Here is a 57671-nt window from a genome sequence, read left to right as displayed (position 1 = left end):
CAAGCTGGTTCCATGCGAGCTGCTCCCATTTTTCAACTGATGGATCAAGGTGTTCTGTATGCCCTTTTTCAGCGATCGAGGCAATGAGAATGCCGCAAAACAAGAGGGCAAGCGCAAATGGAAGGGATTTCATCTTTATGTTCTCCTGAGTCGTTTTTTGTCAATCTTAGCGTGTCCAAAGAAGAGACGGATATGCGGTTTTATTTTATGTCTCCCTCATATTGCTATGCCGCAGTGATAAGGACACCAACTTTTCCCCCGTTGCATCCGGGCTTCAGCGGCATAAACTAACGGAGAACTTCTCATTGAAAGGAGAAGCGTAAGATGGATCATGCCGATTATGACAAAGCCTTGTATTACACACACCGGTCTCAATGGGACAATTTGTTAATATTGATGGTTCGTACAAAAGATGATTTATTATCAAAGCGTATTGAGCACTTTCTGCACGCGTATCATTTCGAATATGATCATGCGGTGCTTGAAAAAGAGCTGTATTCTCTTCTCGGGTATATTGATCATGCGACAGAGCTCGCTTATGAAGATCAATTAGCCATGCTGACATAAAACAATCCCGGCGTCAGACGCCGGGATTTCTTATGTTTGTGAACATATTCAGCTCTTCGATCATCTCTTTCAGGCTGACAGCCATATCCTCAGATACGGTCCGGCGCTCCATGTCGATGTGAATCGGGTCTAAGACCAGCTGTTTCGGGATGACATTTGCATAGACGCCCCGCATGACCGTCCGCATATTCGCCAGCGCGTTCATGCCTCCTTTTCCTCCGCCCGCCGCGGCAATGATTGCCACCGGTTTGTATGCCCAGTGATCGCTGCTTAAAAAATCGATGGCGTTTTTTAAAGCGCCGCTCATGCCGCTGTGATACTCGGGAGATAATAAGACGACGGCCGCCGACTTTTTCACCTGCCGCCTTAACTCTTGCACTGTAGGCAGCTCGTTCTGTTCTTCTTCACCGTTATAAAGCGGCAGTTCACTTTCGCTCAAATCAATAAAATCGGTATGAAACCGATCTCTTATATAAGAAGCGGCAATTCTAGTCCGCCCGTTTTTTCTCGGTGTTCCGCTGATCACTAATATGCTCATCATTTTACCGCCTTTCCAAAAACATTATATTTTACCGCATACAATGCCGCCTGCGTCCGATCGGAAAGATTCAGCTTTGACAGCAGGTTGGACACGTGGGTCTTCACTGTTTTTTCTGAAATAAACAGTGCCGCCGCAATTTCCTTATTGCTTTTTCCTTTGGCTATTTCTTGAAGAACATCTTTTTCACGAGGGGTCAGCTGATCATATTTCTCCTTATCCTGATCATCCTGAACCATATGGGTCAGCACGTGAGGCACAATATCCGCCGACAGCCGGTAACGTCCGGAATACACTTCCCGGAGCGTTTTCACTAAATCATCGGGCTGGGCGTCTTTCAGCTGATACGCTTTTGCGCCGGCTTTAAGGGCGGGAATGACATGCTCCTGATCAGAATAGCTCGTCAAAACGACGATACTGATGTCCGGGAATCGTTCAGCCGCAATTTTTGCCGCTTCTATGCCGTCCATATCAGGCATTGATAAATCCATCAGAATGATGTCCGGCTCCGTCTTTTCAGCTTGCTGAAGCGCTTCAGCACCGGTGGACGCCTCACCGACAACTTCAATGTCTTCCTGAGTGGCGAAGAAATAGCGCAGTCCTTTGCGGACAACGTGATGATCATCAGCAATCACAATTTTCATCAATCAGACCTCCTGTCCCGAAACGGAAGCCGAACGGAGACAATCGTTCCGGCGCCAAGATCGGATTGCAGTGTAAAGCGGCCGCCGATTGCTTCAGCCCGCGCTTTCATGCCGGCCACGCCGAGCGATGGGAGCACAGCATGTGCATCAGCGCTGAAGCCCGCTCCACGGTCGCTAATATGAAGCTCTGCGCAATCCGGCTTTTTGACGGCGGAAATGATAACCCGGTCCGTTCCCGCATGCTTTTTACAGTTATTCAAGGCTTCCTGGGCGATCCGCCAAAGCGCGTGTTCCTGTTCATCTGTAAGCTCCAGCTCATCCTCCATTTCACAAACGGCTTCCAGGCCGATAAGAGCGGCATAGCTTTTGATCGACGCATACAGCCCTTTCGTCAAACTTTCCGGCTTCAGCTGCCAAATAAGCGCCCTCATTTCTGTTAGCGCATCCTGAGACAGCTCTTGAATAAACGTAATCATCTGCCGGAGCCGATCATCATCTGTAAAGCTCTTTGCGGCTTTTGCCGTTAAGCTGACAGAAAACAGCATTTGATTGACGGAATCATGCAGCTCTTGCGCAAGTCTGCTTCGTTCCATCAACAGGGCGTTCTGCTGCTCAAATTCGGCCAATTTCATCCGCTGAATCGCCGTTCCGATTTGAAATGCAACCGCTTCAAGAAGATGCAGTTCTTCTTCGTTGAAAAATGTCTTTTCGCTTGCGGCGACGTTTAATAAACCGAACTTCCGGCCGCCGTCCTCAAGCGGTACGGTCGCATGATGGGTAATGCCCTCTGTATCGCGGCAGTTCGTCGTCTGTTCCGCGAATTCAATCCGTTTACAATTCATTATGTTTACGGCCTTTGTCAATCCGCCATTGCTGAATTTGGTCAGACAATAGCATTCCCCGCTGCACATGAGTGCATTTTCCCGCTGACCGAGAGCCGGCGGTAAATAAGCGGATGCGGCGAGCGTATAAGATCCGTCCGGCTCAATCAGAAAAATCCACCCTGTCTGCAGCCCGGTCAGGCTGAGCAGTTCGCGAAGCACTTTATCAAGCGCTTCCTTTAAATCGTGGCTTTGGTTTAAGGTTTCCGCAATCGCTTTTAACGTTTTTAACGTTTCTACCGTCGTTGTCGTTTTCGTCAATTTCCCTCACTCCGGCCAATCAGAATTATCCATATTATATCAATTCTTTTCTGTATATTCCTTTGTTTTCAGCATGAATTTCCCTCATACTTTCGGATGAGGCGTATAAAAAAACCGCCGGATGTCGCTTCCGGCGGTTTGTTGTTTATTTCGTTTTTTCCACTATGCCATCTACCGTTTTCATGACGGCTTCAGATAATGCGGCAAGACGCTGTTCGCTGTCTTGTAAAGAAGTTCCCTTCACGGCGAAATAAAACTTCACTTTCGGCTCCGTTCCCGATGGACGAAGGCAGAACCAAGAGCCGTCTTCAAGGAAATATTTCAGGACATTTGACTTCGGCAGATCAATATCTTCTTCATGATGATCGGCAAATACAGTCCGTTTTCCCGTTGAATAGTCTTCAGCCTGCGTGATTTGTTTTCCGGCCATCTGCTTCGGCGGATCGTTTCGGAAGGAAGTCAGGATAGCGGAAATCTGCTCTGCTCCCTGTTTTCCTTTTAACGTCAATGACTTCAAGCCTTCACGGTAATAACCGTATTCTTTAAAAATGGACAGCAGCGCGTCATAAAGCGACATGCCCTGCTTTTTATAAAAGGCGCATACCTCGACGGCTAACAGCGCAGCCTGTATCGCGTCTTTGTCACGCGCGAAATCGCCGATTAAGTAGCCGTAGCTTTCTTCATACCCGAACTGGAACGTGTATTGGCCTGATTTTTCATATTCTTTGATTTTTTCACCGATAAATTTGAAGCCTGTCAGCGTGTCAACCGTATCTAATCCGAACGATGAAGCGACGGCGCGGCCCAATTCGCTCGTGACAATCGTTTTCATGACGACACCGTTTTCAGGAAGGGCGCCCTGTTTTTTCTTCTCGGAAAGCAGGTAATGCAATAAAAGCGCGCCTGTCTGGTTTCCCGTCAGCACTGTGTACTTGCCTTCGCTGTTTTTTACGGCAATGCCGAGACGGTCGGCATCCGGGTCCGTAGCGACGAGAATATCAGCGTTTTGTTCTTCTCCGAGTTTAATGGCATATTCGAATGCCGCGTGCTCTTCCGGATTCGGCGATTTGACGGTTGAAAAATCCGGGTCCGGCAGCTCTTGCTCCTTTACGACGGTGACGTTTTTGTAACCGAGTGCTTCAAGACCGCGGCGCACCGGTTTATTTGCCGTGCCGTGCAGCGGAGTGAACACGACGCTGACATCCACTTCAGCCGAAAGCTCGGGATGTACGGAGATGGAAGTCAGTTCTTCAGTATACGGTTTATCAATTTCTTCACCGATTATTTTAATCAAACCTTTTTCTTTCAGCGACTGTTCATCTTCAACTTGAATCGTTAATTCATTTTCTATGGCATTCACTTCCGCAATGACGATGTCCGCTTCTTTCGGCGGCAGCTGTGCGCCGTCATCGCCATACACTTTATATCCGTTATATTCAGGCGGGTTATGGCTGGCCGTCACGACGATACCGGCATAAGCGTTCAGCTTTCTCACCGCAAAAGACAGCTCAGGCGTCGGGCGGAGCTCATCAAATACGTATGTTTGAATGCCTTGGGAAGCAAGGGTTTTTGCAGCTTCCATCGCAAACTCAGGAGATTTATGACGGGAGTCGTATGCGATCGCAACCCCTCTTTTTTTCGCGTCTTCCCCCTGTTTCGCGATATACGCCGCAAGTCCGGCGGATGCTTTGCGGACCGTGTAAATATTCATCCTGTTCGTACCCGGCCCGATTTCTCCTCTCATGCCTCCTGTTCCGAACTCAAGATTTTTGTAGAAAAAATCTTCCAGCAGCTGCTCGTTTCCTTCTGCGTCCGCCAATAATTTTTTCAATTCTGAATCTAATTGTTCGGCCTGATTCCAGCGTTCGTAACTCTTACTCCAACTCATGTTCGTCCTCCTATAATTTCAGCTTATGACCATATTTTAATATGAAGCGGCTGCCCGTGTCACTTGATAACTTAACCAAATGCTTTATGTAAAAAGATAAAAGAAGGGCTCATGCCTTTTCGGCACAGCCCTCCGGTTATTATTGTTCGAGCGGAACAACCGCGTCGTGCAGCAGCGTATTTAACCACTCAGTGTGTTTTTCTTTCGTTTCGTCATTCCATTGGAATCGGTCGCTCATGTAATCAATCACGGCTGTTTTATACGTTTGCACCCATTTGATGTCGAAGAACAGTCTTCCCGTTCTGCGGACGAAGAAATCGGCAGGTGTCGCAGCCATTTCTTCTTCGATGCTGTAAGCCGCTTCCGCCAAAATGTGAACCGGAATCTGGCGTTTTTCCGCTTCGTCTTTCAGACCTTCAATCCGGCTGAATACATTTTCAACGTTAGAGCCGTATCTGATGGCTAACTGCTTAGCGGTTTCCTGTGATAAACCGATTTTCAAGCCGTCTTTTGTCTTTGCTTCCACAAATGACTCGAAGTTTTTAGAGCCGCCGACATGTCCGCCGGAAATCGGCATCGTCTTCGTCTTGCAGCCGCCGAAGTCCTGGCCGCCCTCTTCTTTCAAGCGGTCGCGGACAAGATCGACAATGTGCTCAGCCATTTTACGGTAGCCCGTCAGTTTTCCTCCGGCGATCGTAATCAGGCCTGATTGAGATGTCCAGATTTCATCTTTACGGGAGATCTCAGACGGGTCTTTCCCTTCTTCGTGAATAAGCGGTCTGAGGCCGGCCCAGCTTGATTCAATATCGTCCGCCGTAATGTTCAGTTCCGGGAACATATAATTGATGGAGCTGACGACATAATCGCGATCCTGCACCGTCATGCGCGGGTGCTCAAGTTTTTGTTTGTAAACCGTATCGGTCGTACCCACGTATGTTTTTCCTTCACGCGGAATGGCGAACACCATCCGGCCGTCCGGCGTATCAAAGTACACCGCCTGTTTAAGCGGGAATACGGATTGGTCGAATACGAGATGGACCCCTTTTGTGTGCTGAAGATGTTTTCCGCTTTTGCTGTGGTCTTTTTCTCTCAGCTCGTCGACCCACGGACCTGTCGCATTGACGATTTTTTTGGCGTAAACTTTGTATTCCTTGCCTGACAGCAGATCTTCAATTAAAACGCCGACAACTTTTCCTTTTTCATAAAGCAGTTCTTTCACTTTAGAATAGTTGACAGGCTCCGCACCGAATTTAACGGCTTCTTTCATGACTTCAATCGTCAGTCTCGCATCGTCCGTCCGGTATTCTACATAATAGCCTCCGCCTTTTAAGCCGTCTTTTTTGACGAGCGGCTCTTTTTGCAGCGTTTCTTTAGCAGACAGCATGCTTCTGCGCTCTGATTTTTTTACTCCCGCTAAATAGTCATACACACGCAGGCCGATGGAAGTAGAGAATGAACCGAACGTGCCGCCTTTATGAAACGGCAGCAGCATCCATTCCGGCGTCGTGACGTGCGGGCCGTTTTCGTACACGATGGCACGTTCCTTACCGACTTCTGCAACCATTTTGACTTCAAATTGCTTCAGATAACGCAAACCGCCGTGGACAAGCTTTGTGGATCTGCTTGATGTGCCGGCCGCGAAATCCTGCATTTCGCTCAAAGCGACTTTCATTCCCCTTGAAGCAGCGTCAAGCGCCGTGCCGGCACCCGTAATACCTCCCCCTATAATAAACAGATCGTATGTTTTTTTAGTCATGTCTTCCAGCATATGATCCCGTTCCAAACTTGAAAATTGGTGATTCATCATTACGTTTCCTCCTTGTTGTCACGGTATAGAAAAAGAGACCACAACAGCCAAAGCGCAGTTATCACTTTGGTGCTGTGGTCTCTCCTCATCTCAGGACCGTTCCTATTAACTTGTTTTCAGTATACCACATTTTTATCTTATTTAAAAGCCATAGCTGCATTTACTGCTTTTTTCCATCCGCCGTACAATTCATCGCGTTTTTCATCTTCCATTTCCGGTTTGAATTGCTTATCAAGGTTCCATTGATCAGCGATTTCAGTGCTGTCCTTCCAGTAGCCGACAGCGATTCCGGCCAAATACGCGGCACCGAGCGCCGTCGTTTCATTAATTTCCGGACGTTCGACCGGCACATCAAGCAAGTCGCTTTGGAACTGCATGAGGAAGTTATTTTTTACCGCTCCGCCGTCTACACGCAATGTTTTTAAAGAGATGCCTGAATCAGCCTCCATGGCATCAAGCACATCTTTCGCCTGATAAGCGAGAGATTCAAGCGTAGCCCGGATAAAATGCTCCTTCGTCGTTCCGCGTGTCAGGCCGAAAACTGAGCCGCGCACGTCACTGTCCCAGTACGGTGTGCCTAATCCGACGAAAGCGGGCACGACATAAACACCGTCAGCGGAATCCACACGCTCTGCGTATGTCTCGCTTTCTTTTGAATCTTGGAACATCCGCATGCCGTCTCTCAGCCATTGGATGGCAGAACCTGCGACAAAGATGCTTCCTTCCAGTGCATACTCGACTTTTCCGTCTAATCCCCAGGCGATTGTCGTCAGAAGGCCGTGATCAGAAGTGATGGCTTTTTCTCCGGTATTCATCAGCATAAAGCAGCCTGTGCCGTATGTGTTTTTCCCCATGCCTTCTTCAAAGCACGCCTGACCGAACAGCGCAGACTGCTGGTCTCCGGCCGCTCCCGCAATCGGGATGTTTTTACCGAAGAAATGATAATCAACCGTTTTCGCGTACACATGAGAAGACGGTTTCACTTCCGGCAGCATTGATTTCGGCACGCCTAAAATATCAAGCAGCTCGTCATCCCATTTTAATTCATGTATATTAAACATCAGCGTTCTTGAAGCGTTGGAATAATCCGTTACGTGCGCCGCCCCTCCGGACATTTTCCAGATGAGCCATGAATCAATCGTTCCGAACAGAAGATTTCCGTTTTCCGCTTTTTCCCGCGCGCCTTCTACATTGTCAAGAATCCATTTGACTTTCGTTCCTGAGAAATAAGGGTCGATCAAAAGTCCCGTTTTTTCTCTGAATGTATCATTATATCCTTTTTCACGAAGCTCTTCGCAAATGCCGGATGTTTGTCTCGATTGCCACACAATCGCATTGTATACCGGCTTTCCGGTATCTTTATCCCATACGACCGTCGTTTCCCTTTGGTTCGTGATGCCGATGCCGGCAATTTGATCAGCGCTGATTCCGGACTCGGAGATCACAGTCGCGATAACGGCGAGCACCGATCCCCAAATTTCGTTCGCATTGTGCTCCACCCAGCCCGGCTGAGGGAAATGCTGTGTGAATTCCTTTTGAGCGGAATGCACGATTTTTCCTTCTTTATTAAAAAGAATCGCTCTTGAACTTGTTGTGCCTTGGTCAATTGATAAAATATAGGTCTCCATGATGCCGCTCTCCTTTTTAAATATATTCAGAATTTGATAATGTTTTCTGTGATTGAGATTTCTTGGTATAAATATAGAGTATGAAAAGCACTACAACCATTATAACGCTTACAAACCAAAAGCTAGGTGTCACATTTCCTTTAAACGCGGCATTGTAAAATACGCCGCCGAACGCACCGCCCATGATCGGACCAACTACGGGAATCCAGGCATATTTCCAATTGGACGGCCCTTTTTTCGGAATCGGCAGAAAGGCGTGAGCGATTCTCGGCCCCAAATCCCGCGCAGGGTTGATCGCATATCCGGTCGTCCCTCCAAGAGAAATCCCGATGGCAACGATGAGGAATCCGACAATCAGCGGGTTCAGCCCTTTTGTAAATTCATTCGCTCCGATTGCCAAAATGCCGAGCACAAGCACAAACGTACCAATGACTTCACTTATCATATTCCCAAATGTATGAGGAATACTCGGGCCGGTCGAGAAAACGCCCAGTTTAGCGGCCGGATCATCCGTCGCCTTCCAATGCGGCAGATAATGAAGGAACACAACAACCGCACCGATCATTGCTCCGATCATCTGTCCCGCAATATAAACAGGAACCTCTTTCCAAGGAAAGCTGCCTTCAAGCGCAAGGCCTATCGTTAAAGCCGGATTCAAGTGGGCGCCGCTGATGCTGCCGACGGCATATGCCGCCATGGCTACTCCCAATCCCCAGCCGAATACAATAACAATCCATCCGGATTGGTATGAAAGCGATTTCTTTAAATTGACTCCCGCACAAACGCCGCCTCCGAAAATAACAAGCAGCATTGTACCGATTACTTCTCCCCAAAATGCTGTCATCATCATTCCTCCTAAATGACATAATAGCAGGTTTGACAGAGTTATAGAGAATAAAAAACCCACAACAAACCGCTTTACGCTTTATTGCTTCCGTAAAGAGCTGTTGTGGGTCTCCGGGTCTCCATCACATAGTATTAACCTAGGTCTATTGTAACAATGGGTGTAAGCGGTGTCAATCTTTTTTTGTCATAGAATGTTCATATTTAGCCCATAGTTCGGTGTCTGAAGTTGTCACGGCCGTGGCTCCTGCCTGCAAGGCGTTTTCAACGTCCTGCTCCGTGCGGATGAAGCCGCCGGCAAAAATCGGAATCCCCGTCATTTCTTTAATTTCTCTGATTAAAGTCGGAACGATGCCCGGGAGAACCTCGATAAAGTCAGGCTTATGCTTTCCGACGAATTCCATACTTTTCTCCATGGCGCTTGTATCCAAGAGAAACAGACGCTGGATCGCGTATATTTTCTTTTGTTTCGCTTTGACGATGACTGATGATCTCGTCGAAATGATGCCCGCGGGCCGGATATCCTGGCAAATGAACTCCGCACCGTATTCATCATGCTTAATGCCGTGAATTAAATCGACGTGAACCATCAGAAGTTTTCCGTGTTTTTTCGCTTCATTCACGACACCTTTTAATTGACCGAGGTGGATATCTAAAATGACGCCGTATAAGAACGGACTTTCTAAAAATGCATCGAATTGCTTCATGTTCCGGATTGCCGGTAGAATCTGCTGGTTGTGAAAACTCATGTTTTACTCCTTTACATTAAAAATCAATGCTCAGCACGCTTTCCTTTACGGTCGAAATGATGAAAGAGAGCTCCTCGTCCGACAGGCAAAAAGGCGGAGACAGCTGAATGACATTATTATATCCCGCTACAGTATCGCCATTTTTCCCGACAAGCAGGCCTTTTTCTCTGCACGCGGTGATGACGTGCTGCACAAGGGCGGCATCAGCGGGTTCCTTCGTGATTTTGTCCTTGACGAGCTCAATGCCGGCAAGAAGGCCCTTGCCCCGTACATCTCCGACCGCCGGATGTTCTCTGAGCGGCTCAAGCTCACGGAGCAGCCTTTCTCCAAGCTCCCGGGAACGGGCGATCAGATTTTCGTCCTCCATCAATTGCAGGTTTTTCAAGGCCAGGGCGCAGGCTGCCGGATTGCCTCCGAATGTATTCACGTGCCGGAAGCGGCCGTACGGCTCACCGCCCGAATACGCCTCAAAAATCTCCCGTTTTACTGCCGTTGCCGACAGCGGCAGATAAGCGCTCGTAATGCCTTTTGCCATTGTGACGATGTCCGGTGAAACGCCGTAATGCTGAAATCCGAACGGCTCTCCCGTGCGGCCGAAACCGCAAATGACTTCATCACTGATCAGAAGCGCGCCGTGGCGGCGGCAAATGTCCTCTACCTTTGCCATATACCCGTCCGGGGGCATCAGTATCCCTCCGCCTGTAATAATCGGTTCCATAATAACGCCGGCAATCGTTTCGCTTAACTCCCACGTCATGATCCGGTCGATGTCATGCGCGCTTTCCAATGTGACGGCATCGCCGGGATTCCGATAAAGATCAGGCGGCGCCGCGTGCAAAAAACCTTGTGAGAGCGGCTCATATTTATACTTTCTCTGCGCCTGGCCGGTAGCGGCGAGCGCCCCCATCGTATTGCCGTGATAGCCTCTGTACCGGGAGATGAATTTGAAGCGGCTGTGATCGCCGTTTTCAATGTGGTATTGGCGGGCAATTTTGAACGCGGTTTCATTTGCTTCCGATCCGCTGTTGGAAAAGAAGATTACATAATCGCCGCCGAGCCATTCATTCAATTTTTCTGCAACCTCAATCGCAGGTTGATGGCTTTGGGTCAGCGGATAATAAGGAAGCTCCTTCAATTGGCTGTAAGCCGCATCGGCAAGTTCCTTTCTCCCATATCCGATATTGACGCACCACAGGCCTGACATGCCGTCCAAATACCGTCTGCCGTCAATGTCCGTAACCCAGGCGCCTTCCCCTTTTTGGACGATTATGCTGTCATCCGGCTCCGCCCCTTTCATCGCGTGCCAAATCAGCTCTTTATCCTTTTGTTTGAGTGACTGATTTTTTTGTACATGTTCCACACCGCTCATCTCCCTTTCAATATCATTGCACTGTATCGAAAGCTGCCCGGCTTCTGACGCCGATTCTCTTGGTGAAGTTTTCCTCTTAATAAGAATATAAAGGCGCGGCATGGGCGAGTCAATAAAGCGGCGGCAATTAAAAAAACGCTTTCTCCCAGAAAGCGAAAGGGCTACAAGAGCATATCCCGAAACCGGGGCCGGTGCAAGTGTTTTTATAAAAAACCCGCCCCTTAAGCGGAGCGGGCGTTTTTTTTATTTAAGATGCGTAATCCGGTAAATATCTTTGCGCCGGTCTTTCAGCTGGCGCACGGTTCCGTTTTCACGCTGCCTTCTTAAGATTTCAAGGTCCACGTCCCCGATCACGACCATTTCGATATTCGGATTCGTTTCACCGACGATTCCGTCTCTGGCAAATTCAAAATCAGACGGAGCAAAAATGGCTGACTGCGCGTATTGAATATCCATATTTTCTGTTTGCGGCAGGTTTCCGACCGTACCCGAGATGACGGTGTAAATTTGGTTTTCAACCGCTCGCGCCTGAGAGCAGTACCTTACGCGCAAGTAGCCTTGGCGGTCTTCAGTGCAGAACGGCGTAAAGATCATTTTCGCCCCTTGATCCGCGGCAATTCTCGCAAGCTCCGGAAATTCGATATCGTAACAGATCTGAATGGCGATCTTTCCGCAGTCCGTATCAAATACGCGCACCCTGTCTCCGGCGCTGATGCCCCACCATTTCCGCTCATTCGGCGTAATGTGAAGCTTATATTGTTTTTCAATCGTGCCGTCACGTCTGAATAAGTAGGCGATGTTATAAATTTTCCCCTCTTCTTCAACGAAGTGGGAGCCGCCGATGATGTTGACGTTATATTTCACCGCGAGATCTGTAAAGAGGCTGATATAGTCCTCGGTATATTCGGTAATCCTCTGAATGGCCAGACTCGGAGAACGCTCCTCGAGGAAAGACATGAGCTGCGTCGTGAAAATTTCCGGGAACACCGCGAAATCAGATCTCGCATCGGAAGCCACATCGACATAATATTCAACCTGATTGGCAAATTCCTCGAAGGAGTAAATCTTTTTCATTTCATATTGAATGACGCAGATGCGCACCGGAAATGCCGATTTGTAATAGCGCTTCGACTGCGGCAGGTAATCGACATTGTTCCATTCCATTAATGTCGCATATTTTATGGACGCGGTGTCATCCGGGAGATAATTCGGATTGATCCGCATGAGCGTAAATCCGTTCATCAGCTGGAAAGAAAGCACCGGATCATAAATCTGATGGCGCGTCACCTGTTCGACATAGGCTCTCGCCGTCATTTCTTCCGCATACTTATGATAATTCGGAATCCGCCCGCCGATAATGATGCTTTTCAGATTCAATCGTCTCGCTAAGTCTTTTCTCGCCTCATACAGCCGGTGTCCGATTTTCATCCGTCTGTATTCCGGGTGAACCATTACCTCAATCCCGTACAGATTCAATCCGTCCGGGTTGTGGTTCGTGATATAACCGTCGTCTGTAATGTCCTGCCACGTGTGGCGGTCATCATATTCATCGAAATTGATGATCAGGCTTGAGCATGAACCGATAATTTCCCCTTCATACTCGGCGCAAAACTGACCTTCTGGAAAGTGCGCGAGATGGCTGATTAAATGCTCAGGCTCCCACGGCTCCATCCCCGGAAAACAATCCTTTTGCAGCTCAATAATTTTGTTGATATCTTTCTCTTCCATATTCCGGATGACCATTTTCTTTTCAAAACGGGTCAGATCAAGTTTCTCAGACAATGCTGCTTCCCCCTGCCGGTTCGTTTTGATCGTTCAATCGCTGTAAGAGTAATTCAAGTTCCATTTCAGCCATCGATTCCAGTCTGTGATCGTACTCTTCAAATAACAGGGCGCTTGTTACCTTATTCGGGACGATGACACATTTCATGCCGGCCCGTTTGGCTGCGATTGAGCCGTTGACCGAATCCTCAAAGGCCAGACATTCAGATGGTTCAACGCCTAAATGTTCCGCAGCTTTCAGATAGAGCTCCGGATTCGGCTTCACTTCTTCTACGTCGTCAGCCGTCTGAATCACTTCAAATTCATCAAACAGGCCTAATTCCTTCAGATGGCCCGATACCCATTTAAAATCTGAGCTGGACGCGAGCCCCACTTTCAATCCTAATTCTTTTGCCGCGGCTAAATAAGCCTCCACCCCGGGACGCGCCGTTTCCGTCTTCATCCGCTGTTCGAAGCGCCCGCGCCTGATCGCCGTCAGTTCATCATGATCGAGCTTTCTTCCCAGCTGCTCCTCTAAATATGCGAACGGCTTAAACCCCGCGGCCGTTCCGATCACCTTTCCCCAGACGGATAAAGGCAATGTTGAACCGTGTTCTTCAAACATTTCCTGCAGCACTTCATATTCATGGGTTTCTGTATCTAAAATTAACCCGTCAAAATCAAAGATTAATGCTTTTATCAATGGTTACAGCTCCTTTAGTTAAACGTACTGACCTATGTATACACTATACCGTGAATTTCTTTCGCGTTCAAAATGTAACATTCTGACGGAAAGAAGAGCCTGCATAAGTGCAAGCTCTCTTCATCCGTTACTGTGTGTTTTGACTGGAAATATTGGAAAGAGCCGCTCCCGCAGACTCATTTGAACGCTGATCAACCGCTAAGTCTCCAAGCGCAACGATCCCGACCAGATGATTTTGATCGACAATGGGAAGGCGGCGGATTTGGTGTTGGGCCATCAGATGTGACGCCTCTTCAAGACTCATTTCCGGGTTTCCGGACACAACTGCAGAAGACATCACGTGTGAAACAGGTGTTTGGCCGTCGCGGCCTTGAGCCGTTGTTCTCAATGCGATATCACGGTCTGTCAGCATTCCTTTTAATTCCCCTCCGTCAACGACGGGAATTGCTCCGACATTATGCTGGTGCATCAGCGCAGCCGCTTCCTGAATCGTTTGATTGGGAGAAACGGTAGCCACGTGGGTAGTCATTGATTGTTTGATTGAACTCATTGTAAAGCACCCCTTTCGACATTTATTATGCTCGGGGATTTGTCTCATTATAAAGGGAGTTAGAGGAAAGAAATTGTGGTATCATGTCAAGGAAGCAAAAAAGAGCCTGTCAAAAGGCTCTTTATACCCGTCAGATCAGCCTTCTGTGACCGCAGGCTTCTGATCCGGCCCCTGTCTCGAAATCATCATAGGTAAAGGGAAAATTCATTCCGCATTCGTTCAGCAAAGCGCAATTTTTATCAAACAGCGCCCGCTCTTTGACGTCATATACCGGGTGCGGCTTTGACAGCATGATATGTACCGTTTGCAGACAAGCCATAATTTGAAACGCTTCTTTTAAAGTTCCTTGGTAACGTTGGTTTTGTAATGATAATACGCCCCTTTTTTTAAAGCGCTGAATTTCCAGTTCGGAGAAATAAAGAGGAAAGACATTTTGAAACAATTCAGAGGAAAGCTCTTGTATCGCGCTTTCTTGTCCGTCAGTCGCTGCGTTCACAATTCTCACATCAATCACCTTTCTTGCCATGTGAATATCCTTAATCTTTATCAAGAATAGCATAGAAAAAAACGCGAAAGCTAAGGTAAGTGTTTCCTATTGAAACAGCCGCTTTCCGCTTGAAAAGGAGCTTGATGATATGAAACAAAATGACCGCGGTCTGGAACTTCTGATTACGGAAAAGCACGCCGGACAATGGCTGTTTTCAGTCCTGAAATCTGAATTCCAGGCGTCAAAACCCGTAATTACGGAATGGATGAACCAAGAAAGCATTCAGGTGAATCGAACACCCACGAAAAACAACATCATACTGAAAACCGGAGATCGCTTATTCATTGATCTTCAGGAAAAAACGGGTTCTTCGGTGACTCCGGAATACGGAGAGCCGGACATTTTATTTGAGGACAATCATATGCTGATTGCAAATAAGCCGGCGGGAATGCCGACTCATCCAAATGAAGAGGGTCAGACCGGCACCCTCAGCAACCTGATCGCTTACCATTTTCATATCAACGGCGAGCAGGCGAAAGTGCGCCACGTTCACCGTCTTGACCGTGACACGTCAGGCGCGGTCGTTTTCGCGAAACACCGCCTGGCCCATGCAATCCTTGACCGTCAGCTCGAAACCAAAACATTAAAACGCACCTATATCGCCGCGGCGGAAGGAAAAGTGACGCCTAAAAAAGGCACGGTTGACTCGCCGATCGGCCGCGACAGGTCACATTCCGTCAGACGGCGCGTCTCACCCGGCGGACAAGCCGCCGTCACCCATTACAAAGTGAAAGACTATCATCCCGGTGCGCAGCTTACATTGGCAGAGCTTGAACTGGAAACCGGGAGAACACATCAAATCAGGGTTCATATGGCAAGCATCGGCCATCCGTTGGCGGGCGATGACCTGTACGGCGGAAGCAGGACGCTGTTTCACAGGCAGGCGCTTCACGCAAAAAAAGTCAGTGTCGTCCATCCGATCTCAGGAGAAGAAATCGTTGCCGAGGCGCCGATGCCGGCTGATCTGGCTCATTTTACCGAAACGTATTTTTCTTAAACCGGGTCGGCATATATAATATATCGTTTCGGCGCATTTCCAATGTAAGAAAACGGGTAGCAAGTGGTCAGGATCAGTTCCTCCCGCTTGTGCTGAAGGGTGATGACAGATGTATCATCCCGGCTGACGATTTTTGTACGGCTGATTTTATAAGAAAACGTGCCGTAAGACAAAATCACGTTCAGTCTGTCTCCTTTTTTCAATTCGCCGGTCCGGCGGAACACCGTGTCCCTGTGGCCGGATAACACAATTTGGCCGTGATCGCCCGGATAATAGCTGTCCTTATAATGTCCGACGCCTTTTGCTAAATCATCTGCGTCAGTCCCTTCCACGATCGGGAGCTCAGCGTCGATTTCAGGGATTTCTAAAATGCCGCTTGCCTCACCCGTTTCGGGGTGAAATTCTTTTTTGCGCTGTGTCAGCACAGCGCTTTTTGTTTCGTTCTTTTCCAAGACAGGTTCTGTTGCTTTTTTTGCTTCTTCAAGCGAATGGTTCGTTTTCATATGTGAATCAATGATCTTCCAGCTTCCGTAACATGTGATGATGATACCGACGATGATGACGAGAAGCGGAATATGTTTCAGTTTGTTCATCGTGTGCGGGTTCCCCTTTTCTTTCTGAAAAGCCAATATACGCCGGCACCCGTGATCACCAGGCCGGCCAATGCCGTCTGATGGCTGCCCGCTGAAGTATCAGGCAATGGGCGGCCTTTTTGTGTGCCGCTTTCAGTCTGATTTGTGCTTTGTTCCGAATTTGCGGCAGACGCCGGACGGGATTCGGGAATTGACTGCACTGTATCAGATGCTGTTTCTTCTACGACAGGACGTTTAGTTTTTTTGGTTTGATCAGGCTGATCTGCCGCATCCGGTTTTTAGCGGGTTTTTCCGCTTGAGGTTTTTCTCCTTTATCAGGCCTGGTGCCGCCCGGTGTTTCCCCGCTTCCCGGCTGATTGCCGGTGTCATCAGGTGTTTCGGCGGCTGATGCCGTGCGGATGCGGCCGTCGGTTTGATAAGAAATCGGCGCGGAAAAGCTTTTGACATAGTCTACTGTCGCTTCCAAATCCTCAGGCCCCGTCACCCGATTCTTGCCGAGTTTCCCGATCGGACCGTATTTTGCCCCCGCCGCCGTCGCCATAAATTGATTAACTGTTACTGTATATCCTTTTTCGGGCTGTATGTCTGTCCCGTCCGCCATTTTCATATCAACCGCTTGTCCGGTTTCCGGGTTCCATGTATAGGAAAATCCGCTGATGCTGTAATCCGGTCCGTACACCGGAGAAATTTGCGCGTTAATGATCTCCCGCAAATCTTTTCCTTTGATTTCAAGCTTCGTCAGCACATTGCCGAACGGCTGTATATTATAAAGGTCTCCCCATGTGATCGGCCCTTTTTTTAAGCCGTCCCGGATGCCTCCCCCATTCATAAGTGCAAAATCGGATTTCATCTTCGCTTTCATACCGTCGGCAATCAGATTTCCGAGAGCCGTGTCGCCGTCATTTGAATACCCGCCCTTTATATCATGGGCCGCTTCCCCGACCGCTTCGCTGATAATCGGTTTCACTTTCTCTTCATATTTGCTTAATATGCCTGCCGCAGCCGGGTCAGGCTTGATTTTACTTTGATCGATATATTGGATTTCCGCTGATTTTTTCACGATATCCTTCGACTCTTTATCAAGTTCAAGATCGGCGATACCGATTGCTTTTCCGTATTCAAATGCCTGCACGATCAGCTTGCCGTCGATTTCTCCGTTTACGACTTTATGATTGTGCGCGGCGAAAATCACATCAATCTCTGAGTCTGTTCCGCTTGCAAGCTTTGCGGATTCTCCCGTGATTGCTGAGCCATTTTGTTCAGCAGACATATGGGCGAGCACGGCGATTGCTTTAATTCCTTTTTTCTTCAGGTCAGCGGCGGCGTCATTGACGGCCTTTACCTCATCCGTAAACGTAATATCTTTAATTCCGTCCGGGATGACCATGCCTGCCGCCGATCTGGTTACAACCCCGATAAATGCGACCGGAATTCCGGAAACGTATTTAATTTCATACGGCGGCAGAAAGGACTCCCCTGACTTCAGTTTACAGTTGGCGCAGACGAGCGGGAAATTTTGGCCGTCATAACCGCTTGTCCCCTTACCGTCCGGATGATCTCCTCCATTGATGATCCGTTTAAGCTCATTCGTTCCTTCATCGAATTCGTGATTGCCGACAGTTCCGACATCAAAACCGATGTCTTCCATCAATTCTACTGTCGGTTCATCCTGAAAAAGGGCTGACACGGGAGAGCTGCCCCCGATCATATCGCCCGCATGCACGACAAAGGCGTGTTCTTTCTCGGCTTTCGCCTTTTTAATGTACGCTGCGGCGTAGTCCATCCGCCCGAACGTGCCATCCGGTTTACCGTCTCCGTTAAGGTCAAGCTCATATTGCTGATCAATTTTTCCGTGCAGATCATTCATGCTGATGATTCTGAGCGGGACACGGCCGGAGTCTTCAGTCTGCCGTTCTTTATACGCTTTATCCATTCCAGCTTCATTCAGTGATCCTGCTTGTCCGATTGCTTCCGCATCTTTCACGCTGAACATCATAAAACAAACCGTCAGCAAACAGCACGTAAGACGCATACCCCTTTTTTTCTTCATTTATTTCCCCCCTGTCTTCTAAGAAATACGTTAGCTTATTTTCTTAAAAATCACATCACTTTTTTGTAAAGATTGTCTTCACTGGCGCAAAATAGTAAATAATCCCCACGTAACGAAACAGGACTTGATGTATAACGGATCGGCTTTTTTCACATCTTAATGATGATTTGACATGAAGGAGGAAAACAACCAGTGGAACAGCAGCAGAATCAGCAGCAGCAGCAGCCAGTAAATCAGGGGATCCCGGGTTCACCGCAAGTGAATCACGGAGGACATGAGCTTTTCGATATGCATGAAGTGCTGGCCGGAACAGTCGGCGTTTTGGATCAATTTATGATGCTCAGACAATTTATACAGGATCAGCAGCTGGCCGACATCCTTGACCGCCAGTATCAATTCATTCTCGGACTCTATAATCTGACGGCAGAATGCTTTAAGACCGGCCAAAAGCCTTCTCAGGAAACGTCGACATATATGATGAAGGAACAGAACCAGGCCGTCTACGGTATAAAACCGACTCAGCCGAAAAAACCGAATCAATCATTAAATGATGTCAAAGATCTCGGGATCAGCGGCCATATGCTCGGCCTGATTAAAGCTCAAGCTTCTCTCTTGACGATGAGCTCGCTTGAAATGACCAATCCCGTCACAAGAAGAGTGCTCTCCGCGCAAATTCAGCAATATGTCGAAATGGCGTTTGAAATCTTCTTATACCAAAATAAACACGGTTATTATCAGGTTCCTCAGCTCAATGCACAAGATATGCAGACCATGCTGAATTCATTTGCACCGGCCCAGGGACAGCCGCAAATGCCTCCGATTAAAGGACAAATGGGACAGCAGCAGCAAAACCTCCATTGATTAAAAAACGGCGTTGGAAACCTGACTCTCCAATGCCGTTTTCTTTTTTTCATATGCTTTTATGAAATCATGTTCAAATTGTTTCAGGCTTTCTTTCGTAGCCGCTTCAAAGCCTTTTTCAAAATCCTGTGTTTCGGCGGTTTTGTTGATAATGGTTAAGATAATGCCTTCTCCGAATGTTTCGGTTAAGTCCTTTATCATATAGAAGCTTTGCAAATAGACATCCGTTTCATATTCCATACGCGATTTCTGCCATTTTCGGTCGGTCGTTAATTGATCAAACGGCACGACGGAAAATGCAATCGGATCAATGACTACATCATAATGCGCGACCCACTCGCTCAGCCCCTCATGAAACCAAAGCGGAAATACAGACGTATCCGTCCCCAATTGCCGCGTTTTTTGATGAAACGCATAGTGTGTATATTCATGTATAATCAATTGCTTATACATGAAAACGGCCAGCTCATCTTTTTTCAAAAGCTGTTTTTTCTCTTCAGGCAAAAGCCCCATCATCTGCTCCTGTTCTGAATAAAAACCGACTACATTTTTCAATCCTGAATATTGCTCCATTTCAGCTTCATCCGAAAAGAAAATGAGTTCAAGCGGCGCTTCACCTTTATAGCCGACAATGATTTGATTGATACGCTTTGCGTGGTCCAGCGTAAGCTTGGTCAGATCCAAGAGCGGCTTTTCATCCGCCGTATAGTAAATCGCTGTATGTTTGTAAATTTCTTTATCCATGTGTTCAGTCACTTGTTCCTTCGTCGGAACAGAGCGGCTGTTTTGGCCTGACAGGATGTACATCATACTTACTGAAACGGCTGAACTGACAGCCAATATGACAAGGACTCCGCACAGGATCAGAGTGAATACCGCCCGTTTCCCCATGCCGTCACGCAAACAAGCTCCCCTCCCCGATCCTTTCATTTTCATCTCATTCTTTACTTTATGCTCAGGAGCGCTGGGTCGTGACGGCAGATAAAATAAAAAAGCCGCAGCAAATGCGGCTTTTCCATTCATTTATTTATTGGGGTTTGGGAATACACGCTGCACCATTTGACCGAATTCATCAAACAGACCGGATACAGGATGTCCGTTTTGGATTCGTTTTCCGTAGCCTTGCATACGTTCAACGAAGTCCGGGTTCGCTGATACATATACAGTCCGGACATGTTTATCGGCTGATTTCACCTTATCGGTAATCTTATTTTTTAAATGGTTGGCGATGGCGCCTTTTTGTCCGTTTGTCAGAACAACGGCTACATAAGCGCTGTTTCCGGCAACGATCACAGTCGCATTTTTAACTTCTTTTAAATCAGTCACCTTGTCAGCGGCTTTATCAGCCACTCTCAGGTTACGATTGTCATTGTGATCGGTGTTTTGGTTATGACGGTTCACTGTATTCATATTTGTCGCACCGTCGTTAGGCGTGTTGCGGTAATTTACATTCTGGGTGTGGTTGTCATTTCGTTTTCCTTCTCCTTGGTTCCCCATACTGCACCCTGCGGTAATCAGCATCGGCAGAAGAAGGGCAGAGATAACTGCTTGCTTTTTTATCATGTGAATTCCTCCTTTCTCACTTTACGTATAGGTTTTTCTATTCGGCGGGATTTATACACGCCGTTTGCATTCTGAGCGGTTTGGATAAATATCAGAAGGAAAGGGAAAGGTAAGCGTAATCAATTGAATGAGGAGGGATTTAACTTGTTCAGAAAAAAAAGCGGCATCAGCCCGACAGCGCTGCTGATCGGATCATCGATTCTGATTGCAGCTTTATCACCCGAAATCCGCCGGAAAATCTCCGGAATGGTTTCAGGCAGAATGCAGCATAAAGATGGCACACACTCCATGCAGCCTGCTGACCTGATTCAACAGGCGTTCAGCGGGGAATCCGGCGGACAGCAGCACGCAGACAAAGCCCGGCATTCACAAACCGGCTCCTTGCAGCCTGCCGAGCTGATCAAACAGGCTTTCGGCGGCGAATCCGGCGGACAGCAGCACACAGACAAAGCCCGGCATTCACAAACCGGCTCCTTGCAGCCTGCCGAGCTGATCAAACAGGCTTTCGGCGGCGAATCCGGCGGACAGCAGCATGAGCAGACTTCCCGCAATCACGCCGGCTCATCCCATACGGACGGACAGGCAGACCGCAGCCGCAGTAAAGAAACTTCGCCGAAGCCTCACTATACCGAGCCGATTCACTTCGAAGAAAGCGCGGTAAATGTTTTAAATGACAGCACCGTGATGAATATGCTGGAAGAAATTGAACCCGGAAATCATTAGAAACGAAAAAAAATCCTTCATTCGTTCAACGATGAAGGATTTTTCGTTTTAGCGCTCTATCTCATATTTTTCTATAAGAGAATGAACCATCGATCTGCTTTTAAGCTTCTTCAGCTTCAATGACGATTGAGGAATCATTGTACACCGCGGTATCGGTTTCCTTCGTCATTTTACTTGTTAACAGCCCTGCGGTCATACTGCCGCTGACATTTAAGGCGGTGCGCCCCATGTCAATTAACGGCTCAATTGAGATGAGCAGCCCGGCAAGCGCCACAGGCATGTTCAAAGCGGATAGGACGAGAAGAGCCGCAAATGTCGCGCCGCCTCCCACGCCTGCTACACCGAATGAACTGATTGCCACGATGGCGATGACAGAGATGATAAATCCCGGTTCAAACGGGTTTTGTCCTACTGTCGGCGCAATCATCATCGCGAGCATCGCCGGGTAAATGCCGGCACAGCCGTTTTGACCGATTGATAAGCCGAATGAACCGGCGAAGTTCGCAATGCCTTCCGGTACGCCCATGCTTTTTTGTGTTTTAATATTGAGCGGCAAAGCCCCTGCGCTTGAACGGGACGTAAACGCAAACACCATAACCGGAAATGCTTTTTTCACGTATGTGATCGGATTTAAACCGCTGAACGTGATCAGCAGCAAGTGAATGATAAACATGGCGATAAGCGCGGCGTATGAAGCGATCACAAACATCCCCAGTTTCGCAATGCTGTCGATGTCGCTTGTCGCGATCGTTTTGGTCATAATCGCCAATACCCCGTAAGGCGTCAGTCTTAAAATTAATGTCACGACGCGCATAATAATCGCGTAAACCGCATCGACAATTCCGCTGAATGTCGCTGCGTGCTCCGGCTGCTTCCGTTTCACGCCCAGAAAAGCGATGCCGAGGAAAGCGGCGAAAATAACGACTCCGATGGTGGAAGTCGGTCTGGCTCCCGTGAAATCAAGAAACGGATTCCCCGGCAGAAGCTCAACGATTTGCTGAGGCAGCGTTTTGGCCGTCATATCCTCAGATTTTTGCTGCAGCTCCTGACCCCTTGATAACTCAGTGCTCCCCTGGTCGATATGAACGGCTTTCAGATCAAAGGAAAGCGCCGAAACAATTCCGACTGCCGCGGCAATTGCTGTCGTAGCGATCAAAATTCCGATGATCAGACCGCTGATTTTCCCGATGTTATGGGTCAGTTTAAGCTTCGTAAATGCGCCGAGAATAGAAATAAAGACTAGCGGCATGACGATCATCTGAAGCAATTTGACATAACCGCCGCCGGCAATATTAAACCAATCGGCCGTTTTTGTCACGACATGTGAGGCCGGCCCGTAAATCAATTGCAGCGCAAAACCGAATACAATGCCTAATCCGAGCGCGGTAAAGACACGTTTAGAAAAGGAAACGTGTTTTTTTTGCATCACAAACAGACCTGCTATAAACAAAAACAAAATAAAAACATGTAAGATTACAAATAAATTCTCCAAAACAGGTAAACACTCCCTTGCTCATTATCCTTAAACACTATATTACATCAATTCCGATCGGTCAAGTAAGGATTGACAATATATGTATTTTTATTGATTTTTCTCTTTTCTTTCCATCCTTTCTTTAGTAACTTATATAAGGGTGATTGTTATGCTGAAGGAACTGTTTCTTAATTTGACGATTTTAATCACATTTAATTATCTCTTCACCGTTCTTTTTAAAGAGTCGCTTTCACATAAAGAAGACCGTCCGATGTTTCAATTACTGAAGGGGGCGGTTTGCGGGCTTTTAGGGGTTTTTCTGATTGCTTTCGGCTTTTCTTACTCCGATTCCATCATTGATCTCAGAAATATCCCCATTATCATCGCCGCTCTTTACGGAGGCTGGGTGTCTACAGCAGCTGCCTTTTTCATTATCGTGGCAGGCCGTATCCTGATCAATTTCAATGCCAGCGCCATTTATTCTATCGCCGCAGTCGGCATGATTGCGATACTTTCTGTGGCCGTATTCAGAGGAAAAAAGCCGAATCACAAAAATGCGTTCGTTATGCTGCTCTTTTCAAATGTTATTATCACCCTGACGCTGCTGTTACTTATGCCTGAACAGCCTGCCGGGGCCCTCGTTTATTTTTGGCTCATTTCTACCTTGGGCGGAATGCTGTCGCTGTATATCATTAAACACGAAGCCGATGCCCGCCTTTTGTTCAAGCAATACAAGTTTCAAGCGAATTATGATTTTCTGACGGGGATTTTTAATAAGAGAAAATTCGAGGAAGTCTCGCGCGTTCTGTACGATCGGGCGTCTCAATCCCCCTCGTCTCAGCTCGCGCTTATTTATTTGGATATTGATCACTTTAAGCAGATCAATGATCAATACGGCCATTATGAAGGGGACCAAGTGCTGAAGGAACTGGGGGCGCGCCTGAGGCTCTTACTCAGCAGTTCTGATCCGTCAGCCCGCATCGGCGGGGAAGAATTTGCCGTGCTTATGCCCAATTGCACGTATACAAAAGGGCTTCACCTCGCAGAAGAAATCAGGCACACGATTGACGCGAACCCGATTCTGCTGACGAGCGGAGATACAATTCCCGTGACCGTTTCCCTCGGCATCGCGCATTATCCGACAAATACATCGGATCCTCAGACATTGCCCCTGATCGCGGACCGGATGCTGTACAAAGCGAAAACATCAGGGCGCAATCAAGTGTGCAGCACTGAAAAAAAAGAATGATCGCCCGAAGAGGAAATCATTCTTTCTTTTCAGTGAGAAAGCCGCCCCTCAGGAAAACAGGAATCAGGCTGCCCTCATATTCTTTTTCAATAAACGCCGCGGTATCATCTGATTGATACAAAGACAGGAGTTTTTGCATCCGTTCATCATCTTTATCCTCAGCCCTGACGGCGATCAGATGAATATACGCTTCCTTCATTTGCGCCGATCGGATCAGCGCGTCCTTCTCCGCATGAAATCCTGCTCTTTTCGCCTCGCTTTGACTGAGAACTGCTGCGTCAGCATGTTCCGCCGCCTGATAGGCGTTCTTTTTTGTTTCCGTTTTTAAGGTCAGATGCTTCGGGTTGTCCTTGATCATATCAGTTGAACCCGTACCGGTGAATCCCTTTTTCAATGTCATCAGTCCGGCCTCCTGCATGAGAAAAAGCGCCCTGCCGAAGGCCGCCGCTTCACCAGGCACGGCAATGACCGCTCCGTCCGGTATATCCTTCAGCCGTTTATGTTGCTTGGAATACACCCCCAGCGATGCCGCATATGTCGTTCCTAAAGGAGCCAGCTTCTTTTTCACATGAGGCGGCAAAGATTGAAAATAAGAAACGGATTGAAACGCATTGGCGTCGAGATCCCCGCCGGCAAGCGCCAAATCGGCCTCGGCATAATCCGAAAACGTTACCAAAGAGAGCTGCAATCCTTCCTCACCGGCTTTTTTCGCGACAAACTCCCAGATCGATTGATCAGATTCATTGATTCCGATAGTAATTGTCCGGTTCCCGTCAGGATAATGACATGAAGTAAGTGACATGATCAAAATGAAAAGAAACAGACTGTTTATAAGCCGCAGGTTCAAGTTGACCTACTCCCTATCTATTTTTATGTACAGAGGCTGCACCATGGTATTCGGGCTCATGATTACATACAATACCGATTAAAAAAGGGTTGTCAATTGCTTCCTTAAGAGGCTGCAAAGCGGTTTTTATCAGCTGAAAATGGGCTGTTCTAGTCTCAAATCAGATTTCCGTATCAGAGCGTTCTCCTCTTAAAACATGTTATTTCGAAAAAAGTTACATTTAGCAGTTGTTTTTTCTTCGAATTACTGGTAGAGTAAAGGTAATTATTTTTGTTCGAACTATCTTTAAGAAGAAAGTTTTGTAAGAGTTTTCGTCTTGGAAGTTTGTTTTAGAGCAAGAATAGTGAATTTAAGCGTTATGTCGCTTTAGGAGGAAATTTCATGTTAGAAGGTAAAGTAAAATGGTTCAACTCTGAAAAAGGATTCGGATTCATCGAAGTAGAAGGTCAAGACGATGTATTCGTTCACTTCTCTGCTATTCAAGGCGAAGGCTTCAAAACTTTAGAAGAAGGCCAATCTGTTTCTTTCGAAATCGTTGAAGGAAACCGCGGACCACAAGCTGCTAACGTAACAAAAGCATAAATTGTTTAAAAACCCTGCCGGTGTACGCCGGCAGGGTTTTTTTCATCTAAAACGAAAAGCTGTTTTGCAAAGGCAAAACAGCTTTTTTATATCAGGTGGCAATATCGCGTTTTAAGAAGACGCCGAATGCGAGCGCCAGAAAAATAACGAAGTAAATCACAAGCATCACAACCGAAAATGTCATCGTCATCCCCTCTACTAAAGGAGTCCCGTTCATATATTGAGACAAATCCGTATTGGCGAATAAAATATATTTGGTCCATTCAAATTTCGTGGCAAGAAATACAGTCGCCGTGTTTCCCATAACCAATAGAAAAATAGAAAATCCGACCGCTAATGAGCTGTTCCGGAATACCGCAGACAGCATAAACGCCATCGTCGCAAGCATAAAAGCGGAGACAGATTCATAGACATATGTTTTAGCGAGGAAGGCGATGATATTTTGCTCAAAAACCTGGCCGTCTTTGTATACGAGATGAACATCAGCCGCAGTATCTCCCCCTGTACCGAAAAAGACCAATCCCAACAGAGCGGAGCCGGCAAATAAAATCACAAGCATCAGCAGTCCGAACAGCAGCACCGTCATATATTTAGATAGCAAAATCTGAAAACGGCTGAGCGGACGGATGGCAAGCAGCTTGATCGTGCCCCAGTTGAACTCATTCGCCACAATGCCTGCGGCAATGATAATCGTAAACAGCCCGGTCAAAACAGTCATCATCGAAGAATCAGCTACGTATGACCACACTGTGTACCCTGTATCCTCAGGGATGTTATGATCCATACGGTATTGATTTATCGCGACATTCTGTTTCAGGTTATCAATGAGCGTCTGGTTTCCGGTTTCCTTCATCTGCTGTTTCATTTCTTTGTTTTCGGCCTGGAGCTCCTGTTTCCAATTCGGACTGGCTTCGCTCGAGGTGAAATGGTTTGACAGAAGCGCAAAACCGATCATCGAAACGCCTAAAATTACAATCATAGCCCACGTGCCGACGCGGCTGAAAATTTTTATCCATTCATTATAGATCAGCTTAAACATATTGAACCTCCTCTTTCGTCCCGCCGGTAATCTCCAAGAAACGGTCTTCCAAAGATTTTGTCATGATTTTCACTTCATATAAGCGGATGTTTTCACGGACGAGCAGTGAAATCACATCAGGCACTTCCTGTTTTGACAGCTTGATCTCAATGCCGTTTGTCTTCTTCACACAGTCAAACTGACTCAGAACGGCAAGAGCCTCTTCTCTTTGTTCAATATGGAAGAAGTATGTATCTTTATCCTCTTTTCCTTCATCCCTTACTTTTTGAATATCGACAAGCTCCCCTTTTTGCAGAATGCCGATTCGGTCGCACATTAACTCCATTTCTGACAGCAGATGGCTTGAGACGATGACAGCCATTCCTTTTTCACGTGTCAGCTTTTTCAGATGGTCCCTGATTTCCCTGATGCCCGCGGGATCAAGGCCGTTTGTCGGTTCATCCAGAATCAGCACCTTAGGATTATGCAGCAGGCTTTGGGCGAGGCCGAGACGCTGTCTCATTCCGAGAGAGTAGGTTTTTACTTTGTCATGTATTCTGTCCTGCAACCCGACGAGCTCGATGACCTCATCTATTTTTTCTTTCGTAACGCCTTTTACCATCCTTGCGTACTGCTGTAAATTTTTATAACCGCTCAGGAATTTGTACAGCTCCGGGTTTTCCACGATGGCTCCGACGTGCCTGACCGCTTTTGCATAGTTTTTCGTAATGGATTCCCCGCAGATTACGATGTCTCCCTGAGACAGTTTCATTAATCCGACCATCATTCTGATCGTAGTGGTTTTCCCCGCTCCATTCGGCCCTAAAAATCCAAACACTTCGCCCGCCCGGACGGAGAAGCTCAGATCATGAATAATCGTTCGTCCTTTTATCGTTTTCTTTACCTGTTGCAGTTCTAATACCGTTTCCAATTAGAATCCCCCTTCTATTTCGTGCGCCTGCATGACGCTTCTGTACCATTGCAGCACGGACATTCCTTCCTGTTCCCGAATTTCTTCGACCTCGCGCCGTTCAGCGATTTTCCCTTTTATGAAAACCATCACTTCGTCTAACAGCGTCTCTATCTCGCCGATCTCATGCGTGGCGATGACGACGATCTGGCTGTCAAAATCAATATAAGATACGAGACTGTTGACAATCGATTCTCTGACCGCCGGATCAAGACCTGAAAACGGCTCATCCAGCAGAATGACGGATGCTTTTCTCGACAGGGCCAAAACGATTTTCAGCCTGCCCCGGCTGCCTTTGGACAGCTCTTTTATCTTCTGCTTCGCTGAAAGATTCATTTCCGTTAATAGGTTATGTGCTTTTTCCAGCTGAAAATCCGGGAATTGCGAATGATAAAATGTGAGCATATCACCGACGGTCGTCCGGGCGGAAAACATATCATGTTCGGTTAAATAAGCCGTACGAAACAGCATGTTCCTGCTTACTGCGCAGTCTCCGATCCGGACGGCGCCCGAGGTCGGGAACGCAAGCCCGGCAAGCATTTTAAGCGTTGTTGATTTACCGCTTCCGTTCGGCCCTAAAATTCCGTAGATTTTACCCGGAGACAATGAAAATGATACATCGCTGACCGCGAGCCTGCGGCCGTATTTTTTTGTTACGCGTTCAAAATCAAGATTCATCGTTTGCTTCCTCCGCATATTGTTTGATCCCGTCGATCATTTCCTCAGGAGATAGCCCCAGCTCCGCCATTTCCTGAATAAAGCGTTTGAAAACGTCTTTAGTCAGCCTGTCTTTCAGCTCCGCTTTCAGATCGGACCTTTCCGCTATAAAGGTTCCCTGTCCTCTTCTCGTCTCCACGATCCCCAGCCTTTCCATTTCACTGTACGTTCTTTGTATCGTATTCGGATTCACTTTCATCTGTACGGCCATCTCCCTTACGGACGGCAGTTTGTCCCCCGGTGAAAGCTCACTTCGGATCAGCCGGTAATATACACGATCGGCAATCTGCAGATAAATCGGCTTGGATGACTGAAATTCATTCTCCATCATTACACCTCAACCTTTCGATTCAGCAGCATAGAGGCCAGCGCGAGACAGAGCGCCGCAAGCACGATCACTGCCAGGAAGCTGAAAAGCGAGATGTGGACAGCCTTCAGCTCCACCGTCCAGCCGGTCAATTTTGTATAGTGAAAATCAAAATCCGCATACACTTTTACCGGCCATAAATCATGTTGAGATGAAGTGAAAGGCGTAATGATTTTATCGTCAATATAGGTCCAGACAAACGCAAGCACGATGCAGATCACCCAACGGAGGACGGGAACATGTTTTAATGAGTGAAAAACAGTCCAAAAGACGGCCACGATCACAGATAAATACGCTGAACTGATCAGCAGGTAAGCATTCAGTCCGGTTAATGTGCCGGCCAGGGGAATGGTGTGTTCCAGCGCTCCTTTTGCAGAAAGCATCCGGTACATCCAAATGCCGTAACCGGTCAGCGCCAGCTGCCCGATCAACTGATACAGCAGTGAGGCCGTCAGCTTGGAAGCCAGCAGATAAAATCCTCCATTCGGATTGTAAAGCCACAGCTGATTTTTTCCTTCTTTATGAAGGTGATAGTACATAAAAAGCGGCGCTACAAGAAATTGAAAAAACCCCATTGCCGTAAAAAAGCCGAAAATGACGAGCGGTTCTTTCTGACGGGCAGCGATGACGTGGGCTGCAAACGCCCAGCAAATCATGCCGCAAAGCCACACCGCGAGCCAAATCCATGAAACTTTCGCATCTTTTTTCAGCAAACCTAAAAACGATGTCATTCTTTCTCTCTCCATTCGGATCAAGTGTATGAGTAACATAGTACACTAGATCATCACGTATTACAATATCTTCAATAAAAAAAAGACAAATCCGCTCTTACGCAGATTTGCCTTTTCAATTACTTCTTTTTGTTTTTTAAGGAGAGCAGCGCATCACGATAGCTGCTATCCTGCATTTTACCGCCGCTATCAGGATCGTTTGGTTCCTGATCCGTCTCAGAAGTCTTAAACTTCTGAAGCGCCTGACGGTACACATCATCGCCCATTGTATTCTTTTTCTCACGGGGAGATTCAGATTTTACAACGACTGGAGCATGCTCGGCTGAGCGCTCCTCGGCCGGATCATGCTTTTCCGGCTGTTCGGCTGTAGTGCCGATCGCTTCTCTCTTTTCTTCTTTGACATCCTGTCCTGCAGAAGTGCTGCGGACATTGAATGTGATAAGAAGTGCAATCACAATGACAGCAGCAATAACCGCTATAATAATGGCCATATAACCCTCTCCTTACTGTCGTCCGGCAGTTAGATTACCTGTGACTTGGCTGACACGTCTGCCAAGCGCACGGCCTAATTGAAGGCCTTCTTCCGTCATCAGCACATCGCTGTCAACCGGGCATGTGACGCCCGCGCCGTAGTAAGAACCGTACAGCGCGTTTTCAGGAACGTTGCCGGGAAGTCCGACAACAATCATGCCTTGGTGAAACATAGGAGTGATCAGATTGTGCATTGTCATTTCTAATCCGCCATGTGTTGTCGCCGTCGTACAGAATACGGCGCCGACTTTATCAATCAGCTCGCCTTCAGCCCACAGATAGCCGAGTCTGTCGATCCACGCTTTTAAGCCTGAACTGATGGTGCCAAAGTGTCCCGGGCATCCCCAGATAATGGCATCCATGTCTTTCAGCTTGCGGATGTCTGCTTGATCGACATGGTCGATCAGGACTTCAGCCTCAGCGTTTTCTCGTGCTCCTTCGGCAATGGCTTCAGCAAGGTGTTTTGTATGTTCGCCTTCACTATCGTACACTACGTAAATTTTCATTCAGGAAACCTCCCATTCAGATGATTAAGATTCCTTCACTTCTTTAGGGGCCGGAAGCAATGACAGCTCCTCTTTTTTCTTCGCCCGCTGTTTGTCTTTCCGTACGTCACGCAAGAACAGGCTCAGGACTACGCCGATAACCGCAAAGATCGTCGCCCACATAAACGCGTCATTAATCCCCATAACGTTGGAATTAAGTGAAGCTGTTTTGTAGAGATAAGAATAAACGGTTTGTTTCGCCGCATCAAGCGACATGTTCATGTTGACCATTAAATTCGAAACCGCGCTTTGGAACGACTGCATGAAGCTTGGATCAGCCGTGCTTGTTTTATCCGCAATCTGCGAATAGTGCATTGTCGTACGGTTCGTATAAATCGTTGTGATCAAACTTGTTCCGATTGAACCGCTGATCTGGCGGAGCGTGTTGCTCATCGCCGTGCCGTGGCTGTTCAACCGTGCCGGAAGCTGGTTCATTCCGGCTGTCATAACAGGCATCATTAACAGTGACATACCGAATGCGCGGATGGCATAGACAAGCATAATGTGCGTGTAAGGTGTGTCAATTGTCAATTTTGTGTACTGGAATGTCGTTGCGACCGTGATGATCAGCCCGATAATCGCAAGCGGTCTCGGACCGATTTTGTCAAACAGAATACCGGAAATCGGTGACATGATCAGCATGACAATCGCGCCCGGCAATAGCAAGAGGCCCGATTGCAGCGCCGTAAAGCCGACTAAGTTCTGCAGGTAAATCGGAAGCAGGAACATTCCTGTGTAAAGCGCAACGGTAATAATGATGTTAATCACACTGGAAAGTGAGAAAATATCATATTTAAATACCCGGAAGTCGAGCATCGGTTTTTCAGAGCGCAATTGCTGAATGACAAACGCGGCAATCGCGATGACACCGACAATGACGGTAGACAGCACGATCGGATCTCCCCAGCCGTCGCTGCCCGCTTCACTGACTCCGTAAAGCAATGAGGCAAATCCGACAATGGATAGAATCGCACCCAAGCTGTCGAGTTTGATTTTTTGCGGTTCCACTAAGTTCTTAAAGAGGAAGAACGCTATGATAATAACGATTGCCCCGATCGGAACAAGGCCGTAGAACATAATGCGCCATGTGTAATGCTCGATGATCCAGCCGGAAAGAGTCGGTCCGACCGCCGGAGCAAACATCATCGCAAGACCGAAAATCCCCATTCCTTTCCCCCTGCTTTCAGGCGGGAAGATAAGCAGAATGGTTGTCATGACCAGCGGCTGCAGGATACCGCCGCCGACCGCCTGAATTAACCGGCCGATCAGCATGGTTGAGAAGTTAGGCGCGATTCCGCAGACTAACGTTCCCGCTGTAAAACAGAACATGGCTACGAGAAAGAGGCTTCTCTGTCCGAACCGGGTAATTAAGAACGCAGATAACGGAATCAAAACACCGTTGACCAGCATGTATCCGGTCGTAAGCCACTGAATCGTCGTCGCACTCACACCGAACTCGGTCATTAAGTGCGGCATCGCCACGTTAAGAAGCGTTTGGTTCAAGATCGCCAGGAATAACCCGGCCATAAGCACAATAAGCAATGTTTTAGGACTTTTTACTTGATTATCTGATTTAGCCACCTAAGACAACCTCCCTTCATGGTTTGATGACTGATCTGTATTATTCAGAGATTTTTACAGATGCGTTCATACCAGGAAGCACCTTGTCAGATGGGTTGCTGAGTGAAATTTTAACAGGAACTTTTTGCGTTACTTTTGTGTAGTTGCCGCTTGAGTTTGAAGAAGGCAGCATATCAAATGTTGAATTTGTCGCATAACCGATTTCTTCTACTGTTCCGTCAAATGTTGTATTAGGGTCGCCGTCAACAATTACGTCTACTTTGTTTCCTACTTCAATGTCTCTAATGTCTGTTTCTTTAATGTTTGCAGTGATGTAAAGGTGTTTCATGTCAATTTCCTGGGCAATTGTCGTACCGGCTTGCACCATTTGGCCGTTTTTCACTTCGTTTTTCACGATTGTTCCATCCATGATGGCTTTTACGTCAGCATTTTGCTGTCCTTTGATTTTTGCAACAACGTCGTTTTTGCTTACTTCTTTCCCCTCATCAAGGTTCCAGTCAGTTACTTTACCCGCAGCAGGAGCTGTGATAGCAGCCATGTCACCGGCAACTTTTGCTTCATCGGTTTTTACATAGTGTGTGCTTTGATAATAGTAGTAAGCACCTCCGCCTATAATTGCAAGAACAACAATCAAACCGATAATGTTGGTCAGAATTAAACGTCCTCTGTTCATTTTGTTTTCTCCTTTCGTTTCTTCCTCTATCATTTTGTGGAATGATGATAAAAATATGTGGGGATTTTTTTATTTTCCGTTTTTCACTGCACAGCCGTTTGCAAGCTTCGTTAAACTTTCCGCAAGCTTGCGCAGGTACTGCAGTTCAGCGGTATTGAGCTGCCGGTATAAGACCGCCGCTTTTTCGGCATATTGAACAGCAGCTTTCTTTAGAAGTTCTTCCCCCTCTTCGGTTAACTGAATCATAACAACACGCCGGTCGTCGTGATAGTCGCTCCGAACCATTAGGCGGCGCTTATACAGAATATCGGTCATTCTCGTGACAGACGCCGGTTTCAGATCAAGCGACAAAGCCAGCCTTGAAAGCTGCGTGCTTTTGCTCTTATGTATTTTGAACATCAGCAGATACTGCAGCACTGTAATATCAAAAGGTTCAAGAACTGTCTCCAGAATCATTTTCTGCTTTTTGTAAATCGATCTGGAAGTATCAAACAGTTGTTCAAAACTGAGCAAAGCGAGCTCTGATTCAATCACCGTATTTTCACCTCATTCCCTTAATAATAGTTCACAAGATAAAATATTAATAAATGAAAGAAGGTTTGTAAAGAGAAAAGTTTCATTTTTTAAGGATTTTTTTTATGCCGTTTTTTCTCTTTATTTTTAATTTAAAAAAGCCGGGTGAAGAACCGCGGCCGCACGATTCTTCACTCGGCTTTATATTTCATACGATGCTTTGCTTACACCGGATTCCTCATTTTTAAAAAAGCTTTTCAGCGCTTGAAATACGTCTGATTTCTGTTTCAGGATGTAGTATTTAAATTTATCATCTTTGACATTTTTATAGGCGGACATGAGGGTGGAATGCCTGTTATATTGATTGACCTCACCGTAACAGAACAGATTCGATTTTTTCATGATGTCATTGACGAGCTTTACGCACCGGGCGTTATCCGAAGTCAGGTTATCTCCGTCTGAAAAATGAAACGGATAGATGTTGTAGCGGGCGGGGTCATATTTTTCATCAATTAATTCAAGAGACTTCCGGTAAACGGAGGAACAGATGGTGCCCCCGCTCTCGCCTTTCGAGAAAAAATCTTCTTCCGACACAACCTTCGCTTCCGTATGGTGGGCGATAAATTCGATATCAACCGTTTCATACTTTGTCCGTAAAAATCGTGTCATCCAAAAAAAGAAGCTCCTCGCCATATACTTTTCCCATACGCCCATCGAACCGCTTGTATCCATCATCGCTAAAACGACAGCTTTCGATTCCGGCTTCGTCACATCATTCCATGTTTTGTATTTCAGATCTTCCGGATAAATAGGGTAAAACGACGGCTTGCCTGTCATGGCGTTTCGTTTATAGGCCGACAGCATCGTCCTTTTCTTATCGATATTCCCTGTCAGCCCGGTTTTCCGGATATCATTGAACTCGATATCGGTATGGACGATATTGTCCCTTTCCTTTTGCTGCAGATTCGGCAGTTCTAATTCCTGAAACAGCGCTTCTTCCAGATCCATCAATGAAACTTCCGCTTCATAATAATCCTCGCCTGCCTGATCGCCTGCTCCCTGGCCTTTTCCAGCACCCTGCTTTTTATCTGCGCCGTCTCTTGCCACGACATCGCCGACTTCGCTGTCGCCGTCGCCTTGGCCGACATGTTTATTTTTATCATAGTTATAACGGATTTTATATTCATCAAGCGAACGAATCGGGATTTTCACGACATCTTTTCCGTTGGACATAATAATGCTTTCCTCAGTGACAAGATCCGGAAGGTTGTTTTTTATCGCTTCCTGTACTTTCTTTTGGTGGCGCTGCTGGTCGTCAAAGCCTTTGCGATGGAGGGACCAGTCTTCCTCTGAAATCAAAAAATTTCCGCTGTCATTACGGGACATGAATTCCCCTCCTTAACCGTTATGGTCGTTTTACATGTGTATTCCGGCTTGGTCCTGTTTATGAAACAAGTCCGGCGAAAAGATTTATTTTTATCTTATGCCGGCCGGACTCTCCAATTGACAAACAATTGCGAAAAACAGACAAAAGAACCCGTCCTTTTACAGACGGGCCTCTCAATGAAATCAAACATCAGCGGTTTAACAAGCTTCCGACATACTTCAGCAGTTCATTAGCGCTAGTCGAATTATAGCCGTGTTCATCTATTAACCTTGCCACTACCTCATTGACCTTTTTAAGCTGCTGCTCATCCGGCGTTTTGGTTGAGGTCGTAATTTTCACCACATCTTTTAAGTCTGCGAACAGCTTTTTCTGAATCGCTTCGCGGAGTCTTTCGTGCGAATTATAGTCAAAGCGTTTTCCTTTTCTTGCATAGGCGGATATGCGGATTAAAATTTCTTCGCGGAACGCTTTTTTCGCGTTTTCTGAAATGCCGATCTGCTCTTCAATGGATCTCATCAGTTTTTCGTCAGGATTCATTTCTTCACCCGTCAGCGGGTCGCGGAGCTTATTTTTATTGCAGTACGCTTCCACATTATCTAAATAATTGTCCATGAGAGTTTTAGCGGATTCTTCATATGAATAGACGAACGCCTTCTGCACTTCTTTTTTAGCGATGTCATCGTACTCTTTCCTGGCGGCGGAAATAAAATTCATATACCGCTCTTTGTCCTCGGCGGAGATCGACGGATGCTGGTCAAGTCCTTCTTTTAAGGAACGCAGCACGTCAAGCGAATTGATCGATTCCATATTTTTTCTGATAATTGTTGAGGAAATGCGGTTGATGACATAGCGCGGGTCAATTCCGCTCATTCCTTCATCATGGAATTCCTTCTTCATATCCTCCAGATCAACGGAATTGTAACCTTCAACGCTTTCTCCGTCATAGAGCCTCATTTTTTTGACGAGATCAATATCAGAGCGGTTCGGTTCCTTCAGCCTGGTCAAAATAGAAAACATCGCGGCCACTTTTAATGTATGGGGGGCGATGTGTACGTCAGAAACATCACTTTCAGAAATCATTTTTTCATAAATCCGTTCTTCCTCTGACACCTTTAAATTATAAGGAACAGGCATCACGATGATCCTGGAGTGAAGGGCTTCATTTTTCTTATTGGCAATAAACGAGCGGTACTCCGTTTCGTTCGTATGCGCAACAACCAATTCGTCGGCTGAGATGAGCGCAAACCGTCCGGCTTTGAAATTCCCTTCCTGCGTGAGTGACAGAAGGTGCCACAGAAATTTTTCATCGCATTTCAGCATTTCCTGAAACTCCATCATTCCGCGGTTCGCTTTATTTAATTCACCGTCAAACCGATAAGCGCGCGGATCTGATTCTGAGCCGTATTCGGCAATCGTTGAAAAATCAATACTCCCCGTCAAGTCGGCGATATCCTGTGATTTCGGGTCAGACGGGCTGAAGGTTCCGATTCCGGTACGTTTATCCTCCGAGAAGAATATACGTTCAACCTTTACATCCTCAATTCTGCCGCCGTACTCTTCTTCAAGCCGCATGACATTAAGCGGAGAAAGGCTGCCCTCAATTCTGATGCCGTATTCTCTGTAGAAGTCGTCGCGCAGATGATGGGGAATGAGATGGAGAGGATCTTCATGCATCGGGCAGCCTTTAATGGCGTAAACAGCGCCGTTGTCTGTCAATGAGTAGGCTTCAAGCCCTTTTTTCAACATGGTGACAAGAGTTGACTTTCCGCCGCTGACGGGTCCCATCAATAGTAAAATCCGTTTTCTTACATCGAGCCGCTTGGCAGCCGGGTGAAAGTATTCCTCCACGAGCCGTTCCAGAGATTCCTCAAGGCCGAACAGCTCCCGCGAGAAAAAGCTGTATGTCTTTTTACCGTCATCCTCCTCGATTCCGCTGTCTTTTATCATATTAAAAACGCGAGAATGAGCAGACTGCGCGACCAATGGATTTTCTTTTATGATCTCCAAATAATCAGCGAACGTCCCTTCCCATTTGAGACGCTGCTCTTCCTCTCTGTACTTTTCAATTTTCTTTAATATATCCATAAGAACCTCCTCTATCATGGTTAATGCACTAGAAATAAGGTACTTTGTTACAATCTATGCGGTGACGTGATAATACATGCTTTTCGTTTCTTAAAAATAAAGACGTTATAAGGCCGTCATTGACAAGGGTCCGGTGCACCGTTCATAATGAAAGAAATACAGTTTCATCCAGACTCGGACATCAAATGGAAAAGCAAAGAGGAGGAGAAATGATGAAAACGATCATTTTACTTGGGGTCATTCTCACTTTTTTAGTGTCCATTTTTACGGCGGGTTACGACAGCAAACCTGAAAACAAATAACGGCAAAAGGGTGCTCTTCATAAAGAGCACCCTTTCCTGTACAACATAACAATGTTTCATATTTTAATATGTTCTTGGACAGTTGATTTTTCATGAGATTTGCAGCTTGTTTGATACTCGATTTTTCCGATTTTGCAGCCCGGGCCGATTTCCACATGCTTCCCTCTGACGATGTCCGCTTCCGTGTATTCGAGATAAATTGCGTCCCCTTCGATCAATTCAGCAGAAAGCGTGCCGGCTTTCCGTTTAAGAAAACCGGGTTTCCGTCTGACGGTGATCGATGTGCCGCCGATTTCTTTCACGCGGCTTCGGTCATAACGCAAATGGATGTTTATGTCCCCCGCGTTTAACAATCCCGCCACATTGATACATCCTGTTACATGAAGCAGCTCCGTCTCGCAATCGCCGCCGACTGTGAGACTGCCTTTTATATGACACTGCTCTCCCGCGGCCCCGTTGCCAATTTCAGCAAGTCCTTTCAGCCTCATCGTGGCGAAACGCATGGAGCCGCCAACTTTCAATGTGCCGATCACATTTGCTGAACGTGCTGATAAATCTCCTGCAACTTCATGCTCTCCGAAAATTTTCAGCCTGTTGATCTCGGCATCTCCGAGAAAAAGTCCCGTACCGAATATCCGGCAGCGTTCACTTTGAAGTCCTTCGCCGACAGTTCCTTCCCCTTTAATGCTTACATTTTGATAGGAGCCGCCGGAGGCGTGTCCGGCTCCGTACATTTTTAAATGACTCAATTTTTTTGTCGTTTCCATCGCATCTCCTCCTATCGTTTCACGACTTTGTTAACCAAAGCGGAAGGATCACATGTAAAATCGCCGCTGTATTCCACAGTCCCAATGGTGCAGCCTGCGCCGATCCGCACATGATTTCCGCGGACTGTCTTCGCGTTCGTGTCCGCCAATTCAATGATGTCACCTTCAATCAGCTCCGCTGTCAGCACCGGGGCCGGCATCAGTTTAAAACGCGTAAGCACGCTCTTTCTGCTCATCACTTTCAAATGGCGGCAGCCGATCTCTTTCACATGGCTTTCTCCCGCCGTCAGCTTAATACTGACTTCATCGGCATTCAGCAGGCCGCCGATCTTGCATTTGCCTTCCGAACGGAACGTCTCTGTCTCGCAATCGCCTTCAATCCCGGCTTTCCCGGATATGAAAATATCATCAGCTTTCACACCGCCGCCGAAAGATGAAAATCCCGCGACGTTCAGCCGCTCCGTTTTGACATCACCTTTAATGACACCCGTTCCGTTGATACGGATGGATTCAGCTTCGGCACTGCCGGAAATTTTCCCCGAACCGCTGATCGTCAGCGTTTGCGTCTTGACATGTCCGTCTGTTTTTCCGCTGCCGTTAAACAAAAAGCTCGCGCACTCCACATCACCTGACACCGTGCCGCTTCCGTTGATCTCCACTGTATGAAAACGGCCTCCTTTTGAACTTCCTGAACCGTTGATGATTAATTTATCTGTTACTTCCATTGATGGTCCTCCTGCATCCATTTCGTTTTTAATTCTTCCGATGCCGCAGCAAGCGCCACCCGTTCAACCACTTTGACAGTCGGTTCAAATAAAATATGTTCCGCGTCGGCGATGAAGCACGTCGTTACGCCAAGCTTTCGGAGCATGACAAGCTCCGTATTTGCTTTCAGTTCGGAAGCCTCATACGTTTTCAGCACCCCTGCCGCCAATTTTCCTTCCTCAAGGCTGATATTGCCCGATCGCAAAAGTCCTTCAAGCACATATAAAGACAGCAGCGCGCGGGACGTGAATGTCACGCCGTCTTCGCCATAAACTTGCAGCGCGGCTTTTGAAATCAGTCCCTTTTGAAGCAGCTCCGCAGACGTTATATTGACATCAGTCATTTGCGGAGACAGCATTTCTCTCATTTCATCCAAAGACAGATTTTCTTTCATTTTCTGTATTTTTGAGATGCGTTTTAATATTTCCGCTCTCGGAAAAAATGTTTCCTGGCCTGTAAATGTTGATTTTCGGATAAACCATTCTTCAGGAATTAAATTTTTCCGTTTCCAGCGGTACAGCTGCCCGTATGAAATTGATGTTTCTTCCAGCAATTCTTTTTTTGAAATCAGTTGTTCCTCCATGAATCCAGCTCCTTCGATGAATGTATTGTAACATAACACTGTTACGTTGTTAAGCCTGGAATTATAAAAACGCCGTGAACCGCTGCTGTCCGTCTTTTTTATTCAATAAAAAAACGCCCGGATGCGGGCGTTTTTTTCACGTCAAATCTCTGTAATTTTGCTGGCGCAGCGCTTCATATACAAGAATCGCGGCCGTGTTGGACAGGTTTAATGATCTCACATGCTCGGTCATCGGCAGACGCAGGCAGCGGTCCATATTGTTTTCGATCAATTCTTTCGGAAGTCCGCTCGTTTCTCTGCCGAATACGAAGAAAAAGTCTTCCTCCGTATTTGAGTAATCAAATGATGTGTGCGGCTTTTGGCCGAATTTTGTAATGAAGAAAAACTTTCCGTTCTCATATGCCTCAAATAACTCTTCCAATGAATCATGATATACGACCTTGACGAACTCCCAATAATCGAGTCCGGCGCGCTTCAGCATTTTATCATCGGTCGAGAATCCGAGCGGGCGGATCAAATGAAGCGTTGTGTCTGTTGCCGCACAAGTACGTGCGATATTTCCCGTATTGGCCGGGATTTCGGGTTGATATAAAACGACATGTAATGCCACGATGTTCACCTCTGTTTTTTATTCCGCCCACCATTATATCATTAATTACTCTTTTGTCGTATCATCCGTAATATGAAAAAACGCATATCTGATGGAAGGAGTATACGCCGTTGAATCCTCATATGACCAATATCTCATCCTGCTGTCATACGTTTGGGCATTGACAAGCGGCATATTGCTTTTATCTTTCGCGACCACGATCGCCGTATGATTAAAACGGCCGTCCCCTTCAAAATCATAGCAAATGATATCTCCGGGCATCAGTTCTTCGGCTCTTGATACTTGCACCGCGCGAAGCCCTGCCTTGGATTGGGCCAGATACATCTTCATCGAATGCGCGACCGTCCAGCTGTAGCTCCACGAGCTTGCCTTCATCCACCAGCCTGAGCCTCTGTTCGGATGCCCCCGCATCGGTGCTTTTCCGGCATGTAAACATTGGGAAATAAAATTGGTGCAGTTGTCGCTGAAATTTTTATAAGCGGGATTTCGTTTATTCCAAAACTTCTCCGCGTACTGCACGGCAGCCAGACGGTCGTATTGAAACGCCCGCCCGAAATCTTCCCGTTCACTCCGCTCATATTCAATTACGCTGTTTCCGTCAGAAAATCCCGCCGGTTTTTTCTTTACTTCCCGGTCTTTAATCAAAAGCTGATCATAGAGAAATGCAGTCCGTTCCTCAATCTGCTCTTCTAAGTAAAGGTGTCCGTCATGCTCCTTGCACAAATATTCGAAATGAATCGTGTACATGACGCATAACGTGCCGTCGTCCTCAAGGCTGCTTTTGACAATGACGGCTTTTGCCTTCGCTTTCACGATGTCAACTTTCCGTTTTTCAAACAGCTCTTTTTTTCTCGTCAGGACCTCAAGATCGCCGGGCTGCCCATTGTGCCTCATCTCGGTTCCGTTGATTAAATAATGAAGCCGGGCCTCCGCTAAATCTTCAATAATATGCTTCAAGCGCTCCACCCACCATACTGTTTTATAAAGAAAAACACTTGAACTCACGCCAAGTGCTTTTTCTCTATACATATGTCAGGACCGGCCGGTTTTAGTCTTATCAGAAACCGATAACAGCTCCAGTCCCTTTTCAATTTCCCGTATAGCTTCCTCATCCTGCTCCTTTTGAAGCGCTTTTTCTAATTCCCCCGCATAATCAGGATCACCGATTTTCCCGATGGCCCAGGCGGCCGTCCCTCTGATAACGGGGCGCGGATCTTGGTGCATCAAGGCCGTTAATTCCGGAAGAGACGAGGCATCTTTAAAATGAGCCAAAGCTAAAATCGCATTCCGCTGTATCGGCTTCTTGCCGCGCCATGATCCCGATACATGTCCGAATTTTTCTTTGAATTCGCGGTTGCTTATGGTCAAAAGCGGCTTTAACAGCGGCTTTGCGATTTCCGGATCAGGCTCCATCTGCGGATGAAGATGAAAATCTTTCCCTTTATTAATCGGACAGACCGTCTGGCACGTGTCACAGCCATACAGACGGTTTCCGATTTTCGTGCGGAACTCATCCGGCAAAAATCCCTTTGTCTGGGTCAGGAACGAAATACAGCGCTGGGCGTTAAGCTGTCCGGGATTGACGAGCGCGCCGGTCGGACACGCGTCTAAACATTTTGTGCACGTACCGCACATATCTTCAATCGGCACATCCGGTTCAAAGGGCAGATTGGTGATCATTTCAGCCAGATAGACGTAAGAGCCGTATTCAGGCGTGGTGATCATGCAGTTTTTGGCGCTGAAGCCGATTCCCGCCCGTTCAGCCACGGCCCTGTCGGACAATTCTCCTGTATCCACCATTGACTTCGTGCGGATATCCTCATGTTTGCTTTGGAGAAAATTCTCCAGCAGATCAAGCTTTTCCCTCAGCACGTCATGATAATCCTTCCCCCAGGAAGCTCTGCAAAAAATGCCGCGCCGCCCGTCCCTCGTGCTCCTCGGCGCATCTTTCATTTTGGAAGGATAAGCAAGGGCGATGGCGACGATTGATTTGGCTTTCGGGAGAAGCAAAGACGGTGTAACCCGTTTTTCAATATCCGGCTCTTCAAACCCGGATAAATAGCCGAGTGATTCCTGAAGAATCAGCCGGTCCCGCAGACTGTCGAACGTATCAGCCGTCGTAAACCCGATTTTGTCGACTCCTATGCTTTTGGCGTATTCGATTAATTCCTCTTTCAGTTTATGAATATTCATTTTTTGCACAGCCTCCTTTCTTTGTGATCAGGCTCCCGCACAGGTATAATAGAGTTTTATCATCCCGAAATGGAGTGAACACACTTGAACATCAGTTTAGATCCACTTATTGCTGAACGGGTGCCGGGGATCAAAGCGGCAGCCGTCTTATATGAACAGATCGAAGTCGGGCCTGCTCCGCAAATGCTGAAAGGCCGCCTCCGTTTATTTCAAGAATCTCTTTACTTTGATTATGCTGACGGCGGTATAGATGAGCAGCCTTTTGTAAAAGAGTGGGCGCGTATAACGGAACAGCTCAGTCCCGCCTTTTCAGGACAAAAAACGCCGATGGAGCTTATGCTCGGCGATATTTCCCGGGAACGATTCATTGAAAGTGTGAATTCAGCCCATGATACCATACTTTTTTTCTCCTTGAAATATTCATTGCCTATCATGGCGTATGACGCCGCAGAAATAGATGAACCCATTTCAATTACGATCGGAGAAAAAGAAAGCGTACTGTCCTTCTCCGGCCCGGACGGCGTTTTCGGCGACTTCACCGGACATATCAATACCCGCCCGGTCACGCCCGGCACAAAGAAAATGCTGCAGCTGATCTTTTTCCCGCCTTCATTTCATGCAGACGCGGCGGATGAGCTGCTATCATCCTTAACAAAAATGTTTGAACAAATTCACGGAGGCACGCATACCGTCTCTTGGCTTTCATAAAAAGACACGCCTTCGTGTCTTTTTTCACATAAAAAAACGCAATACTTCGTTTATCAGAGAAACGAAACACTGCGTTAATAACGTATGTATGGAGCGGGTGATGAGAATCGAACTCACGACATCAGCTTGGAAGGCTGAGGTTTTACCACTAAACTACACCCGCATCAAAATTAATTTTTGTCAGTACCGATTTGATGTTTCTAATATTACATGTTTATTTTTTTTTCGTCAAGGGAATGTTAAAAAATTTGTCGAAAAAAATTCTTTTTTTGTCCACATGTTAAGTTGGGTTTACATTTTGTTAAGAGTCTCATACAATATAAAAAAGAAGAAAACTTGAGGTACGCCTGATGATGAAAAATAAAGTAAAAGAGCTGAGAGCCAGATTCGGCTATTCTCAGGAAACGCTCGGAAAAGAAGCCGGAGCCACCAGACAGACGATTGCAGCGATTGAAAAAGGAGATTATGTGCCTTCACTTTTATTGGCGCTTAACATCTGCCGGGCTTTCTCCCTGCCGATGGAGGAAGTTTTCTGGCTGGAGGAGGAGAAAAAATGAGTTTGAAAAGAAAAGCGTGTTTTCACCTTGCACTCTACGGATTGGCCTGCTGGACGCTTATTTCCTTTATGGAAGCGGCGCCGCGGATCGCTCAGTTTTTCCAAACGGAGGGGAGCGGTTCATTTGAGCTGAATATCACTCCGTTTCTGCTGTTTACCGTTTGTGCCGCATTGTATATCTATGCCGAAAAGAAAAAGCGAAACGGCAAAAAGCACAGGCTTGTACCCGATGAATTTGAGGAACAGGATGAAAGAGAACGAATGATGACGGCTAAAGCTTGCCGTTCCTCGTATATCGCCGTTTACTTCTCATTGCCGGCCGCAGCCGTTCTGCTTTTGTTTTATCCGCTGATTCAGCCGCATCTACCCTTTTTTCCGATTCTTTTGATTTTCATTCTGATGATGATTCAGCATTTGGCTTATGTTTTCACTTTTCATAAGCACGGCAAAAACTCCGGTTCATGACAGATCCGGAGTTTTTTACATTACCAGCTCGCTTTTTTCACCCCGGGAATCCGGCCTTTATGCGCCAGCTCCCTGAATGCGATTCTGGACAATTTAAATTTTCTCATATATCCGCGGGGCCGCCCCGTCACCGTACAGCGGTTATGAAGCCTGGCCGGAGCAGAATCACGCGGCAGTTTGCTCAGCGCTTCCCAGTCTCCTTTTGCCTTTAATTCTCTTCGGATGTCCGCATATTGTTCAACAAGCTTCTGCCGCTTGAGCTCTTTGATCACTTTTGATTTTTTTGCCATTTCAGCGCTCCTAACAAATCGTAATAATTACGTTTTGTATCATATCATCCATATGAGTATCGTGCAAGCTAAGCGCTTAAAAAGGCGGGTGAATACCCGCCTTCACTGCCGGCATTTCCCCGGAAATGAATCCGCAGAAAGCGCCCGCCGTCAATTATCCGCCTTGCGACGTCATCAGACTTTCGCTTTCTTTCCTCTTGCAAAATGGTCGTTGCCCATTGCTTCACCCAGTCTGCGCTCAAGCTTTTTAGTCCGTTCATTCTGAAACGGCAGAAGCGGAAACACGAGTTCAGCCAGATAATAAGCTTCTTCCAGATGCGGGTAGCCTGAAAAGATAAACGACTCAATGCCGAGTGCCTGATACTCTAAAATTCGAGTAGCGACAGTCTGCGGATCACCGACAAGCGCCGTGCCCGCTCCGCCTCTGACCAGTCCGATGCCGGCCCAGAGATTCGGGCTGATCTCAAGCTTCGAGCGGTCACCGTTATGGAGACCGGCCATCCGTTTTTGTCCCGAAGAATCAGCGCGCCGGAGCGCAGCCTGCGCTTTCGCAATCGTCTCTTCGTCTAAATGGCTGATTAATCGTTCAGCCGCTTCCCATGCCTCTTCCTCAGTCTCCCGGACAATCACGTGAAGTCTGATGCCAAAACGCATCGTCCTTCCTTCCTTGGCAGCCTGTTTTTTAACGGTTTCAATCTTTTCTTTTACCTGCTCCGGCGGCTCTCCCCATGTTAAATAGACATCTGTATGTTTCGCCGCAGCCTCAATTCCCGCCTGTGATGAACCGCCGAAATATAATGGCGGATGCGGAGACTGCTTTGGCGGAAACAGCAGATTGCTGTTTTCCACTTTGATATGGTCCCCTTCATATGTCACCGTTTCGCCCCGCATGAGTCCGCGCCAGACGGTTAAAAATTCTTCAGTCGCCTTATAACGTTCATCGTGGCTGATAAACATACCGTCTCCCGCCAGTTCATAAGGATCTCCGCCCGCTACGACATTTACGAGCAAACGGCCGTCTGACAGCCGATCCATTGTCGACGCCATTCTCGCGGCGACAGACGGCTGCATCAGTCCCGGACGGACCGCCACTAAAAATTTCAAGTCACTCGTTTCCCCCGCTAAAGCGGCAGCCGTCAGCCACGGGTCTTCACATGATCTCCCGGTCGGCAGCAGCACCCCCGTATACCCGAGTCTGTCCGCCGCCTGTGCCACTTGCTTAAAATAAAGATGATCCGCCGTTCTCCCTCCCGTTTGCGTCCCTAAATACCGGCCGTCACCATGCGTCGGAATAAACCAAAGAATCTCCATATGAATCTCTCCTTTTTTAATAGGTTACCCTTCATAACTGTTCCGCCATTTTAATAGTTTCCGTTCGAGCATTCTGACCAATGCATCTGTCAGCTTGCCGACAGCCGCAAAAATGATAATGCCGACAAACACCTTATTTGTCTGTGAAAATTGTCTGGCATCCATAATCATATAACCGACGCCCTCGCTCGATCCCATCAGTTCCGCCACCACGAGACCGAGCCACGCAATGCCCAGAGAGAGCCTGATGCCGAGCAGGATATTCGGCAGAGATGCCGGAAGAATTAATTTCGTCATCTGCTGATACCAGTTAAATTCCAGCACCCGTGCGACGTCAAACAGCTTCGCGTCCACACTGCGGATTCCGAGAAACGTATTAATGTACACGGGGAAAAAAGCCCCTAATGCGATCAGCAGAATTTTTGATGTCTCATCAAACCCGAACCACAAAATAAACAGAGGAGTCACGGCCAAGTGCGGAACCGTTCTGAGCATTTGCAGAGACGGATCTAGATATGCTTCCGTCCGCTTTGAGAAACCGACCAGCAGCCCGAAAACAAGTCCGAGGCCCGCGCCAAGCAGAAATCCGGCAGCCGCCCTGTATAAACTGATCTCTAAATGACCCCACAGTTCACCTGAAAGAAGAAGTTCCTGAAACGTCTGCAAGATGACGACAGGTGACGGGAGCACCGTTGTCGAGACGATGCCCAGACTTGCGATAACCTGCCATACTGCGATGACCGCAGCCGGGAGTACAATCCCTTTCATCCATTGGTATGAATACTTCCGGGAAGTTGCCAGAGCTTTCTTTTCTGATTGGCTTATTGCGCCGGCAGCCGTTGATGCTTCTGCTTTCATTACTTGCCATCCCCCGTTTCAAGCGCTTTTTTAATAAATGAATTGTCGACAACGTCTTTTACTTGAATTTTCTTATGAATCGCTTTTGTTTGATATTGAAAATCAGCGGTTTCCTGCTGGGCTTTGACAATATCATCATTGATCGGTTCATTGAGAGGCTCAGTATTGTTAAGCACGTTTCTGACGACTTTCGGATCAAGATGTTTGATTTTCGCATATAAGGAGACAGCTTCATCTTTGTGTTCCTTTTGCCATGCAACTGCTTTATTGAACACTTTCAGAAATCGGACAACCTCATCCGGGTGTTCTTTGGAAAATCCCGTTCTGACTAACGTGAAACCGGGAGAATATAAATCTGTGCTTTCTCCGTTCGCCAATATTTCCGCCCCGTGCTGCAGCGTTTCAATTGACAAATACGGCTCCCAAATGGACCATGCGTCAACTGATTTGTTTTCAAAAGCGGAAACCGCCTCATCAGGCTGAAGCTGGATGATGGTGACGTCATCGGCGGAAAGCCCCGCTTTATCTAAAGCTTTATAGAGAAAATCAAAGCCGCTGCTGCCTTTGGCTACAGCGATTTTTTTACCTTTCAATTCTTTCAGGCTCTGAATCCCGCTGCCCTTGTTTACGAGAATGCCATTTGCCTTTAACCCGTCCTGAGACAGCCCGATCTCTTTAAAATCAATTCCAGCCGCCTGACCGGAAATGACCGGTGAATTGCCGACCTGGGAAAAATCAAGCTTATCGGCGGCAAGACCTTCAAACTGCGGAGGACCGCTTTGGAATTCGACCCATTTTACTTTTATTCCGTCTTTTTTGAAGGCCTCTTCAAACCAGCCTTTTTCCTTGGCAATGAGAAGCGGGCTTAAACTCTGCTGGATGCCGATCCGGATTTCTTTCACCGTTTTCCCGCTCCCTCCTGTCCTGTCTGCACTGCATCCGGCTGACATCATGACTGCTGCGGCTAAAAGAATGATGATTTTTTTCACTTCGCTTCGTCCCTTCTATATCCCGGACCCATCCGCAAACCGGAGGTCTTCCGTTTTCTCAAACTCAGAAAGCACCTTCTGCCGGACGGCCTGAAAATCCGCTGACGTCCGATTGCGCGGATGCGGAAGCTGAATCGGCATCAGGCTGTGCAGCCGGCCGGGCTTTGCCCTGAGGATCGCCAGCTTATCGCCTAAATAGACGGATTCATCAATATCATGCGTGACCAGAATCATCGTCGTTTTTTTCTCGCGCCATATATCAAGCAGCACTTCCTGCAAATGTTTTCTCGTAAAAGCGTCAAGCGCCCCGAACGGTTCATCTAAAAGCAGCACCTCCGGCTCGCGCAAAAGGGCTCTGGCGATGGCAACCCGCTGCGACATGCCGCCGGATAATTCGCGCGGATAAGCGTTCTCCGCTCCCTGCAGCCTGACAACCTCAATCAGATCATCCACTTTTTTCCGAATGGCCGGGTCGTTCATATTGAGATCGGCAGCGATGTTTTGTTTTACCGTCAGCCAGGGAAACAGCCGGTGCTCCTGAAAGATAAATCCCTGCCGGATGCCCGGTCCCGATACATTGCGGCCGTTTATTGTGACAGAGCCTTTATAATCGGTATCAAGACCGGCAATCAATTTTAAAAGCGTGCTTTTGCCGCATCCGCTCGGCCCGATGACAGTCAAAAATTCTCCCGATGCAATTGACAGCTCAATATCATTCAGCACCGGCGTTTTCCGGCCTTCATGCTCAAAAGCTTTTTCTTGTATGCTGATGGTTACAGCCATCTGTCTTCCCCTCTCTTTCTGCCGCGTGCGATCGAAAAACAAAAAGGCCCCCATCTCCGATTGCTTGCAGAGATGGGAGCCTTCGGCGGTCCGATCGGCAACCCGTTTGTTTTTAAATTTGAATATCATGTTAATTCAAATTATTCCGACTTGTCAACTGTTTTTTATAAGGATTAAAATACGCCCTCCGGCATAACCCTGCCAGAGAGCGCATCGGCTGTATCACGTATTTACTTCCTTTTCTTGGCGGGCGATTTTCAATAATGTCCGCGCGTTGTTGCCGAAAATGTTCTCTATATCTTCTTCCCGCATATTGATTTCCCGGCAGGTCCTCACCTGCTCCTGAAGATATCTGTATACATATCCTCTCGGAAATCCGTTCGAATCCGTCCCGAAGATGATCCGTTCAGCACCGATTAATTCAGATGTCTTCCGAAACAGAATTTCCAAATCAAGCGGGTACGGCATCCACCTCATCCACTGATTTGAGCCGGACGTGTCAATATACACATTCGGGCAGCTCCAGCACAGCTGCAGCAGTTCCTGATAATATCCGGCGCCGAAATGCGGAATGATGAACGGTATATCAGCATACTCTCTCGCGACGCGACAGATGGAGAGCGGGTTGATGTTGCGATGGCTGACAATGCCCCCCGCTCTTCCTAAAAGCCCGAAGTGAATTAATACAGGCAGCCTTTTGTCAGCCAGATACGTCCACAGCTTTTTCAGCGACGGATCATGAAAATCGATGTCTGTCAGCGGCCCGAACAGTTTATATCCTTTCAGACCGAGCTCTTCTACCGCTCTTTTCAGCTCTTCATACGCATCCTCCCGCTCCAAAGGATGATATGCAAATCCGGTAAATCTCGCGGGATTGGCTTGAATAAACGCCGCCATCCGGTCATTGCTCTCTGCTGTTAAAAAATTCAGCACGTCAATGCCGTACTTATCTAATTCATTCTCCCATCTTGTCATCAAAGCGATTTTGCCGTCATCGCCCTCAACATCATGCGGATCAGGAAAATCCCAAGTCAGATTCATTCTATCTGACCGCTCCCGGTTATAATCGGAAAATGTCTTATCGTTTTTGCCGAAATAAAGGCTGTACGGCAGATGACCGTGAATATCGACAGGTTTAAAATGCTGCCGGAAAAGCATACAATCGCCGCCTCCCTTACCGCCTGACAATAAAAAAAGGCCCTTATCCAGTGAAGAATAAGAGCCTCTTGTGTCCAAGTCAGCGGTTTCTATTTTTTCTCATCTTAAACCCATTATTCCCGTCAGTCAAGTAGGTTTTCAAATCCAAACCCTTTTTTCGATAATAAAAATAATTATTTTATAATCATTATAAAATAACATTGACTTTTTAATGATAGGTGATATTATGTTTTTATAAATCTAAAGAGGTGATCACATGAGTTCAAATAAATTGACAACCAGCTGGGGCGCTCCTGTCGGAGATAACCAAAACTCAATGACGGCCGGCGATCGCGGTCCTGCTTTAATACAAGACGTCCATCTGCTTGAGAAATTGGCGCACTTTAACAGAGAACGCGTTCCCGAGCGTGTCGTTCACGCAAAAGGCGCGGGCGCACACGGTTATTTTGAAGTCACAAATGACGTTACAAAATATACGAAAGCCGCATTTCTGTCAGAAGTCGGTAAACGCACGCCGCTCTTCATCCGTTTCTCAACCGTTGCGGGCGAACTGGGCTCTAGTGACACAGTGCGCGACCCGCGCGGATTTGCCGTTAAGTTTTATACAGAAGAAGGAAACTACGACATCGTCGGAAACAATACACCCGTGTTCTTCATCCGCGATGCCATCAAGTTCCCTGACTTTATCCATACACAAAAAAGAGATCCGAGAACACATCTGAAAAACCCGACGGCCGTTTGGGATTTCTGGTCTCTGTCACCGGAATCCCTGCACCAGGTCACCATTCTGATGTCAGACCGGGGCATTCCGGCGACTCTTCGCCATATGCACGGATTCGGAAGCCATACATTTAAATGGACAAATGATAAAGGCGAAGGCGTCTGGATCAAATATCACTTTAAAACAGAGCAAGGCGTGAAAAACCTTGATGTTAATACAGCCGCAAAAATCGCGGGCGAAAATCCCGATTACCATACGGAAGATTTGTTCAACGCGATTGAAAACGGCGATTTCCCCGCATGGAAATTATATGTTCAAATCATGCCGTTAGAAGACGCAAACACATATCGCTTTGATCCGTTTGACGTCACAAAAGTATGGTCTCAAAAAGATTATCCGCTGATCGAAGTCGGCCGCATGGTTCTGAACCGCAATCCGGAAAATTACTTTGCGGAAGTAGAACAGGCGACGTTCTCTCCCGGCACATTAGTCCCCGGCGTCGACGTCTCACCTGACAAAATGCTTCAAGGCCGGTTGTTCGCATACCATGACGCGCATCGCTACCGTGTCGGCGCGAACCATCAGGCGCTGCCGATCAACCGTTCCCGCAATGAAGTGAAAAACTATCAGCGTGACGGACAAATGCGTTTTGATGATAACGGCGGCCGCTCCGTCTATTACGAGCCTAACAGCTTCGGCGGCCCGAAAGAGTCACCTGAAGATAAACAGGCGGCATATCCTGTATCAGGTTTCGCTGACAGTGTAAGCTATAATCATCATGATCATTACACACAAGCCGGCGACCTGTACCGCCTGATGAGCGAAGAAGAGCGCGCGCGCCTTGTCGCCAATATCGTCAGTGCGATGAAACCTGTGGAAAAAGAAGAAATTAAGCTGCGCCAGATCGGCCACTTCTACAAAGCTGATCCTGAATACGGCAGACGCGTTGCCGAAGGACTCGGACTGCCATCACCAAAATAACATCAAAAAACCTGCCGGTCTGCCCGGCAGGTTTTTCCTGTTTATTATCAATAAAACCGTTTTTTTCTCAATTACCGGATGAGAAGCTTTAAACTCCTTTGTCTTGACATGGGCAATACGTGTTTCTTTCTTTTTATCCGCCGCAGATGACGGTTCTTCTCCGGCACTCCCGAACGCGCACCCTGATAACATGATGGATACCGACAGCGCGAGTACCGTTGTTTTTATCCTCCATTTTCTCTCCTTCATCTTTATCGAACCCCCGCATGCTTTTCATCTATCTTTATATAAATCTGCTCCATCTGTTCCTCATTTCTCATAATCTCCCGTTTGTTTTTCTCTACAAGCAGTTCGAAATTCAATGTGTGTTTTCTGTACTTTTTTCGTTTTTTGCTCTTTTTGCGCACATGTGGTACCTTTTTTAACGCCACTTTTCATCCCTCCGCTTTTCATTTCATTCAATGACTTTCACGCAAAAAAGGCCCTTATCTGTTTAAAAGATAAGAGCCTTCGGTGATCCGATCAGCCATCGTTTGGAAATATGTAATGATTATGTTAATTCATATAATCCCTACCTGTCAACTACAATTTAAAATATCGTTTCCTTCCGGGGGTTTTCCTCATACACTCTCTCATTTTTCCGCATATGCTAGAAAACATAGCAGAGTACAAGTGAAAGTGAGTGAGAATGTGGAAAAGACAACATTGACCGGTCGCATCGTCAAAAAAGATGACCCGGACTATAATGCTGCGAGAACCAATATCAATTTAAGCCTGCAAAGATATCCAGACATCATTGTGTTTTGTCAAAACAAACATGACGCCCTCAATGCGGTGAGATGGGCGCGTGAGAACAATGTGCCTTTCCGTATCAGAGGCGGAAGACACAGCTACGAAAATTTTTCCCTGTTAAATGACGGACTAGTCATTGATCTCAGTGAAATGAAGAAAATAAGAGTAAATGAGGATAAGCGGCTGGTCTCGATTGAAGCGGGAGCCGAATTGGGGGAAGTCTACCGGACACTCTGGCGGTACGGCTTGACCCTTCCTGCGGGAACCATTGCGAATGTGGGAATCACGGGGCTGACGCTCGGGGGAGGAATCGGATATTTAACAAGGACAGCCGGACTTACTTGCGATCGTCTCCTCCAGCTCGAAATGATCATAGCGGACGAAAAAGCGGGTGCTGACTTGATCACAGTCAACCGTTCAAAGCACTCTGATCTATTTTGGGCGTCTCAGGGAGGAGGGGGAGGCAACTTCGGCATTGTCACATCCATGATGTTTAAAGCCGTACCGATCTCGTGCGTGTCTGTTTTTTCTGTCACTTGGGGCTGGGATGATTTTGAGGAAGTATTTAACACATGGCAGCGCTGGGCTCCATTTACAGACAACCGGCTTACCTCATCAATTCAGTTTTGGCCTAAGGAAGTCAACCGCATAGAAGCGCTCGGTCAATTTACCGGGACAAAGGATGAGCTGAAAGAACTGCTGGCTCCGTTAATGAAAGCGGGAAAACCGGCAAGCGGCATGGTCAAGACAGTGCCATTTATTAAAGCGGCAGCCTTTTTTAACAGCCCGGGAGGCAATCAGCCGCAAAAGATGAAGCGGTCAGGATCCTTTATTGAAAAACCATTATCAACACGCGCAATATCCACTTTAAAGCGCTATTTAGAGCACGCTCCGAACGAAAACGCCAGTGTCTGGCAGCAATCTCTCGGCGGGGCGGCCGGACGGATCGCTCCGGACCAAACGGCATTCTACTATCGCAACGCAATCATTGCCCAAGAATATATTACAACTTGGACATCTGCTGAAGAAGAAAGACAAAATGTCCGCTGGATCGAAGGACTGAGAACGTCCCTATCAAGAGAAACGATGGGAGATTACGTGAATTGGCCTGATAGAGAAATCAGAAACTGGCTGCAAACATATTACGGAGAAAATGTTCACCGCCTCCGTCAAGTCAAAACGAAATACGATCCGGAAAATATATTCCGCTTTGAACAGAGCATTCCGCCGCTTCGCCGTTCACCGTTTTTCTAAAAAAGATGAAGATGGGCAAACTCCATCTTCATCTTTTCTTTTATTGATATAAACGGCTTCCCTTCTCTGCAAACTCTTTTGCTTTTTCTTTCAGCCCTTCGTTGACGGCCTCGTCTTCAGTAAGTCCGTTTTCCTTCGCATAATCACGAATATCCTGAGAAATTCTCATACTGCAGAACTTCGGACCGCACATCGAACAGAAGTGAGCCGTTTTTGCGCCTTCAGCCGGCAGCGTTTCATCATGATATTCCATTGCTCTTTCAGGATCAAGCGACAAATGAAATTGATCACGCCACCGGAATTCAAACCGCGCCTTAGACAGAGCATCGTCACGGATCTGTGCACCCGGATGCCCTTTAGCAAGGTCTGCGGCATGTGCCGCGATTTTGTACGTAATGACGCCTTCTCTTACATCATCACGATTCGGCAGCCCCAAATGCTCCTTCGGCGTGACATAGCAAAGCATCGCCGTCCCGTACCAGCCGATCATCGCCGCGCCGATTGCTGAAGTAATGTGGTCATAACCCGGAGCGATATCCGTCGTTAATGGCCCGAGCGTGTAAAAAGGCGCCTCTTTACAAATTTCCAGCTGCTTGTCCATGTTTTCCTTAATTTTATGCATCGGCACATGACCCGGTCCTTCGATCATCACTTGCACATCGTGCTTCCACGCAATCTCCGTCAATTCTCCGAGAGTCTCCAATTCCGCAAACTGCGCTTCATCATTGGCATCCGCAATCGAACCGGGGCGAAGCCCGTCACCAAGTGAAAAAGCGATATCATAGGTCTTCATGATTTCACAAATTTCTTCAAAATGCGTGTACAGAAAGCTTTCCTGATGATGAGCCAGGCACCATTGCGCCATAATCGCCCCGCCGCGGGATACGATTCCTGTCGTGCGTTTGGCCGTTAACGGGACGTAACGAAGCAATACGCCGGCATGTATGGTAAAATAATCCACACCCTGCTCCGCCTGCTCAATCAATGTGTCACGATAAATGTCCCACGTTAAATCCTCGGCAATGCCATTAACTTTTTCAAGCGCCTGATAAATCGGCACCGTCCCCACAGGCACGGGGCAGTTGCGGATAATCCATTCACGCGTCGTATGAATGTCTTTTCCCGTGGATAAGTCCATCATCGTATCGGCGCCCCAGCGAATCGCCCACGTCATTTTTTCGACTTCTTCTTCGATAGAAGATGTAACAGCCGAGTTGCCGATATTGGCATTAATTTTCACATGAAAATTCCGGCCGATAATCATCGGCTCGCTTTCCGGGTGGTTGACGTTAGAAGGAATAATCGCCCGTCCGCTCGCCACCTCTTCCCTGACAAATTCGGGAGACACATGCTCACGTATTGCGATAAACTCCATTTCCGGCGTAATGATGCCTTTTCTCGCATAATGCAATTGTGTTACATTTTTCCCTGGCTTGGCCCGAAGCGGTTTCCGCTGTAGGCCGGGGTATTCGGCAGCATGATCTTCTTTTTTATAACCGTTGTCTTCAGGCTTCACGATCCGTCCATTATATTCTTCTACATCTCCGCGCCCGGTAATCCACTTTGTGCGGAGCGCCCCCAGCCCTTCATGAATATCAATCTGTACATCCGGGTCTGTATACGGCCCGCTCGTATCATAAACACGGACCGGCGCATTCTCCTCTTCCCCGAATGCCCCCGTAGTCGCACTCAGGCTGATTTCCCGCATCGGCACTCGTATATCGGGCGAAGAACCTTCTGCATAAACCTTTTTACTGCCGGAAAAACTCGACATAATGGAAATGTTCGCTTGCTGTACTGATTGATTTTGCATACAAATCTCTCCTTTATCATTTGAATAACAGAACCAAGCTCAGCACCAGCACAAAAAAACCGGGTTCAAAGAAGAACCCGGTTTTGCAGTCAGAAAGAAACTATTATTGTTTTCATCAACAATAATAAAACCTTTACTTCCCCACGCTGGTACGAACCAGATCAGGTCCAAAGGGTTAAGAAGCCGCCGCTTCTCTCTCAGCCCGCTCAGACGGGCACCCCCAGTAACTATTGATTTCGCTCTCATCGTAACATAAGTTGTGTACAAAAAAAAGCATATTATCAAAATTCAGATAACGGTACGGTCATAAGCTCTGTTTCCCGAACGCCTTTTTCGGTATTAAAAACCCGATAACCCTTTGCGGTTTCCCGGGAAGAGACAGCCCGGAACAGCTGACCGTCTTTATAATGAAGCGCAGCGCCGTCATCAGCGGCATAGCCCTCCCTGAGTTTCTTTTCTGAAATCAGACGGTGATACACCGGCCGGCGCTCCGCTTCTCCGTCATAGTGCGGACAAAAGCTTCCCGGCAAAAATCCTAAAGCTCTTAACTCTCTCAAATCTCCAGCTGAATCCGTCAATCCTTCTTCATACCAGCAAATCGCCCCGGCGCTGAGACCCGCCAACATGATGCCGTTTTCCCAAGCCTCACGAAGAATAAGGTCAAGCCCCCACTCTTTCCATAAGACAAGCATATTGCGCGTATTTCCGCCGCCGACATATATAATATCTTTCTTCATGAGAAAGGATCTGAGATCAGAACCCGGCGGTTTAAACAGCGACAAGTGATCCGGCTCACACCGCAGCTTTTGAAAGGCCTGATAAAACCTGCCGATATAATTCTCCGAATCTCCGCTTGCCGTCGGCAAAAAACAAATTTTCGGCTTTGACCGCGCCGACTGCTCTAAAATATACTGATCCAGCACAAGATGATCCGGCTCCATGGAAAAGCCCCCGCCGCCCATTGCAATAATCTGCTTCAATGTCATCACCTCTTTTTTCCTCTAGTATAACAGCTCATAAAAAGGCGTTATCCCAATTTCGGATACCGCCTTTAAAAAGTATTTGTTATCTGAAAAATGAAAACGCACCGTATAACACAACGGAGATCCCCGCGGCGATAAGCGCTGGAACAAGCTTCGAACGGGCATACTTCACAACATCGATCCCCAACACCGTACAGGTTGTCACCGTATTATCACTGAGAGGAGAAGCAAACGCTCCAAATGTTCCGCTCGCAAACACGGCCCCGATCGCTAATAATAAGCTGGTATGTGACTGAACCGCCAGCGTTACGCCGAGCGGCATTAATAGCCCCCAAGTCCCCCAGGATGACCCGATAAAATAGGATATAACAGCCCCCAGTATAAAAAGAGACGGCGCAATAAACATATGAGGGATCCATGACGTTAAATGAGAAGTAACATATTTCGAGAATCCAAGGTCTTCAGATACTGCTGTTACGGCCCAAATCAGCGATAACATAATAATAACGTTGACCAATTCGTTTCCGCCCTTAATAAAATGGGTAACAAGCTCGCCTGCATGAAAACGCTGAAACATAAAAAGAGCAAATGCTGCAATAACCGCTGCCAATAATGCGGTTAACATGACGCCAAGCATATCGCTTTTGATAAAAGCATTCAAAAACCCTTGTGCTTTTGAATGGCCGTCCCACCAGCTGAGAAAGAGTGTTAATAGCAAAAACAGCCCGATCGGAATGATTAAATTCCAAGGCCGAATCGGTGTTTCGTTAATATAAGCACGGTGCGCCGAATCCAGCTCCTCCTGCTGGTCAGCATGCTCATCACTTTCGAACATTCCCGTATGCCCACCGTGAATATCTGAGATCGTCCCTGTTTCCATGTTGAATGAACCTGATCCTTTTGAAAGCAACACACCCCTGTTCCGCGGAATCGGTTCCGTATTTTTGTTATGTTTGCGAGCAGAAGTTTGTCCGCTCTTTTCTGTTTTTTCTAAGCTTTCGTCCGCTTTTTGTTTCTTAAAAAAGCAGTAATAAATTCCGACTACTATAATCACAATGGAGAAAAAATTGAAGGGAATACTTTTCACATACACCGTGTAAGCCGGCTGATCTATTCCTGACGTTTTGAGGGCCTGTCCGATAATGGAAACCATGTAGCCGACAAATGCCGTTGCTATCGGAATCAAGGCAATGACAGGGTTTGCCGTAAACTCAATGGCATACGCAATTTTCTGTTTCGACAGGTCCAGACGCTTGCTTAAAGCTTTCATGATCGGTGCAATTGTGACGATGCGAAAGTCCGGTTCACTGAACGTGCCAAATGTCGACAGCCATGCAAGCAGCATCGCACCTTTTTTGGTTTTAACTTTTTTACTGATCAAATGGACGAATCCTTTTATCCCGCCGGTCAGCTTTATAATCCCTACAAGGCCGGCAAATGAATATAGAAACACAATGATTCTAATATTATTGGTGACGACAATGTTGCTGATTACATATTGAACCATATGCTCAATCCCGCCAAGCAAGCTGGGATGCAAAAGATAGCTTCCGACCAGCAAACCGACAAACAGACCGGACTGCACTTGCTTTGTAATGATTGAAATGGGAATGACCAGAATAAATGGGATAAGACAAGCCCAAGTCCCTTCCATAAAAAACACCTCTTTCAAAGAACTTCTTGTTAGTATCTTTGAAAAAAGCGGATTTATACAATCAGCAGGTATCATGTTTTCACAAGCCTTGGAGGATATTTTCACACAACAAAAAAGGCTTCTACATATTGTAGAAGCCTTTGTATACCGGTGGCCGGGGTCGAACCGGCACTCCAGAAGGAACACGATTTTGAGTCGTGCGCGTCTGCCAATTCCGCCACACCGGCATGTAATGCGTCGTGTTCAACCGACGTATATAAATATAACATGTATTTCATAAAACGTCAACGGTTTTAGCAAAGTTTTTTAAATGGTAATGCAGTATATACGATACAGGCAAGA

General features: G+C 47.1%; 58 protein-coding genes, 2 tRNA genes, 2 pseudogenes and 1 riboswitch (1 of these 63 running past the window's edge). Of the genes and pseudogenes, 11 read left to right on the top strand and 51 right to left on the bottom strand.

Annotated features, from left to right (window positions below):
* Window positions 1-133, bottom strand: partial view of a DUF3889 domain-containing protein gene (locus ACKTRM_RS04865; RefSeq protein WP_003155332.1) — the beginning only. The gene continues 191 nt to the left of window position 1, outside the view; the window shows 133 of its 324 coding nt (coding positions 1-133); its start codon is at window positions 131-133; the stop codon falls past the left edge of the window.
* Window positions 134-324: 191 nt separating this feature from the next.
* Between ACKTRM_RS04865 and ACKTRM_RS04860 the strand changes: the two genes are divergently transcribed.
* Window positions 325-567 (top strand): YhdB family protein, encoded by a 243-nt coding sequence (locus ACKTRM_RS04860; protein ID WP_003155335.1) that lies wholly within the window; start codon window positions 325-327, stop codon window positions 565-567.
* Window positions 568-580: 13 nt separating this feature from the next.
* Here the strand turns inward: ACKTRM_RS04860 and ACKTRM_RS04855 are convergent, their stop codons facing one another.
* The 13 genes from ACKTRM_RS04855 to ACKTRM_RS04795 form a co-directional block, all read right to left on the bottom strand.
* Window positions 581-1105, bottom strand: a complete 525-nt coding sequence (locus ACKTRM_RS04855) for an NADPH-dependent FMN reductase (RefSeq protein WP_041482183.1) — start codon at window positions 1103-1105, stop codon at window positions 581-583.
* Window positions 1105-1749 carry a response regulator gene (locus tag ACKTRM_RS04850; protein ID WP_012117168.1) on the bottom strand — a complete coding sequence of 215 codons (645 nt, stop codon included), beginning with the start codon at window positions 1747-1749 and terminating at the stop codon, window positions 1105-1107. Before ACKTRM_RS04850 ends, ACKTRM_RS04855 begins: the two co-directional genes overlap by 1 nt.
* The gene (locus tag ACKTRM_RS04845) at window positions 1749-2891 is read right to left on the bottom strand and encodes a GAF domain-containing sensor histidine kinase (protein ID WP_012117167.1); all 1143 of its coding nucleotides are present in this window, start codon (window positions 2889-2891) and stop codon (window positions 1749-1751) included. Before ACKTRM_RS04845 ends, ACKTRM_RS04850 begins: the two co-directional genes overlap by 1 nt.
* A 145-nt stretch (window positions 2892-3036) precedes the next feature.
* Window positions 3037-4779 (bottom strand): phospho-sugar mutase, encoded by a 1743-nt coding sequence (locus ACKTRM_RS04840; RefSeq protein ID WP_012117166.1) that lies wholly within the window; start codon window positions 4777-4779, stop codon window positions 3037-3039.
* A 139-nt stretch (window positions 4780-4918) separates the two neighbouring features.
* On the bottom strand, window positions 4919-6586 hold the full coding sequence (gene glpD, locus ACKTRM_RS04835; RefSeq protein ID WP_003155341.1) for a glycerol-3-phosphate dehydrogenase: 1668 nt from the start codon (window positions 6584-6586) through the stop codon (window positions 4919-4921).
* Between the two features lie 137 nt (window positions 6587-6723).
* The gene (gene glpK / locus ACKTRM_RS04830; RefSeq protein WP_007610291.1) at window positions 6724-8214 is read right to left on the bottom strand and encodes a glycerol kinase GlpK; all 1491 of its coding nucleotides are present in this window, start codon (window positions 8212-8214) and stop codon (window positions 6724-6726) included.
* Window positions 8215-8230: 16 nt separating this feature from the next.
* Window positions 8231-9058, bottom strand: coding sequence for an MIP/aquaporin family protein (locus ACKTRM_RS04825; protein WP_032874243.1), 828 nt, complete (start codon window positions 9056-9058; stop codon window positions 8231-8233).
* Between the two features lie 172 nt (window positions 9059-9230).
* Window positions 9231-9806: a glycerol-3-phosphate responsive antiterminator gene (locus tag ACKTRM_RS04820; RefSeq protein ID WP_007610287.1), complete on the bottom strand. Its 576-nt coding sequence runs from the start codon at window positions 9804-9806 to the stop codon at window positions 9231-9233.
* Between the two features lie 16 nt (window positions 9807-9822).
* A complete protein-coding gene (locus ACKTRM_RS04815; protein WP_123912801.1) occupies window positions 9823-11175 on the bottom strand; it encodes an aspartate aminotransferase family protein in 1353 nt (450 codons plus the stop codon).
* A 243-nt stretch (window positions 11176-11418) separates the two neighbouring features.
* Window positions 11419-12957: a bifunctional GNAT family N-acetyltransferase/carbon-nitrogen hydrolase family protein gene (locus ACKTRM_RS04810; protein WP_012117163.1), complete on the bottom strand. Its 1539-nt coding sequence runs from the start codon at window positions 12955-12957 to the stop codon at window positions 11419-11421.
* Window positions 12950-13639: an HAD family hydrolase gene (locus tag ACKTRM_RS04805; protein ID WP_003155347.1), complete on the bottom strand. Its 690-nt coding sequence runs from the start codon at window positions 13637-13639 to the stop codon at window positions 12950-12952. Before ACKTRM_RS04805 ends, ACKTRM_RS04810 begins: the two co-directional genes overlap by 8 nt.
* Window positions 13640-13766: 127 nt before the next feature.
* Entirely contained in the window at window positions 13767-14189 is a 423-nt protein-coding gene (locus tag ACKTRM_RS04800) for a CBS domain-containing protein (protein WP_007408449.1), read from the bottom strand.
* 130 nt (window positions 14190-14319) lie between these two features.
* Entirely contained in the window at window positions 14320-14715 is a 396-nt protein-coding gene (locus ACKTRM_RS04795; RefSeq protein WP_007408448.1) for a DUF5365 family protein, read from the bottom strand.
* 109 nt (window positions 14716-14824) lie between these two features.
* On the opposite strand from ACKTRM_RS04795, the gene ACKTRM_RS04790 reads away from it, so the two are divergent.
* Window positions 14825-15733 (top strand): RluA family pseudouridine synthase, encoded by a 909-nt coding sequence (locus ACKTRM_RS04790; RefSeq protein ID WP_012117162.1) that lies wholly within the window; start codon window positions 14825-14827, stop codon window positions 15731-15733.
* Here the strand turns inward: ACKTRM_RS04790 and ACKTRM_RS04785 are convergent.
* Together ACKTRM_RS04785 and ACKTRM_RS04780 are read right to left on the bottom strand one after the other, a co-directional pair.
* Complete coding sequence (locus ACKTRM_RS04785; protein ID WP_012117161.1) at window positions 15730-16326, bottom strand: class D sortase; 597 nt, start codon at window positions 16324-16326, stop codon at window positions 15730-15732. The two genes, ACKTRM_RS04790 and ACKTRM_RS04785, sit on opposite strands and share 4 nt — an antisense overlap.
* Window positions 16323-18376, bottom strand: a pseudogene (locus ACKTRM_RS04780) (bifunctional metallophosphatase/5'-nucleotidase). Before ACKTRM_RS04780 ends, ACKTRM_RS04785 begins: the two are co-directional and overlap by 4 nt.
* Window positions 18377-18568: 192 nt before the next feature.
* Here ACKTRM_RS04780 and ACKTRM_RS04775 point away from each other — a divergent pair.
* Window positions 18569-19237 (top strand): spore coat protein, encoded by a 669-nt coding sequence (locus ACKTRM_RS04775; RefSeq protein WP_012117159.1) that lies wholly within the window; start codon window positions 18569-18571, stop codon window positions 19235-19237.
* Here ACKTRM_RS04775 and ACKTRM_RS04770 read toward each other — a convergent pair whose 3' ends face one another.
* On the bottom strand, window positions 19238-20140 hold the full coding sequence (locus tag ACKTRM_RS04770; RefSeq protein ID WP_025284476.1) for a hypothetical protein: 903 nt from the start codon (window positions 20138-20140) through the stop codon (window positions 19238-19240).
* Between the two features lie 120 nt (window positions 20141-20260).
* Window positions 20261-20800 carry a YhcN/YlaJ family sporulation lipoprotein gene (locus ACKTRM_RS04765; protein ID WP_012117157.1) on the bottom strand — a complete coding sequence of 180 codons (540 nt, stop codon included), beginning with the start codon at window positions 20798-20800 and terminating at the stop codon, window positions 20261-20263.
* A 144-nt stretch (window positions 20801-20944) separates the two neighbouring features.
* Here ACKTRM_RS04765 and ACKTRM_RS04760 point away from each other — a divergent pair, with 144 nt between their 5' ends.
* Window positions 20945-21523, top strand: a complete 579-nt coding sequence (locus ACKTRM_RS04760; RefSeq protein WP_012117156.1) for a hypothetical protein — start codon at window positions 20945-20947, stop codon at window positions 21521-21523.
* Between the two features lie 100 nt (window positions 21524-21623).
* Here the strand turns inward: ACKTRM_RS04760 and ACKTRM_RS04755 are convergent, their stop codons facing one another.
* Window positions 21624-23015 carry an L-cystine transporter gene (locus ACKTRM_RS04755; protein WP_012117155.1) on the bottom strand — a complete coding sequence of 464 codons (1392 nt, stop codon included), beginning with the start codon at window positions 23013-23015 and terminating at the stop codon, window positions 21624-21626.
* Window positions 23016-23166: 151 nt separating this feature from the next.
* Here ACKTRM_RS04755 and ACKTRM_RS04750 point away from each other — a divergent pair, with 151 nt between their 5' ends.
* A complete protein-coding gene (locus ACKTRM_RS04750; protein WP_012117154.1) occupies window positions 23167-24246 on the top strand; it encodes a GGDEF domain-containing protein in 1080 nt (359 codons plus the stop codon).
* 16 nt (window positions 24247-24262) lie between these two features.
* Here ACKTRM_RS04750 and ACKTRM_RS04745 read toward each other — a convergent pair whose 3' ends face one another.
* On the bottom strand, window positions 24263-25093 hold the full coding sequence (locus ACKTRM_RS04745) for a MetQ/NlpA family ABC transporter substrate-binding protein (protein WP_012117153.1): 831 nt from the start codon (window positions 25091-25093) through the stop codon (window positions 24263-24265).
* A 381-nt stretch (window positions 25094-25474) separates the two neighbouring features.
* On the opposite strand from ACKTRM_RS04745, the gene cspB reads away from it, so the two are divergent.
* Window positions 25475-25675, top strand: coding sequence for a cold shock-like protein CspB (gene cspB, locus ACKTRM_RS04740; protein WP_003155376.1), 201 nt, complete (start codon window positions 25475-25477; stop codon window positions 25673-25675).
* 91 nt (window positions 25676-25766) lie between these two features.
* On the opposite strand, the gene ACKTRM_RS04735 is transcribed toward cspB, so the two are convergent.
* The 18 genes from ACKTRM_RS04735 to queG all read right to left on the bottom strand — a co-directional run bounded on the left by ACKTRM_RS04735 (window position 25767) and on the right by queG (window position 42013).
* Window positions 25767-26714: an ABC transporter permease gene (locus tag ACKTRM_RS04735; RefSeq protein ID WP_012117152.1), complete on the bottom strand. Its 948-nt coding sequence runs from the start codon at window positions 26712-26714 to the stop codon at window positions 25767-25769.
* Window positions 26707-27624, bottom strand: a complete 918-nt coding sequence (locus ACKTRM_RS04730) for an ABC transporter ATP-binding protein (RefSeq protein ID WP_012117151.1) — start codon at window positions 27622-27624, stop codon at window positions 26707-26709. Before ACKTRM_RS04730 ends, ACKTRM_RS04735 begins: the two co-directional genes overlap by 8 nt.
* Window positions 27625-28341, bottom strand: a complete 717-nt coding sequence (locus tag ACKTRM_RS04725) for an ATP-binding cassette domain-containing protein (RefSeq protein ID WP_017417327.1) — start codon at window positions 28339-28341, stop codon at window positions 27625-27627.
* Complete coding sequence (locus ACKTRM_RS04720; RefSeq protein ID WP_012117149.1) at window positions 28331-28708, bottom strand: GntR family transcriptional regulator; 378 nt, start codon at window positions 28706-28708, stop codon at window positions 28331-28333. The genes ACKTRM_RS04725 and ACKTRM_RS04720 overlap by 11 nt, the downstream gene beginning before the upstream one ends.
* A gap of 2 nt (window positions 28709-28710) precedes the next feature.
* Window positions 28711-29478 (bottom strand): hypothetical protein, encoded by a 768-nt coding sequence (locus ACKTRM_RS04715; protein ID WP_012117148.1) that lies wholly within the window; start codon window positions 29476-29478, stop codon window positions 28711-28713.
* A 119-nt stretch (window positions 29479-29597) separates the two neighbouring features.
* Entirely contained in the window at window positions 29598-29969 is a 372-nt protein-coding gene (locus ACKTRM_RS04710; protein ID WP_003155385.1) for a hypothetical protein, read from the bottom strand.
* 12 nt (window positions 29970-29981) lie between these two features.
* On the bottom strand, window positions 29982-30515 hold the full coding sequence (locus ACKTRM_RS04705; RefSeq protein WP_003155386.1) for an NAD(P)H-dependent oxidoreductase: 534 nt from the start codon (window positions 30513-30515) through the stop codon (window positions 29982-29984).
* A gap of 24 nt (window positions 30516-30539) precedes the next feature.
* The gene (locus ACKTRM_RS04700) at window positions 30540-32135 is read right to left on the bottom strand and encodes an MFS transporter (protein ID WP_012117147.1); all 1596 of its coding nucleotides are present in this window, start codon (window positions 32133-32135) and stop codon (window positions 30540-30542) included.
* A gap of 40 nt (window positions 32136-32175) precedes the next feature.
* Window positions 32176-32841 (bottom strand): HlyD family secretion protein, encoded by a 666-nt coding sequence (locus tag ACKTRM_RS04695; protein WP_007610259.1) that lies wholly within the window; start codon window positions 32839-32841, stop codon window positions 32176-32178.
* 36 nt (window positions 32842-32877) lie between these two features.
* A complete protein-coding gene (locus ACKTRM_RS04690; RefSeq protein WP_003155389.1) occupies window positions 32878-33342 on the bottom strand; it encodes a MarR family transcriptional regulator in 465 nt (154 codons plus the stop codon).
* Window positions 33343-33522: 180 nt separating this feature from the next.
* Window positions 33523-34707: a sporulation protein YhbH gene (yhbH, locus tag ACKTRM_RS04685; RefSeq protein WP_012117146.1), complete on the bottom strand. Its 1185-nt coding sequence runs from the start codon at window positions 34705-34707 to the stop codon at window positions 33523-33525.
* Window positions 34708-34897: 190 nt separating this feature from the next.
* Window positions 34898-36793 carry a serine/threonine protein kinase PrkA gene (gene prkA / locus ACKTRM_RS04680; RefSeq protein ID WP_003155391.1) on the bottom strand — a complete coding sequence of 632 codons (1896 nt, stop codon included), beginning with the start codon at window positions 36791-36793 and terminating at the stop codon, window positions 34898-34900.
* Window positions 36794-37151: 358 nt separating this feature from the next.
* Window positions 37152-37862: a hypothetical protein gene (locus ACKTRM_RS04675; RefSeq protein ID WP_012117145.1), complete on the bottom strand. Its 711-nt coding sequence runs from the start codon at window positions 37860-37862 to the stop codon at window positions 37152-37154.
* 11 nt (window positions 37863-37873) lie between these two features.
* Window positions 37874-38587, bottom strand: a complete 714-nt coding sequence (locus ACKTRM_RS04670; RefSeq protein ID WP_012117144.1) for a polymer-forming cytoskeletal protein — start codon at window positions 38585-38587, stop codon at window positions 37874-37876.
* The gene (locus ACKTRM_RS04665) at window positions 38578-39210 is read right to left on the bottom strand and encodes a YhbD family protein (RefSeq protein ID WP_007408428.1); all 633 of its coding nucleotides are present in this window, start codon (window positions 39208-39210) and stop codon (window positions 38578-38580) included. Before ACKTRM_RS04665 ends, ACKTRM_RS04670 begins: the two co-directional genes overlap by 10 nt.
* Before the next feature lie 136 nt (window positions 39211-39346).
* The gene (gene trmL, locus ACKTRM_RS04660) at window positions 39347-39829 is read right to left on the bottom strand and encodes a tRNA (uridine(34)/cytosine(34)/5-carboxymethylaminomethyluridine(34)-2'-O)-methyltransferase TrmL (RefSeq protein WP_101536285.1); all 483 of its coding nucleotides are present in this window, start codon (window positions 39827-39829) and stop codon (window positions 39347-39349) included.
* Window positions 39830-39865: 36 nt separating this feature from the next.
* The gene (locus tag ACKTRM_RS04655) at window positions 39866-40777 is read right to left on the bottom strand and encodes an amidase domain-containing protein (RefSeq protein WP_012117141.1); all 912 of its coding nucleotides are present in this window, start codon (window positions 40775-40777) and stop codon (window positions 39866-39868) included.
* Between the two features lie 75 nt (window positions 40778-40852).
* On the bottom strand, window positions 40853-42013 hold the full coding sequence (queG, locus tag ACKTRM_RS04650) for a tRNA epoxyqueuosine(34) reductase QueG (RefSeq protein WP_015239452.1): 1161 nt from the start codon (window positions 42011-42013) through the stop codon (window positions 40853-40855).
* 84 nt (window positions 42014-42097) lie between these two features.
* On the opposite strand from queG, the gene ACKTRM_RS04645 reads away from it, so the two are divergent.
* Entirely contained in the window at window positions 42098-42721 is a 624-nt protein-coding gene (locus tag ACKTRM_RS04645; RefSeq protein ID WP_012117139.1) for a hypothetical protein, read from the top strand.
* A gap of 89 nt (window positions 42722-42810) precedes the next feature.
* Here the strand turns inward: ACKTRM_RS04645 and ACKTRM_RS04640 are convergent.
* Window positions 42811-42884, bottom strand: a tRNA-Gly gene (locus tag ACKTRM_RS04640).
* Window positions 42885-43074: 190 nt separating this feature from the next.
* Between ACKTRM_RS04640 and ACKTRM_RS04635 the strand changes: the two genes are divergently transcribed.
* Window positions 43075-43278 carry a helix-turn-helix transcriptional regulator gene (locus ACKTRM_RS04635; RefSeq protein ID WP_003155407.1) on the top strand — a complete coding sequence of 68 codons (204 nt, stop codon included), beginning with the start codon at window positions 43075-43077 and terminating at the stop codon, window positions 43276-43278.
* Complete coding sequence (locus tag ACKTRM_RS04630; protein ID WP_012117138.1) at window positions 43275-43742, top strand: hypothetical protein; 468 nt, start codon at window positions 43275-43277, stop codon at window positions 43740-43742. The genes ACKTRM_RS04635 and ACKTRM_RS04630 overlap by 4 nt, the downstream gene beginning before the upstream one ends.
* Window positions 43743-43762: 20 nt before the next feature.
* On the opposite strand, the gene rpsN is transcribed toward ACKTRM_RS04630, so the two are convergent.
* The 6 genes from rpsN to ACKTRM_RS04600 form a co-directional block, all read right to left on the bottom strand.
* Window positions 43763-44032, bottom strand: coding sequence for a 30S ribosomal protein S14 (rpsN, locus tag ACKTRM_RS04625; RefSeq protein WP_007610245.1), 270 nt, complete (start codon window positions 44030-44032; stop codon window positions 43763-43765).
* Between the two features lie 174 nt (window positions 44033-44206).
* Window positions 44207-45343 (bottom strand): FMNH2-dependent alkanesulfonate monooxygenase, encoded by a 1137-nt coding sequence (gene ssuD, locus ACKTRM_RS04620; protein ID WP_012117137.1) that lies wholly within the window; start codon window positions 45341-45343, stop codon window positions 44207-44209.
* A gap of 24 nt (window positions 45344-45367) precedes the next feature.
* Complete coding sequence (locus tag ACKTRM_RS04615) at window positions 45368-46201, bottom strand: ABC transporter permease (RefSeq protein ID WP_012117136.1); 834 nt, start codon at window positions 46199-46201, stop codon at window positions 45368-45370.
* Entirely contained in the window at window positions 46201-47190 is a 990-nt protein-coding gene (locus ACKTRM_RS04610) for an aliphatic sulfonate ABC transporter substrate-binding protein (protein WP_012117135.1), read from the bottom strand. The genes ACKTRM_RS04615 and ACKTRM_RS04610 overlap by 1 nt, the downstream gene beginning before the upstream one ends.
* 15 nt (window positions 47191-47205) lie before the next feature.
* Window positions 47206-47973: an ABC transporter ATP-binding protein gene (locus ACKTRM_RS04605; RefSeq protein ID WP_023356795.1), complete on the bottom strand. Its 768-nt coding sequence runs from the start codon at window positions 47971-47973 to the stop codon at window positions 47206-47208.
* A 222-nt stretch (window positions 47974-48195) separates the two neighbouring features.
* Complete coding sequence (locus ACKTRM_RS04600) at window positions 48196-49131, bottom strand: amidohydrolase family protein (RefSeq protein ID WP_012117133.1); 936 nt, start codon at window positions 49129-49131, stop codon at window positions 48196-48198.
* Between the two features lie 256 nt (window positions 49132-49387).
* Between ACKTRM_RS04600 and katA the strand changes: the two genes are divergently transcribed.
* Window positions 49388-50833, top strand: a complete 1446-nt coding sequence (katA, locus tag ACKTRM_RS04595; RefSeq protein WP_003155420.1) for a catalase KatA — start codon at window positions 49388-49390, stop codon at window positions 50831-50833.
* Between the two features lie 75 nt (window positions 50834-50908).
* Here katA and ACKTRM_RS04590 read toward each other — a convergent pair.
* Both ACKTRM_RS04590 and ACKTRM_RS04585 read right to left on the bottom strand, forming a co-directional pair.
* Window positions 50909-51082, bottom strand: a pseudogene (locus ACKTRM_RS04590) (ABC transporter substrate-binding protein); the annotation flags it as partial.
* 2 nt (window positions 51083-51084) lie between these two features.
* Window positions 51085-51264 (bottom strand): FbpB family small basic protein, encoded by a 180-nt coding sequence (locus ACKTRM_RS04585; RefSeq protein WP_012117132.1) that lies wholly within the window; start codon window positions 51262-51264, stop codon window positions 51085-51087.
* A gap of 259 nt (window positions 51265-51523) precedes the next feature.
* Here ACKTRM_RS04585 and ACKTRM_RS04580 point away from each other — a divergent pair, with 259 nt between their 5' ends.
* Complete coding sequence (locus tag ACKTRM_RS04580) at window positions 51524-52879, top strand: FAD-binding oxidoreductase (protein ID WP_025284453.1); 1356 nt, start codon at window positions 51524-51526, stop codon at window positions 52877-52879.
* A 40-nt stretch (window positions 52880-52919) separates the two neighbouring features.
* On the opposite strand, the gene thiC is transcribed toward ACKTRM_RS04580, so the two are convergent.
* The 4 genes from thiC to ACKTRM_RS04560 all read right to left on the bottom strand — a co-directional run bounded on the left by thiC (window position 52920) and on the right by ACKTRM_RS04560 (window position 57556).
* Window positions 52920-54692, bottom strand: a complete 1773-nt coding sequence (gene thiC / locus ACKTRM_RS04575; RefSeq protein ID WP_012117130.1) for a phosphomethylpyrimidine synthase ThiC — start codon at window positions 54690-54692, stop codon at window positions 52920-52922.
* A 121-nt stretch (window positions 54693-54813) separates the two neighbouring features.
* Window positions 54814-54924: riboswitch (TPP riboswitch) on the bottom strand.
* Between the two features lie 49 nt (window positions 54925-54973).
* The gene (locus ACKTRM_RS04570; protein WP_012117129.1) at window positions 54974-55672 is read right to left on the bottom strand and encodes a peptidase E; all 699 of its coding nucleotides are present in this window, start codon (window positions 55670-55672) and stop codon (window positions 54974-54976) included.
* A gap of 85 nt (window positions 55673-55757) precedes the next feature.
* A complete protein-coding gene (locus ACKTRM_RS04565; RefSeq protein WP_012117128.1) occupies window positions 55758-57329 on the bottom strand; it encodes a Na+/H+ antiporter NhaC family protein in 1572 nt (523 codons plus the stop codon).
* A 145-nt stretch (window positions 57330-57474) separates the two neighbouring features.
* Window positions 57475-57556: transfer RNA gene (locus ACKTRM_RS04560), tRNA-Leu, on the bottom strand.
* Window positions 57557-57671 lie beyond the last annotated feature (115 nt).

The organism is Bacillus sp. D7-8, assembly GCF_052055895.1.
Taxonomy (GTDB): domain Bacteria; phylum Bacillota; class Bacilli; order Bacillales; family Bacillaceae; genus Bacillus; species Bacillus velezensis.
This window is presented reverse-complemented; position numbering and strand designations above follow the sequence as displayed.

Coding starts and splice junctions, on each gene's coding strand:
- ACKTRM_RS04860 (WP_003155335.1), top strand. CDS start 325: ATGGATCATGCCGATTATGACAAAGCCTTGTATTACACACACCGGTCT.
- ACKTRM_RS04855 (WP_041482183.1), bottom strand. CDS start 1,105: ATGAGCATATTAGTGATCAGCGGAACACCGAGAAAAAACGGGCGGACT.
- ACKTRM_RS04850 (WP_012117168.1), bottom strand. CDS start 1,749: ATGAAAATTGTGATTGCTGATGATCATCACGTTGTCCGCAAAGGACTG.
- ACKTRM_RS04840 (WP_012117166.1), bottom strand. CDS start 4,779: ATGAGTTGGAGTAAGAGTTACGAACGCTGGAATCAGGCCGAACAATTA.
- glpD (WP_003155341.1), bottom strand. CDS start 6,586: ATGATGAATCACCAATTTTCAAGTTTGGAACGGGATCATATGCTGGAA.
- glpK (WP_007610291.1), bottom strand. CDS start 8,214: ATGGAGACCTATATTTTATCAATTGACCAAGGCACAACAAGTTCAAGA.
- ACKTRM_RS04825 (WP_032874243.1), bottom strand. CDS start 9,058: ATGACAGCATTTTGGGGAGAAGTAATCGGTACAATGCTGCTTGTTATT.
- ACKTRM_RS04820 (WP_007610287.1), bottom strand. CDS start 9,806: ATGAGTTTTCACAACCAGCAGATTCTACCGGCAATCCGGAACATGAAG.
- ACKTRM_RS04815 (WP_123912801.1), bottom strand. CDS start 11,175: ATGAGCGGTGTGGAACATGTACAAAAAAATCAGTCACTCAAACAAAAG.
- ACKTRM_RS04800 (WP_007408449.1), bottom strand. CDS start 14,189: ATGAGTTCAATCAAACAATCAATGACTACCCACGTGGCTACCGTTTCT.
- ACKTRM_RS04795 (WP_007408448.1), bottom strand. CDS start 14,715: ATGGCAAGAAAGGTGATTGATGTGAGAATTGTGAACGCAGCGACTGAC.
- ACKTRM_RS04790 (WP_012117162.1), top strand. CDS start 14,825: ATGAAACAAAATGACCGCGGTCTGGAACTTCTGATTACGGAAAAGCAC.
- ACKTRM_RS04785 (WP_012117161.1), bottom strand. CDS start 16,326: ATGAACAAACTGAAACATATTCCGCTTCTCGTCATCATCGTCGGTATC.
- ACKTRM_RS04765 (WP_012117157.1), bottom strand. CDS start 20,800: ATGATAAAAAAGCAAGCAGTTATCTCTGCCCTTCTTCTGCCGATGCTG.
- ACKTRM_RS04750 (WP_012117154.1), top strand. CDS start 23,167: ATGCTGAAGGAACTGTTTCTTAATTTGACGATTTTAATCACATTTAAT.
- cspB (WP_003155376.1), top strand. CDS start 25,475: ATGTTAGAAGGTAAAGTAAAATGGTTCAACTCTGAAAAAGGATTCGGA.
- ACKTRM_RS04735 (WP_012117152.1), bottom strand. CDS start 26,714: ATGTTTAAGCTGATCTATAATGAATGGATAAAAATTTTCAGCCGCGTC.
- ACKTRM_RS04725 (WP_017417327.1), bottom strand. CDS start 28,341: ATGAATCTTGATTTTGAACGCGTAACAAAAAAATACGGCCGCAGGCTC.
- ACKTRM_RS04720 (WP_012117149.1), bottom strand. CDS start 28,708: ATGGAGAATGAATTTCAGTCATCCAAGCCGATTTATCTGCAGATTGCC.
- ACKTRM_RS04715 (WP_012117148.1), bottom strand. CDS start 29,478: ATGACATCGTTTTTAGGTTTGCTGAAAAAAGATGCGAAAGTTTCATGG.
- ACKTRM_RS04710 (WP_003155385.1), bottom strand. CDS start 29,969: ATGGCCATTATTATAGCGGTTATTGCTGCTGTCATTGTGATTGCACTT.
- ACKTRM_RS04705 (WP_003155386.1), bottom strand. CDS start 30,515: ATGAAAATTTACGTAGTGTACGATAGTGAAGGCGAACATACAAAACAC.
- ACKTRM_RS04695 (WP_007610259.1), bottom strand. CDS start 32,841: ATGATAGAGGAAGAAACGAAAGGAGAAAACAAAATGAACAGAGGACGT.
- yhbH (WP_012117146.1), bottom strand. CDS start 34,707: ATGTCCCGTAATGACAGCGGAAATTTTTTGATTTCAGAGGAAGACTGG.
- prkA (WP_003155391.1), bottom strand. CDS start 36,793: ATGGATATATTAAAGAAAATTGAAAAGTACAGAGAGGAAGAGCAGCGT.
- ACKTRM_RS04675 (WP_012117145.1), bottom strand. CDS start 37,862: ATGGAAACGACAAAAAAATTGAGTCATTTAAAAATGTACGGAGCCGGA.
- ACKTRM_RS04670 (WP_012117144.1), bottom strand. CDS start 38,587: ATGGAAGTAACAGATAAATTAATCATCAACGGTTCAGGAAGTTCAAAA.
- ACKTRM_RS04665 (WP_007408428.1), bottom strand. CDS start 39,210: ATGGAGGAACAACTGATTTCAAAAAAAGAATTGCTGGAAGAAACATCA.
- queG (WP_015239452.1), bottom strand. CDS start 42,013: ATGAATATTCATAAACTGAAAGAGGAATTAATCGAATACGCCAAAAGC.
- ACKTRM_RS04635 (WP_003155407.1), top strand. CDS start 43,075: ATGAAAAATAAAGTAAAAGAGCTGAGAGCCAGATTCGGCTATTCTCAG.
- ACKTRM_RS04630 (WP_012117138.1), top strand. CDS start 43,275: ATGAGTTTGAAAAGAAAAGCGTGTTTTCACCTTGCACTCTACGGATTG.
- rpsN (WP_007610245.1), bottom strand. CDS start 44,032: ATGGCAAAAAAATCAAAAGTGATCAAAGAGCTCAAGCGGCAGAAGCTT.
- ssuD (WP_012117137.1), bottom strand. CDS start 45,343: ATGGAGATTCTTTGGTTTATTCCGACGCATGGTGACGGCCGGTATTTA.
- ACKTRM_RS04615 (WP_012117136.1), bottom strand. CDS start 46,201: ATGAAAGCAGAAGCATCAACGGCTGCCGGCGCAATAAGCCAATCAGAA.
- ACKTRM_RS04605 (WP_023356795.1), bottom strand. CDS start 47,973: ATGGCTGTAACCATCAGCATACAAGAAAAAGCTTTTGAGCATGAAGGC.
- ACKTRM_RS04600 (WP_012117133.1), bottom strand. CDS start 49,131: ATGCTTTTCCGGCAGCATTTTAAACCTGTCGATATTCACGGTCATCTG.
- katA (WP_003155420.1), top strand. CDS start 49,388: ATGAGTTCAAATAAATTGACAACCAGCTGGGGCGCTCCTGTCGGAGAT.
- thiC (WP_012117130.1), bottom strand. CDS start 54,692: ATGCAAAATCAATCAGTACAGCAAGCGAACATTTCCATTATGTCGAGT.
- ACKTRM_RS04565 (WP_012117128.1), bottom strand. CDS start 57,329: ATGGAAGGGACTTGGGCTTGTCTTATCCCATTTATTCTGGTCATTCCC.